Source organism: Oceanospirillum multiglobuliferum, from assembly GCF_900167095.1.
Taxonomy (GTDB): domain Bacteria; phylum Pseudomonadota; class Gammaproteobacteria; order Pseudomonadales; family Halomonadaceae; genus Oceanospirillum; species Oceanospirillum multiglobuliferum.
This window is the reverse complement of the sequence record NZ_FUXG01000020.1, coordinates 1-55,064: the sequence shown is the minus strand read 5'-3', so window position 1 is coordinate 55,064 and position 55,064 is coordinate 1. Positions and strand designations below refer to the sequence as shown.

At 47.0% G+C, this 55,064-nt stretch carries 48 protein-coding genes and 1 riboswitch; of the genes, 11 read left to right on the top strand and 37 right to left on the bottom strand.

Annotated features, from left to right (window positions below; all coding sequences use genetic code 11):
* Positions 1-106: 106 nt before the first annotated feature.
* The gene (locus B5D26_RS12895) at positions 107-838 is read right to left on the bottom strand and encodes a hypothetical protein (protein ID WP_078746136.1); all 732 of its coding nucleotides are present in this window, start codon (positions 836-838) and stop codon (positions 107-109) included.
* Positions 839-1,142: 304 nt separating this feature from the next.
* On the opposite strand from B5D26_RS12895, the gene rapA reads away from it, so the two are divergent.
* Positions 1,143-3,992, top strand: coding sequence for an RNA polymerase-associated protein RapA (gene rapA, locus B5D26_RS12890; protein ID WP_078746135.1), 2,850 nt, complete (start codon positions 1,143-1,145; stop codon positions 3,990-3,992).
* Between the two features lie 72 nt (positions 3,993-4,064).
* Here the strand turns inward: rapA and B5D26_RS12885 are convergent, their stop codons facing one another.
* Positions 4,065-4,610: a hypothetical protein gene (locus tag B5D26_RS12885; protein WP_078746134.1), complete on the bottom strand. Its 546-nt coding sequence runs from the start codon at positions 4,608-4,610 to the stop codon at positions 4,065-4,067.
* Positions 4,597-5,514, bottom strand: coding sequence for a LysR family transcriptional regulator (locus B5D26_RS12880; protein ID WP_078746133.1), 918 nt, complete (start codon positions 5,512-5,514; stop codon positions 4,597-4,599). Before B5D26_RS12880 ends, B5D26_RS12885 begins: the two co-directional genes overlap by 14 nt.
* A 98-nt stretch (positions 5,515-5,612) precedes the next feature.
* On the opposite strand from B5D26_RS12880, the gene B5D26_RS12875 reads away from it, so the two are divergent.
* Entirely contained in the window at positions 5,613-6,647 is a 1,035-nt protein-coding gene (locus B5D26_RS12875; protein WP_078746132.1) for an NAD(P)H-dependent flavin oxidoreductase, read from the top strand.
* Between the two features lie 90 nt (positions 6,648-6,737).
* Here the strand turns inward: B5D26_RS12875 and ahcY are convergent, their stop codons facing one another.
* The 4 genes from ahcY to B5D26_RS12855 all read right to left on the bottom strand — a co-directional run bounded on the left by ahcY (position 6,738) and on the right by B5D26_RS12855 (position 12,407).
* Entirely contained in the window at positions 6,738-8,132 is a 1,395-nt protein-coding gene (gene ahcY / locus B5D26_RS12870; protein ID WP_428838712.1) for an adenosylhomocysteinase, read from the bottom strand.
* Between the two features lie 15 nt (positions 8,133-8,147).
* Positions 8,148-8,229, bottom strand: a riboswitch (S-adenosyl-L-homocysteine riboswitch).
* A gap of 120 nt (positions 8,230-8,349) precedes the next feature.
* Positions 8,350-9,540: a methionine adenosyltransferase gene (gene metK, locus B5D26_RS12865; protein WP_078746130.1), complete on the bottom strand. Its 1,191-nt coding sequence runs from the start codon at positions 9,538-9,540 to the stop codon at positions 8,350-8,352.
* A gap of 441 nt (positions 9,541-9,981) precedes the next feature.
* Positions 9,982-11,700: a sigma-54-dependent Fis family transcriptional regulator gene (locus B5D26_RS12860; RefSeq protein ID WP_078746129.1), complete on the bottom strand. Its 1,719-nt coding sequence runs from the start codon at positions 11,698-11,700 to the stop codon at positions 9,982-9,984.
* Between the two features lie 125 nt (positions 11,701-11,825).
* Positions 11,826-12,407, bottom strand: a complete 582-nt coding sequence (locus B5D26_RS12855) for an NUDIX hydrolase (protein ID WP_078746128.1) — start codon at positions 12,405-12,407, stop codon at positions 11,826-11,828.
* A 237-nt stretch (positions 12,408-12,644) separates the two neighbouring features.
* On the opposite strand from B5D26_RS12855, the gene B5D26_RS12850 reads away from it, so the two are divergent.
* The 7 genes from B5D26_RS12850 to B5D26_RS12820 all read left to right on the top strand — a co-directional run bounded on the left by B5D26_RS12850 (position 12,645) and on the right by B5D26_RS12820 (position 18,499).
* Complete coding sequence (locus B5D26_RS12850; protein ID WP_078746127.1) at positions 12,645-13,283, top strand: CoA pyrophosphatase; 639 nt, start codon at positions 12,645-12,647, stop codon at positions 13,281-13,283.
* 60 nt (positions 13,284-13,343) lie between these two features.
* Positions 13,344-13,868 carry a gamma carbonic anhydrase family protein gene (locus B5D26_RS12845; RefSeq protein ID WP_078746126.1) on the top strand — a complete coding sequence of 175 codons (525 nt, stop codon included), beginning with the start codon at positions 13,344-13,346 and terminating at the stop codon, positions 13,866-13,868.
* Between the two features lie 70 nt (positions 13,869-13,938).
* A complete protein-coding gene (locus B5D26_RS12840) occupies positions 13,939-14,163 on the top strand; it encodes a DUF1289 domain-containing protein (protein WP_234985298.1) in 225 nt (74 codons plus the stop codon).
* An 86-nt stretch (positions 14,164-14,249) separates the two neighbouring features.
* On the top strand, positions 14,250-15,431 hold the full coding sequence (gene purT / locus B5D26_RS12835; protein ID WP_078746125.1) for a formate-dependent phosphoribosylglycinamide formyltransferase: 1,182 nt from the start codon (positions 14,250-14,252) through the stop codon (positions 15,429-15,431).
* A 42-nt stretch (positions 15,432-15,473) separates the two neighbouring features.
* Complete coding sequence (locus B5D26_RS12830) at positions 15,474-16,511, top strand: tryptophan--tRNA ligase (protein WP_078746124.1); 1,038 nt, start codon at positions 15,474-15,476, stop codon at positions 16,509-16,511.
* A gap of 105 nt (positions 16,512-16,616) precedes the next feature.
* Positions 16,617-17,582, top strand: coding sequence for a sensor histidine kinase (locus B5D26_RS12825; protein WP_078746123.1), 966 nt, complete (start codon positions 16,617-16,619; stop codon positions 17,580-17,582).
* Between the two features lie 89 nt (positions 17,583-17,671).
* Complete coding sequence (locus B5D26_RS12820) at positions 17,672-18,499, top strand: substrate-binding periplasmic protein (RefSeq protein ID WP_078746122.1); 828 nt, start codon at positions 17,672-17,674, stop codon at positions 18,497-18,499.
* Positions 18,500-19,231: 732 nt separating this feature from the next.
* Here the strand turns inward: B5D26_RS12820 and rpoS are convergent.
* The 29 genes from rpoS to rpsB form a co-directional block, all read right to left on the bottom strand.
* Entirely contained in the window at positions 19,232-20,227 is a 996-nt protein-coding gene (rpoS, locus tag B5D26_RS12815; protein ID WP_078746121.1) for an RNA polymerase sigma factor RpoS, read from the bottom strand.
* A gap of 470 nt (positions 20,228-20,697) precedes the next feature.
* Entirely contained in the window at positions 20,698-21,624 is a 927-nt protein-coding gene (locus B5D26_RS12810; protein ID WP_200810678.1) for a DUF368 domain-containing protein, read from the bottom strand.
* A 2-nt stretch (positions 21,625-21,626) separates the two neighbouring features.
* Positions 21,627-22,292 (bottom strand): protein-L-isoaspartate(D-aspartate) O-methyltransferase, encoded by a 666-nt coding sequence (locus B5D26_RS12805; protein WP_078746120.1) that lies wholly within the window; start codon positions 22,290-22,292, stop codon positions 21,627-21,629.
* Positions 22,289-23,053, bottom strand: coding sequence for a 5'/3'-nucleotidase SurE (gene surE, locus B5D26_RS12800; protein ID WP_078746119.1), 765 nt, complete (start codon positions 23,051-23,053; stop codon positions 22,289-22,291). The genes B5D26_RS12805 and surE overlap by 4 nt, the downstream gene beginning before the upstream one ends.
* 45 nt (positions 23,054-23,098) lie before the next feature.
* Positions 23,099-24,223, bottom strand: a complete 1,125-nt coding sequence (gene truD / locus B5D26_RS12795) for a tRNA pseudouridine(13) synthase TruD (RefSeq protein ID WP_078746118.1) — start codon at positions 24,221-24,223, stop codon at positions 23,099-23,101.
* Between the two features lie 20 nt (positions 24,224-24,243).
* Positions 24,244-24,726, bottom strand: coding sequence for a 2-C-methyl-D-erythritol 2,4-cyclodiphosphate synthase (gene ispF / locus B5D26_RS12790; protein ID WP_078746117.1), 483 nt, complete (start codon positions 24,724-24,726; stop codon positions 24,244-24,246).
* 12 nt (positions 24,727-24,738) lie between these two features.
* The gene (gene ispD, locus B5D26_RS12785; RefSeq protein ID WP_078746116.1) at positions 24,739-25,464 is read right to left on the bottom strand and encodes a 2-C-methyl-D-erythritol 4-phosphate cytidylyltransferase; all 726 of its coding nucleotides are present in this window, start codon (positions 25,462-25,464) and stop codon (positions 24,739-24,741) included.
* Entirely contained in the window at positions 25,454-25,858 is a 405-nt protein-coding gene (ftsB, locus tag B5D26_RS12780; RefSeq protein ID WP_078746115.1) for a cell division protein FtsB, read from the bottom strand. The genes ispD and ftsB overlap by 11 nt, the downstream gene beginning before the upstream one ends.
* A gap of 140 nt (positions 25,859-25,998) precedes the next feature.
* The gene (gene eno, locus B5D26_RS12775) at positions 25,999-27,294 is read right to left on the bottom strand and encodes a phosphopyruvate hydratase (RefSeq protein WP_078746114.1); all 1,296 of its coding nucleotides are present in this window, start codon (positions 27,292-27,294) and stop codon (positions 25,999-26,001) included.
* A gap of 82 nt (positions 27,295-27,376) precedes the next feature.
* On the bottom strand, positions 27,377-28,267 hold the full coding sequence (gene kdsA, locus B5D26_RS12770; RefSeq protein ID WP_078746113.1) for a 3-deoxy-8-phosphooctulonate synthase: 891 nt from the start codon (positions 28,265-28,267) through the stop codon (positions 27,377-27,379).
* A 23-nt stretch (positions 28,268-28,290) separates the two neighbouring features.
* Positions 28,291-29,928: a CTP synthase gene (locus B5D26_RS12765; RefSeq protein WP_078746112.1), complete on the bottom strand. Its 1,638-nt coding sequence runs from the start codon at positions 29,926-29,928 to the stop codon at positions 28,291-28,293.
* A gap of 258 nt (positions 29,929-30,186) precedes the next feature.
* Complete coding sequence (gene tilS / locus B5D26_RS12760) at positions 30,187-31,599, bottom strand: tRNA lysidine(34) synthetase TilS (RefSeq protein WP_078746111.1); 1,413 nt, start codon at positions 31,597-31,599, stop codon at positions 30,187-30,189.
* A gap of 121 nt (positions 31,600-31,720) precedes the next feature.
* Positions 31,721-32,692 (bottom strand): acetyl-CoA carboxylase carboxyl transferase subunit alpha, encoded by a 972-nt coding sequence (gene accA / locus B5D26_RS12755; protein WP_078746110.1) that lies wholly within the window; start codon positions 32,690-32,692, stop codon positions 31,721-31,723.
* Between the two features lie 180 nt (positions 32,693-32,872).
* Positions 32,873-36,358, bottom strand: coding sequence for a DNA polymerase III subunit alpha (gene dnaE / locus B5D26_RS12750; RefSeq protein ID WP_078746109.1), 3,486 nt, complete (start codon positions 36,356-36,358; stop codon positions 32,873-32,875).
* Positions 36,359-36,441: 83 nt separating this feature from the next.
* On the bottom strand, positions 36,442-37,047 hold the full coding sequence (rnhB, locus tag B5D26_RS12745; RefSeq protein WP_078746108.1) for a ribonuclease HII: 606 nt from the start codon (positions 37,045-37,047) through the stop codon (positions 36,442-36,444).
* Positions 37,034-38,224: a lipid-A-disaccharide synthase gene (lpxB, locus tag B5D26_RS12740; RefSeq protein ID WP_078746107.1), complete on the bottom strand. Its 1,191-nt coding sequence runs from the start codon at positions 38,222-38,224 to the stop codon at positions 37,034-37,036. The genes rnhB and lpxB overlap by 14 nt, the downstream gene beginning before the upstream one ends.
* Complete coding sequence (gene lpxA / locus B5D26_RS12735; RefSeq protein ID WP_078746106.1) at positions 38,224-38,997, bottom strand: acyl-ACP--UDP-N-acetylglucosamine O-acyltransferase; 774 nt, start codon at positions 38,995-38,997, stop codon at positions 38,224-38,226. The genes lpxB and lpxA overlap by 1 nt, the downstream gene beginning before the upstream one ends.
* The gene (gene fabZ / locus B5D26_RS12730; RefSeq protein ID WP_078746105.1) at positions 38,994-39,437 is read right to left on the bottom strand and encodes a 3-hydroxyacyl-ACP dehydratase FabZ; all 444 of its coding nucleotides are present in this window, start codon (positions 39,435-39,437) and stop codon (positions 38,994-38,996) included. The genes lpxA and fabZ overlap by 4 nt, the downstream gene beginning before the upstream one ends.
* A 136-nt stretch (positions 39,438-39,573) precedes the next feature.
* The gene (gene lpxD / locus B5D26_RS12725) at positions 39,574-40,608 is read right to left on the bottom strand and encodes a UDP-3-O-(3-hydroxymyristoyl)glucosamine N-acyltransferase (RefSeq protein ID WP_200810676.1); all 1,035 of its coding nucleotides are present in this window, start codon (positions 40,606-40,608) and stop codon (positions 39,574-39,576) included.
* 2 nt (positions 40,609-40,610) lie between these two features.
* Complete coding sequence (locus B5D26_RS12720; protein ID WP_159445664.1) at positions 40,611-41,165, bottom strand: OmpH/Skp family outer membrane protein; 555 nt, start codon at positions 41,163-41,165, stop codon at positions 40,611-40,613.
* Between the two features lie 58 nt (positions 41,166-41,223).
* Positions 41,224-43,557, bottom strand: a complete 2,334-nt coding sequence (gene bamA / locus B5D26_RS12715; protein ID WP_078746102.1) for an outer membrane protein assembly factor BamA — start codon at positions 43,555-43,557, stop codon at positions 41,224-41,226.
* A 29-nt stretch (positions 43,558-43,586) separates the two neighbouring features.
* Positions 43,587-44,942 (bottom strand): sigma E protease regulator RseP, encoded by a 1,356-nt coding sequence (rseP, locus tag B5D26_RS12710; protein ID WP_078746101.1) that lies wholly within the window; start codon positions 44,940-44,942, stop codon positions 43,587-43,589.
* A 21-nt stretch (positions 44,943-44,963) separates the two neighbouring features.
* Complete coding sequence (ispC, locus tag B5D26_RS12705; protein WP_200810675.1) at positions 44,964-46,184, bottom strand: 1-deoxy-D-xylulose-5-phosphate reductoisomerase; 1,221 nt, start codon at positions 46,182-46,184, stop codon at positions 44,964-44,966.
* A complete protein-coding gene (locus B5D26_RS12700; RefSeq protein ID WP_078746100.1) occupies positions 46,181-46,996 on the bottom strand; it encodes a phosphatidate cytidylyltransferase in 816 nt (271 codons plus the stop codon). The genes ispC and B5D26_RS12700 overlap by 4 nt, the downstream gene beginning before the upstream one ends.
* Positions 46,989-47,762 carry an isoprenyl transferase gene (locus B5D26_RS12695; RefSeq protein WP_078746099.1) on the bottom strand — a complete coding sequence of 258 codons (774 nt, stop codon included), beginning with the start codon at positions 47,760-47,762 and terminating at the stop codon, positions 46,989-46,991. Before B5D26_RS12695 ends, B5D26_RS12700 begins: the two co-directional genes overlap by 8 nt.
* Before the next feature lie 48 nt (positions 47,763-47,810).
* Complete coding sequence (gene frr, locus B5D26_RS12690) at positions 47,811-48,368, bottom strand: ribosome recycling factor (protein WP_078746098.1); 558 nt, start codon at positions 48,366-48,368, stop codon at positions 47,811-47,813.
* Positions 48,369-48,372: 4 nt separating this feature from the next.
* The gene (pyrH, locus tag B5D26_RS12685) at positions 48,373-49,104 is read right to left on the bottom strand and encodes a UMP kinase (RefSeq protein ID WP_078746097.1); all 732 of its coding nucleotides are present in this window, start codon (positions 49,102-49,104) and stop codon (positions 48,373-48,375) included.
* Positions 49,105-49,203: 99 nt separating this feature from the next.
* Positions 49,204-50,070 (bottom strand): translation elongation factor Ts, encoded by an 867-nt coding sequence (gene tsf, locus B5D26_RS12680; RefSeq protein ID WP_078746096.1) that lies wholly within the window; start codon positions 50,068-50,070, stop codon positions 49,204-49,206.
* A 121-nt stretch (positions 50,071-50,191) separates the two neighbouring features.
* Positions 50,192-50,920: a 30S ribosomal protein S2 gene (rpsB, locus tag B5D26_RS12675; RefSeq protein ID WP_078746095.1), complete on the bottom strand. Its 729-nt coding sequence runs from the start codon at positions 50,918-50,920 to the stop codon at positions 50,192-50,194.
* A gap of 375 nt (positions 50,921-51,295) precedes the next feature.
* Here rpsB and map point away from each other — a divergent pair, with 375 nt between their 5' ends.
* Both map and B5D26_RS12665 read left to right on the top strand, forming a co-directional pair.
* Positions 51,296-52,093: a type I methionyl aminopeptidase gene (map, locus tag B5D26_RS12670; RefSeq protein ID WP_268808414.1), complete on the top strand. Its 798-nt coding sequence runs from the start codon at positions 51,296-51,298 to the stop codon at positions 52,091-52,093.
* Between the two features lie 14 nt (positions 52,094-52,107).
* Positions 52,108-54,885 carry a [protein-PII] uridylyltransferase gene (locus tag B5D26_RS12665; RefSeq protein ID WP_078746093.1) on the top strand — a complete coding sequence of 926 codons (2,778 nt, stop codon included), beginning with the start codon at positions 52,108-52,110 and terminating at the stop codon, positions 54,883-54,885.
* Here B5D26_RS12665 and tnpA read toward each other — a convergent pair.
* A partial coding sequence (gene tnpA, locus B5D26_RS12660; RefSeq protein ID WP_143833119.1) for an IS200/IS605 family transposase occupies positions 54,839-55,064 on the bottom strand: 226 nt, incomplete at its 5' end. The genes B5D26_RS12665 and tnpA overlap by 47 nt on opposite strands.

Below are 55,064 nucleotides of genomic sequence, written 5' to 3'. Positions count from 1 at the left end.
GGCCGAAGGACTGTCGGTTCCTGCCAATGGAGGCTTGCGTAAATCCGGCCACGCGCCGGTTGCTGCCTGAGAAGTTGGAAGCCTCGCCCGAAAGGGCGGGGAGCAGTCACAATGTTATCCGGCACTCGCCCCATTGGCAGCTCAATAAGTATTGCCGTCCCGCACCGCAGTCTGCGTTGTACACTTCTCTTGGCCATTGGCGTACCAGTGCAGTAACACGCACCTGCTCGCACAGGGTCTTTTGTGCTAAGCGCTCGGCAATAAACTGCGAGCGGTCATGGCTTTGCAGTAGTTCACTTGCATCAGAAAAACTAGGTGGATAATACTCTTGCGCCAATGCTTTCAAGCGGGGTAGATGTTCAGACAACAAGCTGTTTTGTGCAAGGTCGTGGTCGCCATTACGATAGCCGTTGAGCAGGCTGGTACAGGTTTCAGCACTGGTCTGCTCTGTAATCAACTGATCACGCTGCTGTTGAGCCAGCAATGAAACTTGCAATGTCACGGATAAGCCTAAGGTTGTTTCCTCGGGTGCTTGTACTCTTTCAACCGAATCCAAGACCAGTTTGTTGATACTCTGATCGGCCAGAATCACCCAGTCGCCATTTTTTTGCCACCAATATGCCTGTGTTTCATAAGCCAGTGGCATGGTGGTGGGTTGAACTCGCATACACTCTTGGCTGACTTGGCGCAAAATGGCGTCTTGCACTAATACATCTTGCATTAGCTGAGCATCACTTAACTGCTGCTCTGTAATCGTACCCATACTGGTACAGCCTGACAGTGCAAACAGTGTTGAGAATGCAATCATAGCACCAGTTGTTGAGTGAGATTTTGCCATCAGTTAAGCACCCCGATCTTTGCAGCCATATTTGTCAGTGTTGAAACTTAGAATTTAAGAGTTGAATACTAAACGACTCGTTCTACACTTGGCATTGTAAATTGATCTATTGTGCCTTGCTTGACTTTGACGCGGCTAATTTATCCACAGGGTAAAATAGATCAATACAGGCTTACGATTAATCCGCTTTATACTTAGGGATTCAGGGGCAAATCCTGTTACCATAGCGCCCTTTTTTTGCCCCCGCAGTCTAATTCTGTGATGTGTTTAGCCCTATAGCCATTAGCCATTTTAAGAGGTGTGCATGCTGCCTTATATTCCCGGTCAACGTTGGATCAGTGACGCAGAAAATGACCTAGGTTTAGGTACTATTCTGACCTGCGATATGCGCAGTGTAACGGTTCTGTTTCCTGCCCCCGGCGAAACTCGCGTTTATTCCACCAAATCAGCCCCTTTAACTCGGGTCGCGTTTGGTGCGGGTGATCAGGTTGAAAGTCACGAAGGTTGGCTGTTAACCGTCAGCGAAGTAGAAGAGCAGCAAGGTTTATTAACCTATATCGGCCTACACTCAGATGGCCGCTTGGCAGAACTGCCTGAGTCTCATCTGAGCAATCACATTCGTTTCCAAAAAGCGAAAGACCGTTTATTAACGGGACAAATTGACCGCAATGACTGGTTTAACCTGCGTTATCAGACTTTACTGAACGCAGGTCAACAAGCCACCGCACCGATTCAGGGCTTGAGCGGTGCGCGTATGGCATTGATTCCGCACCAGCTTTATATCGCCAACACCGTTGCCAGTCGTTATGCGCCACGGGTGTTATTGGCTGATGAAGTGGGTTTGGGCAAAACCGTAGAGGCAGGCTTAATATTGCACCAACAACTGCTCAGTGGCCGAGCCGAGCGTGTGCTGATTGTGGTGCCAGAGTCGCTACAAAACCAATGGCTGGTGGAGATGCTGCGCCGCTTTAACCTACAGTTCAGTCTGTACGACTACGAGCGTGCCGCACAATATCCCGGCCAAAATGCCTTTGAACAAGCACAGCTGATTATTTGTAGTCTTGAACTGCTGACCGACCACCCAGAATTACACCAACAAGCCGTAGCCGCCCAATGGGATATGCTGGTGGTGGATGAGGCACACCATTTAGAGTGGAGCGAAACCGCCCCAAGTGCGGCCTACCAATGCATTGAAGCCCTTGCGGCGGAAACCGGAGGCTTGTTGCTGTTAACCGCAACGCCAGAGCAACTCGGCAAAAGCAGCCATTTTGCCCGCCTGCGTTTGTTAGACCCTGAGCGTTACAACGACTTTGCCCAGTTCGAGCAAGAAGAACAGCAATATCAACCGATTGCTGAAGCTTTAGAGGCGCTGGATCAAGACACGCTCAGCGCTAAGCAAACCAAAGCCATTAGCGCCCTATTGCCTGAAACTGATGCTCAAGCCCTGCTGGCTTTATTACAGCAATCTGACGCTGATGAGGCGCAAAAACTCTCCGCCCGCAGCCAGTTACAAAGCCAATTGCTCGACCGTCATGGAACAGGACGCGTTTTGTTCCGCAACACACGTGACACCGTTAAAGGCTTTAAAGCGCGCCAACTGCACCGCCATGCCTTAGAAGTCCCTGAGGTTTACGAAGTGGCGTTCAGTGTGCCAGAGCTGGCCACTCAGCTGACACCTGAACAGTATGAGTATCAAAATGATTGGTGCGACCATGACCCGCGCTTCCACTGGCTGTTAGATCATTTAGAGCAAAACAAAGGCGATAAAACCCTATTGATCTGCCACAGTGCGACCAGCGCAATGGCATTGTCTGAAGCTTTAAAAGTGGACACAGGGATTCATGCTCCCGCTTTCCATGAAGGTCTCAGCATCTTAGAGCGTGACCGTGCTGCGGCTTGGTTTGCTGACCATGAGGCAGGCCCACCAGTATTGATCTGCTCTGAGATCGGCAGTGAAGGCCGTAACTTCCAGTTTGCACGCCACCTTGTACTCTTCGACCTGCCTGCTAACCCTGATCTGCTAGAACAGCGGATTGGTCGTTTAGATCGAATTGGTCAGCAGCATGATATTCAAATTCATGTGCCTTATTTTGAAGGTACAGGTCAGCAAGTGTTACTGGATTGGTACGATCAAGGCTTAGCCGCCTTTACCGCGCCTTGTCCTGCTGCCTCAGCCCTATTTGCCGAGTTTGGAGATCTGCTGAAATCTCAAATCAGCAGCGCAGACATCGATGCCCTGCAAGGTTTGATGCAGGCCACCACAGAGCGTCGCGAAGTGCTGAATGCCGCCATGCACGCAGGTCGTGACCGTTTGTTAGAGCGCAACGCTTGCCGCCCTTATGAAGCACAACAGCTCGTTGCTGCCATTGCAGAACAAGACCAGCCCGAACCGCTACAAAACTGGCTAGAAAGCGCCTTGGATATGTTCGGTGTCAACATTGACGAAACCAGTTCAAGCAGTTGGCACCTAACTCCTGGCGAGCACATGATGAACAGCGACCTACCGGGGTTGGATGACGAAGAAGGGTTTTCCATGACCACTCAGCGCCCCGTTGCCCTAGTGCGTGAAGACCTGCAATTCTTCACATGGGAACATCCCTTTGTACGCGCCCTGCAAGATCAAATTATCGCAGGTGGTCTAGGCAACAACGCGGTGAGTCTGTTTAAAACCAAAGCACTACCAGAAGGCACTTTGCTGTTAGAAGTGCTAGCCAGCATTCGCTGTTCCGCACCTAAACACCTGCACATTGGCCGCTATCTACCGCCGACCACTCTACGTTTCTTGTTGGATGTTCGCGGTAATGATCTAGGGGCAAAAGTCAGTTTTGAAAGCTTGTCGCCAAAACTGAGCAAACTGAAACGCGCCATCGCCCGTGACGTGGTGAAACTGCGCCAAGAGCAGATTCGCAGCCTTGTCGACAAAGCCGAAGAGCTGGCCAACGACCACCTGCCAACCGTGGTTGAAGCCGCACAACTGAAAATGCAATCGCTGCTTTATCCAGAGCTGGAACGCATCAAAGCCCTGAAAGAAGTGAACCCTTCGATTCGTGAAATTGAAGTGCGCGCTCTAGAACTAGAATATCTAGCGGTTGCTCAAGCGATTGAAAATGCTCGGGTGTATATCGAAGGGATTCGAGTGATCGTGACTAACTAAACGGGTAGTGTTGTTGTCATAACACACTTGATCAATCAGCGGCCTGAATAGGTCGCTGATTGCATTTCGCCTCTAAACCTCCGTTTGATAATGATCCACTGCAAAGCTGAACATCACTTTGATCATAAAAAACACACTGGTGACTAGAAACCAAGTGGGCAGAGGTAACAACATCAGCAAGAACAATCCACTACACATCAGGCTTGCGGCCATAAACAGCTGTAGAGGATGACCCTTTAAGGTGTTCACGATTAGGGCAGAGACTATGGTGTAAGCCCAAATCATCAGCGCATATTCAAGTGGAGCCGAAAGCAGCCAAGCGATTGCTAACAGATGCAGGTGGATTGCGATAAACACCAATCGCGCTTTGGGTCTTGTGGCATAAAATTGATTGGTGCCTCGGCTGAAGTTGGCAATGCAACCTGCGAGTACATCGGCGATTAAAATAAAGCCTAAGATAATCATCCAGAGGCTGTCTTGAGCAATTGGGCGGTACAGTTGGAAATAAATCAGCAACGTACCTATTGTGGCAAAGAGTGCTGTGCCTGCAATTTCGACGACAGACTGGGTTTCACCAAACACTTCATGCAGCGCTTCTGGCATTTTAATATTGTTCATGGTTTACAGCTCTCTTGTCATGGCAACGTTTTAGTGACAGCCCTCGCACCAACTGTTTCAGGCTCTCTAATTTGCCAGATTGATAATCCTTGCGCCAGATAAGCAAGGTGCGCACTTTGGCAAACTGTGGCGGCAGGGCAAAGCGGTCAATATTGGTGCTGGCGGGCAATACGCTGAGTACCGATTCTGGCACTACGGCAATGCCTGTGCCTGCGGCAACACAGGCGGTGATGGCGTGGTAAGAGCTCATCTCCATTGAGTTGCGGGCGCTCATGCCTTCGTCTGCTAGCCAGTTTTCAAAATACATGCGATAAGCGCAGCCGCTTCTAAAGGTGATCAGGTTTTCTTGAATGGCATCTTTGGCTTGTTGAAAGCCTTTTTCTTTAGCCGTAATCAGTACCAAGGTTTCTTCAAAAGCCACTAGGCTGTCCAGCTGTTCAGAATTGACTGGTTCGCCCACAAAAGCCGCATCTAGGCCGTAATTTTGAACTTGTTCAATTAAGCCTGCGGTGGTGTCTGTGACCAGTTCTATCCGCACTTGTGCGTGTTGCCGATGATATTGTGATAACAGTTCAGGTAGGCGCGCGGCAGCGGTGCTTTCCATTGTGCCGAGCCGAAAAATACCGCTGATCTGATCAGTGCGAAAACTGGCTTCGGTTTCTTCAGCTAATTGCAATAAACGGTCAGTATAGATTAAGAGTTGGCGACCTTCTGTGGTCAGCTCCAGTTTGCGATTGATGCGGTGAAATAGCGTGGTATTCAAACGCTGCTCAAGTTGCATGATGCGGGTGCTGATATTGGACTGCACTCGATGCAGCTTTTCCGCCGCCTTGGTGATGCCGCCTTCAACGGCCACGGTACGAAAGATCTCTAACGCATCCAAATCTAAATTGTTTAACGCCATCTCAATTCCTGATGCAATATTCTTGATAATTCATTTTTCATGAAGGTTAGCCTAGCATAGTCTGCACCTTTCAATACATTCACTTGAGGCATATCACAATGGCGTTATTACCGGAATGGCTGGCCGTCAGAAGTCCTATTTTTCAGGCACCGATGGCGGGCGTACAAGGCAGTGAGTTAGCCATTGCCGTCAGCCGCGCGGGTGGCTTGGGTGCGTTACCTTGTGCGATGTTAAGCGCAGAGCAAATTGAGGCTGAGCTGTTGCAGATTCAGGCAGCGAAACAACCCATCAATCTCAACTTTTTTTGTCATACCCCGCCAGAGCCAAATGCAGAGGCTGAACAGCAGTGGCTGCAACTATTAACGCCCTACTTTTCTGAACTTGGCTTAGACCCTCGCAGCCCACTAGCTGCCGCCAATCGCCAACCCTTTAATCAACACACTGCCGACTTGGTCTCAGCGTTTAAGCCTGAGGTGGTCAGTTTTCATTTTGGTTTACCTGCCCCTGATTTACTTGCACAAGTAAAAGCCGCAGGCTGTTTCATATTGTCTAGCGCCACGACGGTGGAAGAGGGGCTTTGGCTGCAAGCCAATGGTGCAGATGCCGTAATCGCCCAAGGTTTAGAGGCTGGTGGGCATCGGGGTATGTTTCTAACCGATCAAATCAGCACACAAATGGGCTCCTTTGCGTTGGTGGCGCAGTTGGTTCAAGCCTTGGACGCTCCGGTGATTGCGGCGGGCGGCATCGCAGATGCCAAAGGTGTTAAAGCGGCTTTAGCCTTAGGTGCCAGTGCCGTGCAAATTGGAACGGCTTATCTATTATGTACCGAAGCCAAAACCACTGCGTTACATCGACAAGCTTTGAAAAGTGAGCAAGCACGACACACGGCATTGACCAACCTATTCTCAGGCCGCCCCGCACGGGGCATTGTCAATCGAGTGATGCGCGAACTGGGTTGCCTCAATTCTAAGGTGCCCGCTTTCCCATTGGCAGGAGCGGCTATTACCGCACTCAGACAAGCGGCAGAGGCGAACGGCAGCAGTGATTTCTCGCCTTTATGGGCAGGTCAAAACTGTAGTGGCTGCCAAGCCATATCGGCCTTTGAGTTGACCAAACAACTGGCCGATTTTTGAGTGTTGCGTTTGAGTGGCAGATAGAAAAACAGCCCCGTTTTTAGGCGGGGCTGTGGTCTTCAGTGTGGTATCAGCACATTAAAACGCTGATTAGTACTTGTAGCTTTCTGGCTTGAATGGGCCTTCAACAGGTACACCAATATAGTCAGCTTGTTCAGCCGACAGTTTGGTGATTACACCGCAGAAACCTTCAACCATGTAACGAGCCACTTCTTCGTCTAGTTGCTTAGGCAGCACTTCAACGGTGATGTGAGCTGCTTTTTCTGCCGCAGGTAGATTCGCAAAACCTGCTTTGTACAGGTGGATCTGCGCCAATACTTGGTTAGCAAAAGAACCGTCCATAATGCGTGATGGGTGGCCTGTTGCGTTACCTAGGTTAACCAGACGACCTTCAGATAGCAGGATCAGATAATCATTGCTGTCTAGGTTGATCGCTTCGCCCGGCTTGGTGTCACGGAATACACGGTGTACTTGCGGTTTAACTTCATCCCAAGCCCAGTTTTTGCGCATAAATGCGGTGTCGATTTCGTTATCGAAGTGACCGATGTTGCACACCACAGCACCTTTTTTCAGGGCTTTCAGCATGTTGGCGTTACAGACGTTGTAGTTACCTGTTGTGGTCACGATCAGGTCAGTTTTCTGTAACAGTGCGCTGTTGATTGACGCATCAGTACCGTCGTATACGCCGTTGTTAAACGGAGATACCACTTCAAAACCGTCCATGCAGGCTTGCATTGCACAGATAGGATCAACTTCTGTAACCGAAACGATCATGCCTTCTTGACGCAGAGACGCCGCAGAACCTTTACCCACATCGCCGTAACCGATCACGAGGGCTTTTTTGCCTGACAACAGGTGGTCAGTACCACGTTTAATCGCATCGTTTAGCGAGTGGCGGCAGCCGTATTTGTTGTCATTTTTAGATTTGGTCACAGCATCGTTCACGTTGATCGCAGGCACTTTAAGCGTACCTTTTTTCATCATCTCGATCAGACGGTGAACACCAGTTGTGGTCTCTTCTGATACACCGTGGATGCTATTGAGCATCTCTGGGTATTTTTCGTGAATCAGTGCGGTTAAATCACCACCGTCGTCTAGCAGAATGTTAGCGTCCCAAGGTGCGCCATCTTTGTTGATGGTTTGCTCTAGGCACCACTCATACTCTTCCTCTGTTTCGCCTTTCCAAGCGAAGACAGGAATATTGCTGGCCGCAATTGCAGCAGCAGCGTGATCTTGTGTTGAGAAGATGTTGCACGATGACCAACGGACTTCTGCACCCAATGCCACTAGCGTTTCAATCAACACGGCGGTTTGAATCGTCATGTGAATGCAGCCGATGATTTTAGCACCCGCTAAAGGCTGTTCGGCTTGGTATTTTTTACGAATTGCCATCAACGCAGGCATTTCAGATTCAGCAATACGAATTTCGTTACGGCCATAGTCTGCAAGTGTGATGTCAGCAACTTTATAGTCTGTGAAGCTCATCAGATTCTCCATTCGGAAGAATGGGCGCCCTTGCAAATGAAGTTGGCATCTTGTTGAGCGTAGCGGAGAAAACTCCGTTGCAGCGCCCCTCAACAGGATGTGAAAGTAGGTGAACTGATCAACAGTGTAGCCAACTTTCATGAATAATCAGATACGACAAAGCAGGAGGTTGGCTCCTGCTTTGGGGTTTAGCTTTTAACGTTGTAATTCGAAGGAATTACAAGCCAGCATCCGCGCGTAGTGCTTCAGCTTTATCCGTTTTCTCCCATGGGAATGCAGTAAAGGTGTCATCACCTACCGTCATTTCAAATGGGTTACGACCAAAGTGACCGTAAGCTGCGGTAGCACGGTACATTGGGTGCAATAGATCTAGCATACGTGTGATGGCGTATGGACGTAGGTCGAAGTGTTGGTTCACCAACGCAATGATCTTCTCGTCAGAGATTTTGCCCGTGCCAAAAGTGTTGATTGACACAGAAGTAGGCAGCGCAACACCAATAGCATAAGACACTTGGATCTCACAACGGTCGGCAAGACCTGCTGCAACGATGTTCTTCGCCACATAACGGCCTGCGTAAGCAGCTGAACGGTCTACTTTTGATGGGTCTTTACCAGAGAATGCACCACCACCATGACGCGCCATACCGCCATAAGTGTCCACAATGATCTTACGACCGGTCAGACCACAGTCACCCACTGGGCCACCAATCACGAAGTTACCTGTTGGGTTGATGTGGAACTGAGTGTCTTTGGTCAGCAGTTCAGCAGGAATCTCTTGCTTAACGATCAGTTCCATTACCGCTTCACGCAGGTCTTTCTGGCTGACTTCTGGGTTGTGCTGAGTCGACAACACGATAGCGTCAATGGCAGATACACGGCCATTTTCATAACGGCAAGTGACCTGAGATTTAGCATCTGGACGCAACCAAGGCAGCTGACCGTTTTTACGCACTTCAGCCTGACGCTCAACCAAGCGGTGGGCAAAAGTGATTGGTGCTGGCATCAGTACTTCAGTTTCGTTAGATGCATAGCCGAACATCAAACCTTGGTCGCCTGCACCTTGATCTTCAGGCTTCTGACGGTCAACACCTTGTGCGATGTCAACAGACTGCTTACCAATCAGGTTGATGATGCCGCAAGTGCTGCCGTCAAAACCAACATTAGAAGAGGTGTAACCGATGTCGTTGATCACGCCACGCACTAGGTCTTCTAAATCGATCCAAGCGGAAGTGCTGATTTCACCCGATACAATCGCCACACCCGTCTTCACCATAGTTTCACAGGCAACACGGGCGTATTTATCTTCTGCAATAATTGCATCAAGTACCGCATCAGAGATCTGGTCAGCAATTTTATCTGGATGGCCTTCAGAAACAGATTCAGAAGTAAATAATGAGTATTCGCTCATGGTTCTTTTTACCCTCAGGGGATTTTTAGATAGGAGATTGGCCAAGCAGGCAGGTTATTCCGATAACCCGCTCGACCCCTGAAAGCAGGACGCACTATGCCTACTTAAATAGCCAATTCTTAACCTGAAATGTAAAAATTGACGGTCAAAACAAGTCTAACAATGCTCAGTTCAGTCTACGCTTACGTGAAATTACGTACTCAGTGCAGTAGTCGTAAATGATAGCGTAATGTATAGAGCTAAAATTAATCGACAATTGTAACGATTCGCCCGACCGAATGCACAGTGAAATTTATGATAATCCGCATGTGTGATATTCATATTGATACGTTTAAAACACTTTGTTCTTATTTTGTTCGTGGTTTTGGGTGAAAGCACATTGAATTTGCCGAAAATATTGAACGGTTAATTCTTGGTTTATCTTTAAGCTAGCAATTGTGGTTAAGTTTTATCTGATAGCCTGTTTTTCAAACGATACGCTAACGCAGGTCTGGTTAACCCTAGAGCACGAGCAGCCTTCGAGACATTATTGTCGTGTTGGGACATTGCCGCGCGCAAAATAGCTTCTTCAAGCTGGTTTAAGTCGATCTCTTGGTTTAACACTTGTTGTGCTATCAGCTCTGTCGCAGAAGGTAGGGCGCTTTGTACCGACTCTAGGCGTCCACTTTGATCATTCAGTTGCTGCTGACTGGTCTCAGGTATCGCTTGTTTAAAAGGTGAGTGGTAATGAAACAGGCTTTGCTCACTGATTGACTGATGGTTGTCGGTTAATATGACGCCCCGTTCGATGGTGTTTTCTAATTCGCGAATATTACCCGGCCAATCGTAAGCAACTAATGCAGCCATTGCGCGATCAGTTAAACCGAGACTCTTTTTCTTATAACGGGCTTCATAACGTTTACGAAAATGCTCTGCCAATAAGGGGATGTCGTTTTTGCGCTCTCGTAGAGGCGGGATGATTACCGTGTAAGCATTGATACGATAAAACAGATCGGCGCGGAAACGCCCTTCTGCAACGGCTTGCGCTAAGTTTTCATTGGTTGCGGCCACCACTCGCACATCAATTTTACGTAGAACGCTATCACCGACACGTTCTAGTTCACCCTCTTGTAATACACGTAACAAGGCTGCTTGTGCCCTTGGGGTCAGTTCAATCACTTCATCTAAGAAAATAGTACCTTGATGTGCGCGCTCAAAACGACCAATACGATTTTGTGTCGCCCCAGTAAACGCGCCTTTTTGCACGCCAAAAAGTTCAGACTCGATTAATTCTGGTGGAATTGCAGCGCAGTTTACAGCGATAAATGGCTGGTCACGCCTTGGGCTCATGCTATGAATACGACGTGCTAATACCTCTTTACCTGTACCTGTTTCACCTAAAAGCAGCATGGTGACATCAGAATCAGAGCCTTTGTCTATCATTTGTAAGGCGCTGGTAAAAGGTGGGGCAGAGCCGATAGTTGTAGGCGTGTCAGGGCTAGGAGGAAGGCGCTCTTCTAATGCGGCAATTTGTGATTGCAGTGCATAGAGTTCATCAATTAAAGGGGCTTCTCTAAATAGCTCTCGAAAGGATTCATGATCCTCCCATTCATGGGCTGGTTTGCCGATGATATGGCAGCGGTGATCACCTTTGCCTCGACACTCAACTTCTCGGAATTGAATCTCTTGGCCTAGAAATTGGCTGGAGTAGCTGCAGGCGTAGCCCAGTAAAATCCAACAGGCGGGTTCTTCTAATTGGCCCAGTACTGTTTGGCAGATTTCGACCTCGAATGAATCTTCCCAGTCAAACTCTGCATAGAAGTGTTGGTTCGCGACGTCCATTTCCAAACAGATCGGAATAGCTTTCACCATGCCCCGTAAACAATGCAGTTGGGGGCCAGTTAAAAAAGCTTCTTCTGGGGTGCTATTGGGGCGTACTTGTAACGCAAGCTCTGCGTCTTTCAGACCGGAATAATAGCCCAAGCGCATAAAAAAGCCTTTCGCTCGGGCTTGCCCCATGGTTGAGATAATCTCTTTGCGGAAGCTGCCCATTGCGGAGATACCCAGCAATAATGAGCGGTGCTCTGCGAGCCAGATTTTACCGTTCTCAGGGTCGAATCTTAGTTGATCAAGCAGATCTTGACGACTAGGCAAGGTCAGGTGTTGGGTTGGCTGCTGCATTTGGAACTCTTATCTATTTTATTGTTATTGTGCACATAAAATGTGAGTTCTATCTGTATCACAGCTGGCGCTAATTTTCATTAGCACCACGCAGCATAAATGCAGGTTGTTGATCAGTTGCTGGATTATGACAAATGTTGCGCTTGTTTCTCCGCAGCATAAAAACGGTCGCGATCTTCTTTGCTAATATCACATTGATGCAGCGGAAATTGGCCTTTTTTGCGATCCTCAAAATAACAGCGTAGGGTTTTTTCTATGGTGGGAAAGGCCAGCTCAGACCAAGGTATTTCGTCTTCACTAAACAGCTCTACTTCTAAACTCTCAGGGCCAGAGCTGAAAATAGGCTCAGGTAGCTCAGCTAAAAAGATCATGTAAACCTGACTGATCACAGTGGTATCAATCAGCATATAAAGCTGTTGAATATTCACTTTGGCTTGGGCTTCCTCCCAAGTTTCACGCCATGCTGCATCGGCAGTGGTTTCATGGTTTTCCATAAAACCTGCGGGTAATGTCCAGTAACCGTGACGGGGTTCAATGGCACGTTTACAGAGCAAAATTTTATCGCCATAAACGGGGATCGTGCCGGCAACAATTTTTGGGTTTTGATAGTGAATGGTATTGCAGTGGTCACAAATATGGCGCGGGCGGTTGTCGTCATCAGGGATACCAACTCGAACGGGTTGGCCACAGTCACTACAAAAATTCATCCAGACATCCTTTAAATGGCCTCAGTTGAAGCGCTTAGAAGTGCGTAATTGGCAAGCTATAGTGTAATAGTGTAAGTGCTCAAGCAAAAGAATACGGCAGAATATCACCATTGACTAGTGTCAAACTTTTACCCCTCTCGTTTATTGCTTAAGATATCAATATGATGCATTTAAGTCAGTTAGGTGAACACTGCGCAAACTGCGCTCAAGTATCAGATATAAGCCCAAGGATTCACCGTGAAATTACAACAACTTAAAGAAAATATTGACCGCTACAAACCCATTAACATCAAAGGGGCTCACCCAGATGCCGCAGTGCTTATCGCACTCACCGACAATGAGCATGATCCTGAGATCATTCTAACCCGTCGTGCTTCTCACCTTTCCAGTCACTCGGGCCAAGTGGCTTTCCCTGGTGGTATGAAAGATAAGACAGATGTTAATTTAATGGCGACGGCACTGCGTGAAAGCCATGAAGAGGTTGGCCTAGAAGCAGATCAAGTGCAGATTGTTGGGCGTTTGAATCAAGTTGTTTCTCATATGGGGGTACGGGTTACACCTTGGATTGGTATAGTACCAAAAACGGTTGAATTAACACCTAACCCTGATGAGCTTGATGCTATTTTCCGTGTGCCGCTCTCATTTTTTCTGGCCGATCAGCGCGAGCATACAGACGTAATTCCAATAGGGAATTCTGCTATTTATGTGCCGAGTTACCTATTTGGCGAATATGTGATTTGGGGATTGTCAGCCATGATGTTGGTCGATTTACTACGAGTAGGGTTTAACAGCTCAATATCTCTACATCAAGCACCACCTAAAGGCAGTAAATTGCGTCACTTAGAGCCTAGTAAACATCGCCGTGTCAGTGACTAGGCTAACTAACGAAAAATAAAAAACAGGCAATAACAACCCAATACAACCCAAGGATTGCTCATGATTTATGACTTAGGTGAACGTAGCGTTCAATTTGATACCGATGAATACTTTATTGCGCCCAGCGCAGACCTGATCGGCTCAGTCAAAGTAGGCCATCAAGCCAGCGTTTGGTTTAACGTCACAATTCGGGCTGATAATGATCAGATCGTTATTGGCGAACAAACGAATATTCAAGACAACTCTGTGTTGCATGTTGACGATAATCAACCTCTGATATTAGGCAAAGGTGTCACCATTGGCCATAAGGTCATGCTGCACAGCTGTGAGGTGGGTGATTACAGCCTAATTGGCATGAATGCAGTGGTATTAAACGGCGCTAAAATTGGCAAGTACTGCATTATTGGTGCTGGGGCTGTCGTAAAAGAGGGTATGGTGATTCCAGATGGCTCACTGGTTGTAGGTGCACCCGCAATGATCAAACGTCAAATCAATGACAGCCAATACGCTATGTTAGAAGCCAGCGCAGCCCATTATGTGCATAATAGCGCCCGATACCGTCAGCAGCTTAAGGCTCGATCTTAATTTGTGGACAAGTATCCTCTAAGGAATTGATTTAATAGGTTGAAGCATTCATCGCTTCGCTGGAGTTACTGTGAGTTTGAATAACGTCCAACCAGAGCCCACAAAGCTTGTGAAGCCACGTTCTGTCGCCTCACCTTGCGTTAGTATTTGTGCGCTAAATGAAAAGGGTTTTTGCATTGGCTGTTATCGTGATGGTAACGAAATTCGTGAGTGGAATCGTTATACAGAGGAACAAAAGCAGCAGGTCTTAAATAGCTGCCAACGTCGTGCAGAACTGGATAAAGCCTTTCTGTAATATGTGATACCTAATTTTTGATCCAAACGGTTGTACAACCTCCCCTTGATATACAGCCAAAAGCACTAACGATAAAGGAATCTGTTATGACCAGCATTGGTACACCACTTAGTCCAACTGCCACCCGTGTTTTAATGTGCGGATCTGGAGAGTTAGGTAAAGAAGTGGTGATAGAGCTTCAGCGCTTGGGCTGTGAAGTCATCGCGGTTGACCGCTATGCCAATGCGCCTGCCATGCAAGTGGCTCACCGTAGTCATGTGATCTCTATGTTAGATGGAGATGCTTTAAGGGCGGTGATTGAGCAAGAGCAGCCTCATTTGATCGTGCCTGAAATTGAAGCAATTGCCACCGATACTTTGGCGGCCTTAGAGCAAGAGGGTTTCACGGTAGTGCCTACCGCTCGTGCTACACAGTTAACGATGAACCGTGAAGGTATCCGTCGTTTAGCGGCAGAAACTCTAGGTTTAAGCACGTCACCTTATCGTTTTGCCAGCACAAAAGCTGAATATTTGGCCGCCATTGAACAGGTGGGTACGCCTTGTGTTGTTAAACCGATTATGTCTAGCTCAGGTAAGGGGCAAAGCGTAGTTAAAACCCCTGCTGATGCTGATCAGGCTTGGGAGTATGCTCAAGCGGGTGGTCGAGCAGGTGCAGGTAAAGTCATCGTTGAAGGCTTTGTTGATTTTGACTATGAAATTACCCTACTCACCATTCGTCATGCAGGCGGCACTAGTTTTTGTGCGCCAATTGGTCATCGCCAAGAAAAAGGTGACTATCGAGAGTCTTGGCAGCCACAGGTGATGTCTGAAGCCGCACTGGCAGAGTCACAGCGTATCGGCCAAGCCATTACGGATGCTCTAGGCGGTAGAGGCTTATTTGGTGTTGAACTCTTTGTGAAAGGGGATCAAGTGTATTTCAGTGAAGTTTCACCACGTCCGCATGACACAGGGATGGTGACATTGATTTCACAAGATTTGTCAGAGTTTGCACTACACGCACGTGCTATTTTGGGTTTGCCGATTCCAAGTATTCGTCAATTTGGCCCATCGGCCTCTGCTGTGATTTTGGTTGAAGGGCATTCAACACAAACCTGTTTTGGTAATTTATCAGCGGCCTTGGCCGAGCCTGATACTCAGCTGCGCCTATTTGGCAAGCCTGAAGTACAAGGCGAGCGCCGTATGGGTGTGGCACTTGCACTGGATAACAGCATTGAGCTTGCCATTGAAAAAGCCAAGCGTGCCGCAAACGCTGTTAGCATAACGCTTTAATCGTTACTGATTGATTTTACTTATTTAATACAAGATATGAGCATGGACACTACAACAACACAATCTGCTGAAAAGCGTCGCGTTCTAACCGGTATCACCACCACTGGCACCCCTCACTTGGGCAACTACGTGGGCGCGATTCGCCCTGCGATTGAAGCCAGCCGTGATGCCAATAATGAATCGTTTTATTTCTTGGCAGATTTACACGCGCTGATTAAATGCCATGAGCCTCAGCGTGTACAAGAGTCTCGTCGTGAGATCGCAGCGACTTGGCTTGCCCTAGGCTTAGACACAGACAATGCCGTGTTTTACCGTCAGTCTGATGTGCCTGAAATTACAGAGCTGACTTGGCTGCTAACTTGCGTCTGTGCCAAAGGCTTAATGAATCGTGCCCACGCCTATAAAGCAGCAGTGCAAGAAAATGAAGCTGATAGCAGTGCAGATCCTGATAAAGGCATCACGATGGGACTGTTCAGCTACCCAATATTAATGGCAGCTGACATTTTGATGTTTAATGCAACAGATGTACCTGTAGGTCGTGATCAAATTCAGCATATTGAGATGGCACGAGATGTGGCGCAGCGCTTTAACCATATCTATCAAGGCCAATTCTTCAAACTGCCAGAGGCACGCATAGAAGAAAGTGTTGCAGTGCTGAACGGCTTAGATGGTCGTAAAATGAGTAAAAGCTATAACAACACCATTCCGTTGTTTGAGCCAGAGAAAAAACTGTTGAAGCTGATTCGTAAAATCAAAACCAATTCATTAGAACCAGGTGAGCCAAAAGAAACGGAAGGTTGCACATTGTTCCAAATCTGGCAGGCATTTGCGGATGAGGGACAAGTGGCAGATATGCGTTTACGTTATGAAAATGGAATTGGCTGGGGCGAGATGAAAAATGAGCTGTTTGAACTGGTGAATAGTCAGATTCAAGCGCCGCGCGCTCGTTATGTCGAATTGATGAATGATATGGGCTATGTTGAAGAGGTTATGAAAAAAGGTGCTGAAAAAGCCCGTGATCATGCTTCTCCACTGATGGCACAATTGCGCAAAGCGGTTGGTTTTGGTGCTTTTGTTTAGCGGGTTCTCTAATTACCTGTAAAAAAAGCGACTCTGGTCGCTTTTTTTACGTAAAAATAAAATTACCCTATTTATTTCCCTCGTTGACTTCAAGGAGCTAGCCCTATGTCATCGCAAACGGAACACCCAGTATCGGGTCTTAGTAATCGGAAACAATTCATTATTGCAGTCGGCGTTTTCATCTTTTTAAGTGTTGTATTGATCGAAATAGAAACGTTTGAAACTGTATATGAGTTCTCTCGTACCCACGAAGACTGGGAGTTAGATGAACTGATCATGGCAGCCCTGTCAGCTTTAATCACGAGTGCGTTCACTTTTGCCTTCAATGCGTACTATCAAGCACAAGCGCTCAAAAAAGAGATGACCTACCGTCTGAAATTGGAACGTGAGTTGGCGCATGCACAAAAAATCCAATCACTGGGAACGTTAGCTGGAGGTGTTGCACATTCAGCAAATAACTATTTGCAGCCCATCATGACATTGTCTCGCTTAGCGCAAAAACAGTTACCATCAGACAGCCCGTTACAGCCCTTTATGGAGAAAATATTACTGGCAGCTAATAATGCCCACAATGTGTTAGGTGAGCTATTAAGGTTTAGTCGACAGGAGCCGCTTGCTGAAACAGAAGTATATGACCTGCAAAAAGAGCTAGATCAACACCAGTTGCTTTATCGCGCAGCTCTTTCTATGCAGAGTAAACTTAGCTTTGATCTTACAGATCAACCTTGCCCAGTCGCATTAAGTTCAAGTCAAATTGCTGATATAACATTGGCGCTTATTACCAATGCAGAGGATAGTTACAATAGCCAAGGGGGAGTGATTCAAGTTCGATTAGAGCAAAAGGGCAAGATGGCACTGCTTAGCGTGACAGATCAAGGTAGCGGTATAGCTGCTCATCAAATAGAGCGATTATTTGAACCTTTTTATACCACTAAGGCCGTTGGCGAAGGCACAGGCCTTGGTTTATCCATTGTACATGGATTGGTACAAGGCGTTGGCGGCCATGTAGAGGTTTCAAGTGAGCTGGACAAAGGCACAACATTCAGTCTGCATATTCCACTTGCGTTGTGATGTCGGTTAAACTTGGGCACTTTAGCGCATGACTGTGCTATCTTGATTTAGGTGAAAAAATAAGAAAACCTCTAAATACTAGGGTAACAATGTCCTTAATAAAAAAAGCGCACTTAGTTTTGCTGCTGTTGTTGAGCTACAGTGCGACAACTTTTGCCAATAGCGCCATTCGCCTTTCTACCATAGAGTACCCGCCTCTTTTTCAGTCTGAAAAAATACCGGGCAAAGGCTATGGTGTAGCTAGTGATCTGACCGAGGCAGCATTTAAGGCTGCAGGTGTGACAATAGAATTTGACTATATTCCAATGATTCGCAGTGTCGAGTCCGTAGTCACTGAAAGGCATCCTGCTAATCTTGGTTCCATTAATTGGTTTATTAAAGATAAAGCTGATGATCTTGTTGAGGTGGTGAATCTGTTTAATATTCACTTTATGCTGTTTTATAAAAAAAGCACCTTCAAGAAAGACATTGCTTATCAAGCCTTGAGTGAGCTTCAGATTTATAATATTGGCAATGTTCGTGGCAGTTCAACTACGCCAGTGGTAACTGATGCGGGGTTAAATATTCAGTGGGTCAGCAAGCTAGAACTCAACTTTAGAATGCTTAATGCGGATCGTATAGACTTTGCTATTGGTGGTGAAACTGCTGGTTGGGCTTTGATTGGCAAGCTCTTTCCTGACAGTGTAAATAAGTTTACCACGGTGAAAAAACCAATCTTGACGGTACCCATTGGTTTGGTTTTTCACAAAAACCAAACAGGGCTAATCGAAAAATTTAATCAAGGTTTGGACACTATTCTAGCGAATGGCACTTATTATGAGATATTGGAACGCTATTACTCAAAGGCACAAATAGCAGAGAACTTGTTGACTGATAACATTGCTAACAAGGCAAAGGCACTTGGAGTGAAGTACTAGACGCAGGTTGTGAGTGTGAGTAATAGTTGGTATGAAGGCATAAAGGTAGGTAGAGCGTTATACACTTGAGAAATGAGAAGGGCGGCCTAGCCGCCCTATAATCCCTTTGTGACCTATTCCTTGATCACAACTCATCCTGAGTTGACTCCTTCGGCATCCTGTTGACTGTTGCTCCTGCGTTCCTTGTCGGCCGTTCCTATCCATTGATCCTTAGTAAGCATCCTAGCCCACCTGAATTACGATCCGTCGTAACTCCTTTCCATTGCAATCTATCCTGACTGCTAGCTTATCCTAAGCTTTCCCTGTGACACTCCTATGACATTGCTTCCTAGCATCCCTGTCTGTCACTCTAGATCCATAATCCCGTGTTATCTCCATTACCGAACATCTTGTCCGGCTGCACTGTTTTCCTTAGCGCCCAGTCACTTTAACAAATTCTAAAAATTAAAAATCAGTCTAAAACCATTAGTTTCTACTTGTTGAACAACGGTAGAAAGCCTTTGCTCTTATAACTGTTTGAATTTTAAGCATTTAATATTTTTATCTTATAGAGGAAGGCATAATAACAACTGAAATAACTGACATTGTCGTAAGCTTTTGTAGGCAATCTCTTACAAAGCATAGGCTAAACTGCCATTAGATGATTTTGGGGCAAGAACTCTGGGTAGCATGCATAAAAAAACCACGCTCAGATTAGCGTGGTTTTAGAGGTTGGAAGCTAAGTGTATTGCTTCAGTTATCAAATACTGAGTCAATGGATAGACCTTGCTTTTCCATAATTCGGCGTAAACGACGTAGTGCTTCTACTTGGATTTGGCGCACACGCTCGCGAGTTAGACCTATTTCATCGCCTACTTCCTCTAGCGTTGATGGTTCATAACCATGCAGACCAAAACGACGTACTACTACTTCTGATTGTTTTTCGCTGAGCTCACCTAACCACATATCAATATGTTCACTGAAATCATTACGTTGCAGTGTCTGGGCGGGGTCCATATCTTCTGAGTCAGCGATGGTCTCTATCAGAGGGCGATCAACATCGCTACCTGCTGGATAATCAACAGAAGTGACGCGTTCATTCAAACCCAGCATTTTTTTCACAGTTTCAACGGGGCGATCTAGTGCTTCTGCGATCTCTTCTGGGGTTGCTTCATGGTCTAGCTTTTGAGTCAGCTCTCTCGCTGCCCGCAAGTAGACATTCAGTTCTTTTACGACATGAATGGGTAAGCGAATGGTGCGAGTTTGGTTCATTAGTGCGCGTTCTATGGTTTGACGAATCCACCAAGTAGCGTAGGTTGAGAAGCGAAAACCACGCTCTGGATCGAATTTCTCAACGGCACGAATAAGACCAAGATTACCTTCTTCAATAAGATCTAGTAGGGTTAGTCCTCGATTCAAATAGCGGCGGGCAATTTTAACCACCAAACGTAGATTGCTTTCGATCATACGGCGGCGGCCAGCGGCATCACCCTTACGAGCCAGACGACCGTAGAACACCTCTTCTTCAGGTGATAACAAAGGGGAAAACCCGATCTCATTCAAATAAAGCTGAGTGGCATCAAGGCTTTTCTCTGTTTTGTCTTCGCGTTCGAGAGCACGTTCGAAAGCCTCTTCGGCTTCTGAGGCAGACATTTGCTCGTCATCTATATCGTCGCAATCATCTACTAGGTCAAGTTCTAGTTCTGAATCTATTTCATCGGTGATGAAGTCTTTCTCTAAAGTAGTCATAGCTGCATTCCCACGTCCTGAGCCATATATACTGTTTCAAGGTTTGAAAACAAAATACTGGCTTTGTTGTTATTTATCAGGCCCTAAACTGGGTGTTGTGAGCGCCACGTCCGGTGTAGAAAACAATGTCACAACCGACCAATGACTGGCCTTGTTTGACCTTTAAGGTCAGACATTTACACACTATTTTTTTATGAGGTCTTTTGCGAAGCTTCTGGGCTGAAGGGCTTAAAGTCTAAGCCTAATGGCCGAAAAAAGGGATGCTTCACAGTAGCTATTACATTGTGACCAATGCGTCTAACTGACTAATAAGCTACTACCAAGGTATGAACTTTAGCAAACACTTTTTTGTAAGGAGTTAAAAAAAGATATGATTAAGATAATGAGTCTTCCAGACTATCTACTCTAATATAGGGTAATTAATCTGAAAGATCATAGGGATAGGAGGTATGGAAAAAATAATCAATAGATTAGTTTTTTCTGTCAGATTTCAATTCAAATGCTAAAACCAGAGCAAATCCTAGCAGCATAATCAGCAATGCTGGCAGTAATTGGGCATCTGCCCCTGTTAATAGAGTAAACTCTGATGGAAAGATATTCGTTTGAGCAATGGGCACGGCCTCACCATGACGTCCTAGCTTATAAGACACCATTTGTTTCCAAGGCCAGATCTGTTGTAGAGAGCCGATTAATACCCCCGTCAAGACTGCTAGCGTCATCGCTCTGAAGCGATTGAATAGCCAGCCTAGCAAGTGTGAAAAACTTAAAATACCCAGCACACAGCCCGTTGCGAATAGACCTAACACCAAGAAATCAAAGCTCTTAACCGCCTGAATAATGCCACCATAGATACCCATCACTAAAAGTAAAAAACTGCCTGAAATACCGGGAAGAATCATGGCGCAGATAGCGATAGCGCCCGCCAACACAACTTGCCAAGGCTGATCAACGCTTAGGCTCGGCATAAGCTGATTAATGAGACTCATCAGTATTACACCTAGGATTAAACCAATAGAGGTGAGTAAAGTACGGCCTTCTATTTGCCGATAAATTAAAATTACGGATGCCAGCACTAAACCAAAAAAGAAGGCCGAGAGCAGCACGGGATGATTCAGTAGTAAATAACTAATCAAATGCGCCAGTAGCAAAATGCTACTTAAGATACCCGCTAATAAGGTACTTAAAAATTGCCCATCAATTTTGCGCCAAACGGCTTTAAAGCCTTCACGATGCCATACTGAAATTAAAGTAGGGTTGATACTGCGAATTGAGGCCAGTAGTTGTTCATAAATCCCCGTAATAAAGGCAACTGTGCCGCCTGAGACACCGGGTACTGCATCTGCGGCTCCCATGGCCATGCCTTTAAAGAATATTTGGATCTGTTGTTGCGCATTCACAGTTAAGCGACTCCTGCCACTAAAGGTACGAATTTCACATCGGTAATAGTTTCGATTTGGCTGCCCGATTCTGTTTTAGTAACTCGCACAAGCTTTTGTTGTTCAGCCCCTAGCGGCAGAATGATGCAGCCATTAGGGGCTAACTGCTCTAGCAAGGCTTCAGGTACAAATTCAGGAGCTGCCGTAATTAAAATGGCATCAAACTCACCCTTTGCAGGCCAACCTTGATAGCCGTCACCATGCCTCAGGGTGATGTTATTTAGTTTTAGGGCGCTAAAGCGTGCGCGGGCTTTATCTTGGAATGAGCCGATACGCTCAATGCTGAACACTTGTGCAAATAAGCTCGCTAGTACAGCGGTTTGATAACCTGAGCCAGTACCCAGCTCAAGTACTCGCTTTGGGCGCTCGGGCTGTTCCAGCAGTAATTCCGTCATTTTAGCCACGATCCAAGGTTGGGAGATGGTTTGCTGAAAACCAATTGGCAGAGAGACATCTTCATAGGCGCGATGGGACAAGGCATCATCAATAAAGATATGTCGGGGTAAGCGTATCATTACTTGTAGTAACTCAGCATGGGTAATACCTTGCTCTCGTAAACGTGCCACCATGCGATCTCGTGTACGTTGAGAGGTCATCCCTATGCCTTGTAGGTTCCACTTGTCTCTCATCCAATCTCTCCAATCAAGCCGTCTAACCATTGCGCGAGGGGTTTTACCGCAGCTTGATGGGTTAAGTCCACATGCAAGGGGGTAATGCTGACGTAACCTTGCTCTATCGCATAAAAGTCAGTTTCTGGGCCTGCATCTCGTATGGAGCCTGCCGCTGGAATCCAATAACGTAGTTTGCCTCTAGGGTCTTTGACTGCTTCAGGCTCGCCTGCTTGATGACGATGTCCTAGCTGTGTCAGGCGAATCCCTTTTAACTGATTAAAGGGCAAGTCAGGTACATTGATATTTAAAATAGTACCTGTGGGTAATGCTAAATTTTGGTAACGGCGTAGCACTTTAACCACTACTTCAGCCGCTGTAGCAAAATGCTGCTTGCCTACCAAAGAAACCGCAATGGAGGGGACTCCTAAGAAGCGCCCTTCTGTAGCAGCGGCAACCGTACCGGAATACAGCACATCATCCCCTAAGTTACCGCCATGATTAATGCCTGCGATCACTAGGTCTGCTTGTGAGTTAAACAGCTTAGACAAACCCATATAGACGCAATCAGTGGGTGTGCCATCAATGCTGTAAAAACCGTTTTCCATCTGCTCAGGGCAAAGCGGTCGACTCAGCGTCAGAGAGTTGCTGGCACCACTGCGATCACGGTCAGGTGCTACAACCGTAATACGTTCAACCTCAATTTCTTCGGCTAAACGTTGCGCCAACACTTTTAGCCCCTCAGCCCTTACACCATCGTCATTGGATAACAAAAGTTTCATTGTCGCTCTGTCCTAAATTACAGCTGAATCCATTACAAAAGGGGATTATTCGCTTAGCTCGATTTCAACGCCCTGCCAGTCAACAAGTTCGCGTAGTACTGAAGTTGCAAATGCACCTGCCGGTAGTACAAATGACAAGGTTAGATCTTGCTCTTGCCAATCCCAGTGCAGATGTTCTGGAATCAGTCGTAAACCACGGCGCTCATGATTTAAGCCTGCGCTGGCAATACCCTCAATAACTTCTGGGTAAGCCGAAGCCACTTGCTGCTCTAAGGTTAAAACCTCTTCCGTGATCCGAGCTTCACCTGCCCCCCACATTGGGCCAGTAGGGTGTACACTGCCTTCTTGTAATCGGGTTTGTAGCTCTTGATCACCTGACTCTACATTGAACTGGCTGCGGCTGCCTGAGAAAGTCGCTATGTCGCCTGCTAACCATTGGTTCCAATTTTTTTGCTCAATACGTTCCGCTAGCACACGGTTAAACAGCCAGCTACGTAATGAGGATAGCAGCATCGCTTTGTTGTCTTTATCACGCTTGCTCAGCTTTAAACTTTGACCCGTGGCCACTCGCTGCCACGCTTTGTTTAGATTGTTACCATTGCGGCCAAAACGTTGTTCGCCAAAATAGTTCGGAACACCTTGAGTGGCGATATGATCTAAACGCTGTTCGGCAGCGTCACGATCCCCTTGGAAGTTACGGAGACAGATGCGGAATTTATTGGCGCGATGTACGCCCCGTTTCAGCTTTTTGCGGTGACGAATCGCTTTTAAAATCTCAACGCCTTCAACACAAAACTGTGACCAGTCTGGTGTGATTAAGCCGGGTATGTGTACGCTGAACCATTGCTCCGTCACCGCATGTCGGTCTTTCAGGCCGGAATAAGCCACAGCGGAATAGCTGACATTGGTAAAGCGTGCCAAATGACGTGCCACCCAATCGGTGTTGTTGCCCACTTTTCGAATCCATAAAAAGTGATGTTCGCCCTCACCTTCAGGTTCAAAACCTAATAGTTCTTCAACTTGAAAGTCTTCAGGTTTGGCTCGTAGCTGTGCAGTGCCCGCAGGCCCACCCCAGGCGTAAGGAAAGTCTAAAGACAATGGGCAGGGCGGTATTTCTGATGCTGTATCAGAAGCTGCATTCACATCGGTCACATCAGTTTGACTGGTCATACGAGTCTCAATATTCAATTTTATTTAGTGTCAGCAGACTGCAATAACACCACTGCGTGAGCAGCGATACCCTCTTTGCGTCCGGTGTAGCCCAGTTGTTCCGTGGTGGTGGCTTTAACATTCACCGCTCTATAATTAATCCGTAGGTCTTGTGCAAGGTTTTGGCACATCTGCTCAATATGCGGTGCCATTTTAGGGGCTTGCGCCACAATGGTGCTGTCAATGTTGACGACTTGCCAACCGTTTCTGCCTAGAAGCTGTACCACCTTACGTAATAATTCACGGCTATCTGCGCCTGCATAGGCAGGATCTGTATCGGGAAAATGTTTACCAATATCTCCCAAAGCAGCGGCGCCCAACAGTGCATCGCAAAGGGCATGAATCAGTACATCACCATCAGAGTGTGCCACTAATCCTTGTGTGTAGGGGATAGATACGCCCCCTATCACGATATGGTCGCCTTCGCCAAATTTGTGTACGTCAAAACCATGTCCAATACGCATCAATCCCTCTCTTTAATCGTTACCGTTGTGCGGGTCAGTTGAATGTTGGTGGCTCAGAAAAAGCGCAGCAAAATAAAGGTCATCAGGCTGTGTTACTTTGATATTGTCACGCTGACCTGCAACTAGTTTAGGTGTAAAACCTGCCCATTCTAATGCTGAGGCTTCATCCGTTATGGTGGCTTGTGCGGCTAGTGCGCGCTCTAGGCTGTCCCGTAGTTTGTGATAACGAAACATCTGGGGGGTTAGTGCATGCCAAAGCTGTTGGCGGTCTACCGTATGGTCAATTTCTGCTAAACCATTTTTAATGGGGGTTGCGCGTTTCATTGTGTCGGCAACAGGCAGCGCTAAAATACCACCCACAGCATCACTCTTAAGTTGTTGAATGAGGTTGTGAATATCTGAACTTCTGACACATGGTCGTGCCACATCATGTACCAAGATCCAATCATCGGGTTGCGCCTGATCAGCAATCGCTTTTAAACCGTTTAAGACAGAATCACAGCGCTCTTGTCCACCTACAACGGGCTGAAAACCATAGTGTTCAACCTCTGGCCAATAGGGATCATCTGGGTTCAAACAGATGACTCGCCCAGCTTCTGGGCAAGCCTGACTGAGTCGCTGCAAGGTCTGTTCTAAAATGGTTTTGCCCATCAGAGGCAAGTATTGCTTGGGGCGATCGGCTTGCATTCTAGAGCCAACACCTGCGGCAGGTACTAACCACCAAAGTTTATTGCTCATGGGTGATCTCTAGGCTGGGTTTGATGCTGGAAACTGAGTCTGTGTTGGTATTTGTATTTGTATTTGTATTGCTGGCATTAGTACTCGATGTTGAGTCTGTTGATGCATTTTCAGGCACAGTACTGTTAATCAGCAGGTAAAAAGTTTCATTTTTACGCACCATGCCGAGTTCATAACGGGCGCGCTCTTCAATCGCATCTAGGCCGCTACGTAGGTCTCGTACTTCGGCTGCTAGCTGAGCGTTGCGTGCGGCTAATGCCTCGGTTACTTTCTGCTGCTCTTCAATACGAGCTTCAAGTTGCCAGCTTTCAGGCAAGCTATTATCGCCCCACCACAAGCGCACTTGTAATAAAACAATGATCAATAGCAGCAGTAAATTCAAAAAACGAAACATAACCTGAGCACTCTATTTATTCACAACAGGCACTAATCACCCATGTTTACCAGCAAGAACAAGGTTTAACAACGACAGACAAAAAGGGGGAACCTGTTGGCTCCCCCTTTTAGATCTTCAGTCAAAGCCGATAGGCGGTATTATGCCTGACCTTTGATCTCTTTCAGACCATTGTAAATCGCTTTGTCGCCAAGTTCAGCGGCAATTTCTAACAAACGGTTATACTTGGCTACACGGTCAGAGCGGCATAGAGAACCTGTTTTGATCTGGCCAGCCGCAGTGCCCACTGCTAAATCAGCAATAGTCGTGTCTTCTGTTTCGCCTGAACGGTGAGAGATAACCGCGGTGTAACCTGCATCTTTCGCCATTTTGATCGCGTCTAGTGTTTCAGACAAAGAACCGATCTGGTTGAACTTGATCAGAATAGAGTTCGCGATGTTCTTGTCGATCCCTTCTTTCAGAATTTTCGTGTTGGTCACGAATAGATCATCACCCACTAACTGAACTTTGTCGCCGATTTTGCGAGTTAGGCTAGCCCAGCCATCCCAATCTGACTCGTCTAAACCATCTTCAATTGATACGATTGGGTAAGTCGCAGACAGCTGTGCTAAGTAATCACCAAAGCCTTCAGAATCGAAGATTTTGCCTTCGCCAGCCAGATCATACTGACCGTTTTTGTAGAATTCAGAGGCCGCGCAGTCTAGTGCCAAAGTCACATCTTTACCTAGCTCGTAACCCGCTTGTTCAACAGCTTCACGGATTGCAACCAAAGCGTCTTCGTTAGAGGCTAGGTTAGGTGCAAAACCACCTTCATCACCTACCGCAGTGCTTAAACCGCGTGCTTTCAGAACTGCTTTCAGAGAGTGGAAAATCTCCACACCACAACGTAGCGCTTCTGGGAAAGAGGTGAAGTTAACAGGCTGAACCATGAACTCTTGGATATCAACGTTGTTATCAGCGTGTTCGCCACCGTTGATGATGTTCATCATCGGTACAGGCATAGAGAACTGACCCGCAGTGCCATTGATTTCAGCAATGTGTGCGTACAGTGGAATGCCTTTGTCTTTTGCTGCCGCTTTTGCCGCTGCTAAAGATACCGCTAGAATCGCGTTTGCACCTAAGTTGGCTTTGTTCTCAGTGCCATCTAAGGCCAACATGGTGTTGTCCAGTGCGCGCTGATCAGCAGCATCCATACCCATTAGAGCATCACGGATTGAGGTGTTCACCGCAGTTACGGCTTTTAACACACCTTTGCCCAGATAACGGCTTTTATCGCCATCACGCAACTCTAGTGCTTCACGAGAACCAGTTGATGCACCAGAAGGCGCACATGCGCTTGCACGTACACCTGAAGCCAAAGTCACTTCAGCTTGAACGGTTGGGTTACCACGGGAATCAAGCACTTCAATTGCTTTGATATCAACGATTGCTGTCATTCGGATGTTTCTCCAAAAAGAGTTCTGCTGCTGAGCAGCTTTTTAAATCAAATCGCGCAAAATTGTTTCGGATAGCCCGCTATTATCGGATATCCAACCCATCAAAGTCTTTAACCAGATCGTCGATGGCTTTCAGTTGGCGCAGAAATGGCTCCAACTGATGTAGAGGTAACGCTGAAGGCCCATCACACAACGCTTTATCAGGGTTGGGGTGTGCTTCTAAAAATAATCCCGCCAAGCCAACCGCCATACCCGCACGCGCCAAACTCAGCACTTGTTGACGACGACCACCTGAAGCAGCACCCATTGGATCACGACACTGCAACGCATGGGTCACATCAAAAATCATGGGGGCGTTATGGCAAGCTTGTTTCATCACATCAAAGCCCAGCATATCAACCACAAGATTGTCGTAACCAAAGTTACTGCCACGTTCGCAGATCATAATTTGGTTGTTGCCGCACTCGATAAATTTTTCCACCATATTGCCCATTTGCGCGGGACTGGTGAACTGAGGCTTTTTGATGTTAATGACCGCGCCCGTTTGTGCCATCGCCTGCACAAGATCAGTTTGTCGTGCCAAGAAGGCAGGTAGCTGAATAATGTCTGCAACCTCAGCCGCAGGTTGTGCTTGATAGCTTTCATGCACATCGGTGATGATCGGCACACCAAAGCGCGCTTTGATTTCAGCCAGAATTTCTAACCCTTTCTCTAAGCCGGGGCCACGAAAAGAGTGAATAGAGGAGCGGTTAGCCTTGTCAAAAGAGGCTTTAAAAACGTAGGGAATCCCTAGGCGAGAGGTCACCTCTACATAATGTTCTGCAATCTCAAGGGCAAGATCCCTCGATTCCAGAACATTCATGCCACCTAACAGCACAAAAGGAAGTCCGTTGCCGATCTTCAGATCGGCAACGTGAATCACTTGTTGGACTGTCGTGTCAGCAGAGCCAGTTGAAACTTGAGAAGCCGACATTCGTCTGTGAACACCTGTACTGATTAAGACTCTTTTTTGGCCGCTTGATGCGCCAAACCTGCCTCAATAAAACCGGTGAACAGCGGGTGGCCATCACGCGGTGTTGAGGTGAACTCAGGGTGGAACTGACAAGCCACAAACCAAGGGTGGTCTTTCAGCTCAACCATCTCAACCAGAGAGTTATCAATAGAGCGGCCAGAGAAGATCAGGCCTGCGTCTTCTAACTGCTCAACAAACTGATTGTTCACTTCATAACGGTGGCGGTGACGCTCAAGAATAACATCTTGACCATAAACCTCACGCGCTTTTGAACCCGCTTGCAGTTTGCACTCTTGGCCACCTAAACGCATGGTGCCGCCTAGGTCAGAGCTGTGATCACGCAGTTCAATCTTACCTTCGGCATTGATCCACTCAGTGATCAAGCCTACTACAGGGTGTGTTGTTTCATGGGTGAACTCGGTGCTGTGTGCATCGGTCATACCTGCAACGTTACGTGCGTACTCAATCACCGCAACTTGCATACCCAAGCAGATGCCCAAATAAGGGATGCCGTTTTCGCGAGCGAATTGTGCTGTGGCAATTTTGCCTTCTACGCCACGCTCACCAAAGCCGCCTGGTACTAGAATCGCATCTTTGTCACGTAGGCGCTCTGCACCATTGCGCTCGATCTCTTCTGAGTCGATGTACTCAATGTTGACCTTTGTACGGGTTTTGATGCCTGCGTGTGTGATCGCCTCAATCAACGATTTATACGCATCCAGCAGCTCCATATACTTGCCGACCATCGCAATGTTCATGGTGCGCAGTGGGTTCAGTTTGGCATCGGCCACTGCAATCCACTCAGACAGATCTGCTGGTGGGCAGTCTAGACCAAAGCGTTTCACCACGATCTCATCTAAGTTCTGAGCGTGTAGCATGCTTGGAATACGATAAATAGTGTCGGCATCTTCTAAAGAGATCACCGCTTTTTCGTCTACGTTGGTGAACATAGAGATCTTGCGGCGCTCATTGGCTTCAATTGCGACCTCTGAACGGCACACCAAAATATCAGGTTGAATACCAATCGAACGCAGCTCTTTCACGGAGTGTTGCGTAGGTTTAGTCTTTGTTTCGCCTGCTGTTTTAATGTAAGGCACTAAGGTTAAGTGCATAAACATCGCATGATCTGAGCCAACCTGAACTTTGAGCTGACGTACCGCTTCCAAGAATGGTTGTGACTCAATATCACCTACGGTGCCACCGATCTCAACCAGTGCCACGTCATAACCTTCAGCGCCTGCAATCACCCGATCTTTAATTTCGTTGGTGATATGCGGAATCACCTGCACTGTACCGCCCAAGTAATCACCACGACGCTCTTTACGCAGCACGTGCTCGTAAACACGGCCAGTGGTGAAGTTGTTGCGCTGAGTCATCTTGGTGCGAATAAAGCGCTCATAATGACCCAGATCCAGATCGGTTTCTGCGCCATCTTCGGTCACAAAAACCTCACCGTGCTGGAACGGACTCATCGTACCCGGATCAACGTTAATATACGGATCCAGCTTGAGCATAGTGACTTTTAAGCCACGAGCCTCAAGAATAGCGGCCAGTGATGCAGAAGCGATGCCTTTGCCTAAAGAAGAAACGACACCGCCTGTGACGAAAATATATCGCGTCATGAAGAACCTGTTTACGTTGTGCTGCAAAAATATAAGAGGGGGGTACTAATACAGGTACCAAAAGGTACTAAATAGATGGGAGTGCAGGATACCAGAACCATTTCACCATCACAATTCAACCAGCGTATTTCAGCTGGAAAAAATCAAGCGCGCATTATGCCTATATGAGCAGCAAAAGCATATGAATCTATGCCATTGTTTGGGTATTTAAATTTCTTAGGGTGTGCGGTTTATCACTAGTTTTTATATATCAGATAGTTAGCTGTGGCCTTCGTTATTCCATCTTATCAACCAAGCTTGGTGAATAGACTGAGATAGAACAGATTCAGATAGCCATAAGTCTGCAACAGCAATCAGCTGGGCATCGCCTGTTTCTGGTTGCCACCAGATTAATGGGAGACGTTGACGTAACCAAGGTGGAATATCACTTTCTTGTAATAGTTTTTTTAGCTGTTTTCGCCCCCGTTTGACCAGCTGAATCGTTTCTCCTCCTTGTCTATAGCGAACCCATAAGGTTCCACTGTCAGGTAACTGCATTATGGGTAGGTCTTGATTTATCTTCTGCGGAAAGCCTGCGGCTGAGTTGAGCGTTAGCACACCTGTATTGATAGAAAGGCTGATTGGTGTTTGCTCAGAAGATAAGGGTAGCGTTGCTAGGAGATGGCTTTCACCCGCGTCAAATTTTGTTGTAGGTAGAAGTAGATAGAGTAGCCCTCTAAAGCGCCTCAGCTGATAACCCTGCCAATTGAAGCAAGGCTCTGCGTCTATTTTTGCTTCTACTACCTCATTAAAAATTATTTGCCACTGCTTGCGTTCCAGCTCGGGCATAGCCTGTGCTTTAAACCAAAAGCGCAATAAATTGATCTGTCTTGGTCGAGATAAACCTTGTAACCGAGCACAGTTAATTGCTTCGCCAAACTTTGTTGACATCAGTGTTTGTTGCAGATCTAGCTCAGCCAAGTCTTCATTCAATGCAGCACTTTCAGCTAGGTTTTGAGCGGCACGGCTAAACAGCTCGCTACTGGCTGGCCAGCGTTGTTTTAAGCGCGGTAATATTTCATGACGCAGGTAGTTACGATCAAAGTCAGTGCATTGATTGGATTCATCCTCAACCCAGCGTAATTGCTGCTGTTGGGCATATTGCTCTAATTGTGCGCGGTTATAACTGAGCAGGGGGCGATATAGCTGACCTCTGCCCAGTGTTCGGAAAGCAGGCATGGCCGATAGACCTTGGCTGCCTGCGCCCCGCAATAAGCGTAACAACAGAGTTTCAGCCTGATCATCAGCATGGTGTGCCATCAAGAGCAGGTCATCTTTTTGTAGCTGTTGTTCAAAAATATGGTAACGGGCTTTGCGCGCTTGTGCTTCCAAACTGCTGAGCTGTTGGTTCAGCTGCACCTGATGTACTTGGCAGGATATTTTGATACTGAATTGCTGTTGGTATTGTTTGCAAAGCTGTTGGCAGTGGTCGGCCCACTGATCGGCATTGGGGCTTAAACCATGGTGAACATGTAAAACCTTCAGGCTTTTGGACTCCGCCTGACACCAACGCACCGCTAGATCGAGTAACACAATGGAATCTAAACCACCACTCAGCGCCAACCATAGTTGCTGATGAGCGGGTAATGATAACTGGATGTCGTTGACCTTGGATAGGGAGACAGAAGCCATTAGAAAGTAGCCGTAAGGTTAGAATGTTCAGTTAGAAGAAGACAAAAAAATACCCTCGATAAGCCTATTATCGGGGGTATTGATCAAAGCAAACAAGGACTCGAAAGCAGTCGCCTAGCGTCTACCATTCACCAAGTTCGGTGTTGCCAGCATAGTAAGACATAAGACGCTCGTAGCGACGGTCTATTAATTGTTCGTCAGACATCTCATCCAGCTTTTCTAGAGTTTCCAGCAAAGCCTGTTTCAAGTCTGCGGCGACTTTTTCTGGATTCTGGTGCGCGCCACCTAGCGGCTCATCCACTAAGCGATCTACTAAGCCCAGCTGTTTTAAGCGGCCTGCGGTAACGCCCATTGCAGCGGCAGCATCACTTGCACGGTCTGCGCTTTTCCACAAAATAGAAGCACAACCTTCTGGTGAAATCACCGAGTAGATTGAGTTTTCTAACATGATCAGCTCATCACAAACACCAATTGCCAGCGCACCACCTGAACCACCCTCGCCGATAACGGTTGAGATGATTGGGGTTTTTAAGCGCGACATAACGGCTAGGTTATAAGCGATCGCTTCACTCTGACCACGCTCTTCAGCATCAATGCCAGGATAAGCACCCGGTGTATCAATAAAAGTTAGAATTGGCATTTTAAAACGCTCTGCCATTTCCATCATACGGCAGGCTTTACGGTAGCCTTCTGGACGAGGCATACCAAAGTTGCGGCGTACTTTCTCTTTTACGGTACGACCTTTCTGATGGCCGATTACCATCACAGGCCTATCCTCTAAACGGGCAATACCACTGACAATGGCAGGATCATCAGAGAAGTTACGATCACCATGCAACTCATCAAAATCAGTGAAGATGTGCTGTATGTAATCCAGCGTATAAGGACGCTGTGGGTGACGAGACAGCTGAACCACTTGCGCAGGTGTTAGGTTAGAAAAAATATCTGCCATCAACTTCAGGCTTTTTTCCTGTAATTTGGCAATTTCATCTGTGATGTTCAGTTGGTTATCATTACCGACTAGGCGCAGCTCGTTAATCTTTGCTTCTAGTTCTGCAATGGGTTGTTCAAAGTCCAGATAATTGGGGTTCATAGATCCACACTATTTAAAATATCTACAATATCTATAATACCGACGATATCCACATGACGACATGAATATGATTGGCCGTAATACTACGGCAAAGGCGCTTTAAAAAAAACCTTTGCTGTTTGATAAACCCGCTAACCACAAGCGTGGTAGCCAATTTGATAGCGGTATTAAACTGTTAACCTAGTCGCCGTAATTTAGACGCACGTTTGGTACACCAAAACCATCATACAGGCTATAGATCAGTTCATCGCTGGGTTGCACATACCATGTGCTCCCTAGCCGCAAGCGTCCCGATAAATCTGGACGCAAGTAGTGCACTTCAACAGGCACGCCTAGGCATGGGTCACTCACGACAAAAGGTTTGAGCTTTTGCTTCAGTAAATCTATTTTTTTGCCGTTGGTTTCAGATTGTTTTAACGTCAGCTCTAAGTTTTGGCTATAGCGTATGCGGGCATCTAACAGGCCTGTTACCTGTTTTGCTCTTACACGTAGACTACCAGAGTAGTCGTCAAAGCTGACATCACCTTCGATAATCACCAACTGGTCTTTTTGTAATAAGCTGCGATGGGCTTCATACAAAATACCAAAAACTGATACTTCAGTACGACCACTGCGATCATCTAGCGTAATAAAAGCAATGGTATCGCCTTTTTTGCTTTTCATGGTGCGAATATCAATGATCAGTCCAGATAGCTTTTGTGTTTCTTTACTGGCTTGCAGATCACTGAGTTTATTGCGCACAAAACGGCGAATCTCTACTTCATATTCATCAAAGGGGTGGCCTGTCAGATACAAGCCTAAGGTATCTCGTTCACCTTTTAAGCGTTCTTTATCTGTCCAATCACGCACTTTACGATGGTCAGCGTAGGGGTCTAAGGTTTCTTCTGCGGCCAACTCACCAAACATATCCATCATACCAATGTCGGCATTACGGCTAGATTGTTCGGCGGCTTTAAAGGCGTCTTCAACAGAGGCCAGCATAACAGACCGACTTGGACCAATTTTGTCTAATGCGCCACTACGGATCAGTGCTTCAACGGTACGTTTGTTCACTTTGCGTGAGTCGTTGCGTGCACAAAAATCAAACAGGTCAGTGTAGGGGCCACCTTCATTACGCGCGGCGACAATCGCTTCAATTGGCCCTTCACCTACGCCCTTGATTGCCCCTAAACCATAGACAATTTCACCTGCCGCGTTGACGGTGAAACGGAAGGCACCGCTATTCACATCAGGCGGTGTCAGTGGCAGTTTCATGGTGCGGCACTCTTCCACCAGTGTGACCACCTTATCGGTGTTCTGCATCTCGGTGGATAACACAGCAGCCATAAAGGGTGCGGGATAGTGGCACTTTAGATAAGCGGTTTGGTACGACACTAGGGCATAGGCCGCTGAGTGTGACTTGTTAAAGCCGTAACCTGCGAATTTTTCTACCAGATCAAAGATGTTGCCCGCCAGATCAAGGTCGATTCCCCCTTTAGCACAACCTTCCAGAAAGACCGAACGCTGCTTGGCCATCTCCTCAGGTTTCTTCTTACCCATTGCACGGCGTAGTAAGTCTGCGCCCCCTAGGGTATAACCGCCCATCACCTGTGCAATCTGCATCACCTGTTCTTGATACAGAATAATGCCGTAGGTTGGCTCTAATACGGGCTTCAGAGATTGTAGTTGGTAATCAGGGTGTGGATAAGATAACTCAGAACGACCATGCTTACGGCTGATAAAGTCGTCTACCATGCCCGATTGCAAGGGGCCAGGACGGAACAGTGCCACCAATGCGATGATATCTTCGAAGCAACTCGGTAATAAGCGTTTGATCAGATCTTTCATACCCCGTGATTCCAGCTGGAATACGGCGGTGGTTTCTGCCCGTTGCAACAAAGCAAAAGTAGGGTCGTCGTCTAAAGGAATACTTTCAATATCAAACTGGTTATTGCCCATTTGCTGGTGAATGGTTTTAATGGCCCAGTCGATAATGGTTAAAGTACGCAAGCCCAAAAAGTCGAATTTCACCAATCCTGCGGATTCAACGTCGTCTTTATCAAACTGCGCCACCAAGCTGGTGCCGCCTTCTTCACAAAAAATAGGCGAAAAATCGGTCAGTTTAGTGGGCGCAATTACAACGCCCCCAGCGTGTTTACCCGTTCCTCTAACTGTACCTTCTAGCTTGATCGCCATCTCCCAGATTTCAGCGGCGTCGTCATCACTGGCTAAGAATTCGCGCAGCGGTTCTTCCTGCTCAAAGGCTTTTGCCAAGGTCATGCCCACTTCAAAGGGGATCATCTTTGAAAGTTTGTCGGCTAAGCCATAGGGCTTGCCTTGAGCACGCGCCACATCACGCACTACCGCTTTAGCGGCCATAGTACCAAAGGTGGCGATCTGCGAAACCGCATTACGGCCATAGGTCTCGGCCACATAATCAATGACTCGATCTCGGCCATCCATGCAGAAATCGACGTCAAAGTCGGGCATAGACACCCGCTCAGGGTTCAAGAATCGCTCAAACAGCAAGTCGTATTCTAAAGGGTCAAGATCTGTGATTTTCTGGGCATAAGCCACTAGAGAACCTGCGCCCGACCCCCTTCCGGGGCCAACAGGTACACCGTTGTTTTTCGCCCACTGGATAAAGTCCATCACGATTAGAAAGTAACCGGGGAATCCCATGGTTAAAATCGTGTTCAACTCAAAATCTAGGCGCTCTCGATAAATGCGCTCTTTTTCTGGGAATTCAGGTGAGTTGACATCAAACAGCTTATGCAGTCGCTCAGTTAAACCGTCGTGGGACACTTTGCGGAAAAAGTCGTCCATGCCCATACCTTCTGGTATTGGGTAGTCAGGTAGAAAGTATTCGCCGAGGGTAATATCAATGGTGCAACGTTTGGCAATTTCTACACTGTTTTGCAGCGCTTCAGGCAAGTCAGCGAACAGCTTTGCCATCTCTTCAGGCGATTTTAGATACTGTTCTTCTGAATAGCTTTTATTACGATGAGGGTCATCCAACGCACGTCCTTCGCCAATACAAACGCGCGTTTCATGGCTCCAGAAGTCTTCTTTATTAATAAAGCGAACATCGTTTGTGGCCACCACCGGACACTGACAACTGTGCGCCAGTTTGACCGACTGATGCACGCAGTGCTCATCCCCTGGGCGAGATGTGCGATGCAATTCTAGATAAAATCGTTGAGGGAAGATTTGCATCCATTTTTCAAGAGCTTGGCGCGCTTCAGGATAACGCTCGCTCAATAGCCAGCGCCCCACTTCGCCCTCTTTGGCGCCCGACAATGCGAGAAGCCCTTCAGAGCGTGCCACAATCCATGACTCTTTTAAAATATTACGGCCAAGATGTTGGCCTTCTAAATACCCTTGAGACACCAGCTCGGTTAAGTTGCGATAGCCCTCATTGTTCATCGCAATCAAAGTCATGCGAAAGGGTTTTTCAGTATCAATGGGGTTTTCAAGCCAGACATCCGCGCCCACAATCGGTTTGATGCCTGCGCCTTGCATATTCTTATAGAATTTCACCAAGGCGAACATGTTGGATTCGTCGGTGATGGCAATCGCGGGCATCTGCATCTCAATCAGCTTTTCAGGCAGCTTTTTGATGCGAACCAAACCATCCACAATCGAATATTCAGTATGTACGCGTAAATGTACAAAAGAGGGCAGCATATTGGAGTCCAGCTTGTAAGAGCACTAAAACAAAAGGGTCAAGCAGATAGAGTAGCCGTAAAACTGAAGCCTAGCAGTTAAACCTAAAGCAGTTTCAACTGTACCGGCTTAAATGAGCGTCGATGTTGTGGCGTGATGCCAAAACGCTCAAGTGCAGCGAGATGTTGAGGTGTTGGATAGCCTTTATGTTGTGCAAAGCCGTAGTCAGGGTAGGCTTGATCCAACTGCTGCATTTGTCGATCACGGGTCACTTTGGCCAAGATCGACGCGGCACTAATAGCGGCATGGCGCGCATCGCCTTTTACTACAGCTTGAGATGGACAAGGTAGTTCAGGGCAACGGTTACCATCCACCAAAACAAATTCAGCAGCAGGTTTTAATCCTGCCACAGCACGCTGCATGGCTAACATAGTGGCGTGTAGAATATTTAAACGGTCGATCTCTTCAACACTGGCTTCCGCTACTGACCAAGCCAACGCTTTACTTTTAATCTCATCAAATAAAGCTTCACGTTTTTTTTCAGTCAGCTTTTTAGAGTCTGCTAAACCGATGATCGGTTGCGCTGGGTCTAAAATTACCGCAGCAGTTACTACTGCACCCACCAACGGGCCGCGCCCTACTTCATCAACACCTGCCAAATACAGGCCCTGATAAGGAATCTCTAGGGGAGGAAACTCAACTTTTGCCATGACAGTTCTCGATTACTTGTTCAATGGTTGCCGCGGCAGTTTGACTGGCATTTTGCTTTAAGTTGAGGTGTAGCTGATAAAAACGCTCAACTAAAGCTTGATATTGTTCAGGATGCTGTAAGCGATCCAGCAAGGCGTGACCGAGATTTTCTGCGCTTGCCTGTTCTTGAATTAACTCAGGCACCAGTGTTTCGCCTGCAATTAAGTTCGGTAGCGAGATATGATCAACTTTAATCATGCGGCTAATAATAGCATGACTGAGCCAAGCCATTTTATAGGCCACTACCATCGGTTTTTTCAGCAACATCGCCTCTAGTGCTGCTGTACCTGAGGCCAGTAGCACAGCATTGGCTGCACTCATCACCTCTCGGGATTGGCCATCCACCAGCATAATACGTGCTCGCAATGCTTCTGGCTGCTGTTCAAGCTCCGTTTCAATCTGCTGATGTCGTAATGGTGTGGCGCAGGGAATCACCACTTGCAGATCGGCCATCTGCTGGCAGCACAACAGTGCAGCGTCTAAAAATGTACGGCCTAAATACTTCACTTCGCTGCTACGGCTGCCCGGTAAGACGGCTAACACAGGTTGCTCTACAGCCAAACCAAGCTGTTGACGTGCCCCTATTTGATCAACCTCTAGGGGAAGTTCATCTGCAAGTGGATGACCTACAAAAGTCACTGGGATATTAAAGCGCTGATAAAAAGGCGCTTCAAACGGCAGTAAGGTCAGCATGTGATCAACAGAGCGGGCGATCTTTTTTAAGCGCCCCTGCTTCCAAGCCCAGACTGAAGGCGAAACATAATGCACAACAGGAATACCCGCCTCTTTAACCCAACCCTCTAAGGTTAAGTTAAAGTCGGGTGCATCAATACCGATAAAAAGATCAGGCTTTTCAGCTATGCAGAGGTCACGCACTTGCTTGCGAATACCTAGCAATTCTTTTAATCGGCCAATCACCTCAACAAACCCCATCACCGACAATCTATCCATCGGCCAGTGGCTGACAAAGCCTTCTGCTTGCATTCTTGGCCCACCAATACCAAAAAACTCGGCATCAGGGTGGCGTTGTTTAAATGCTTTAATCAAGCCCGAACCTAAGATGTCACCTGATAGCTCACCTGCAACAATGGCAATACGCAAGGGGTTAGCCTTAGGTGTTGGGGCTTGTTCAGACATTAACGTACAATGCCTCGGGTCGAATTCTTGATTGAGTCAATAAACAGCTGTAACTCTGGTGAAGCGGTTTGCTGCTCCAGTTCAGTAAGTGCATCTTGCAGGCGCAAACCTTTGCGATAAACCGTTTTATAGGCTTGGCGCAGCTCACGCAGCACTTCATCACTGAAACCTCGACGTTTTAAACCTTCAAGGTTCAGGCCGTGAGATTCGGCAGGATTACCGTTCACCATCAAATAAGCGGGAACATCTTTTGCCAAATAGGTTGCGCCACCACACATGGCATGCGCACCAATGTGGCAGAACTGATGTACTGCTGAAGCACCGCCTACAATGGCAAAATCATCAATCTTCACGTGACCTGCAATGGCTGCATCAGAGGCAATAATTGTGTGATTACCAATAACACAATCATGGGCAATATGTACGCAAGTCATCAATAGGTTATTGTCGCCAATAATTGTGACGCCTTGATCTTGTACGGTGCCACGATGAATGGCGCAGCCTTCTCGAATGACGTTGTTGTTGCCAATCACTAGGCGTGTAGGTTCGCCTGCGTATTTTTTGTCTTGGCAGTCTTCACCTACAGAGGCAAATTGGTAGATCTTGTTCCCTGTACCAATCTTGGTCAGTTTGGTAATGACCACGTGAGGGCCAATCCAAGTACCCGCACCGATCTCGACCTCTGGGCCAATAATAGAGTACGGGCCAACTTCAACGTCATCCGCCAGCACTGCTGACGGATCAATAATTGCAGTAGGATGTATCTGGCTCACAGTTCTCTCTCTGCACACAGAATATTGCCTTCGCAGGCCAACTCTCCGTCTACTGTAGCACGGCACTCAAAACGCCAGATTCCACGACGAGGTTTGCCTATTACTTTGGCTTCTAGAATCAGTTGATCACCGGGTACAACTGGACGCTTAAAGCGCACTTTGTCACTTCCTACGAAGTAATAGATATGGCCATCCGCAGGTTTTTTCTCCATGGTTTTAAAACCTAAGATACCCGCTGCTTGTGCCATTGCTTCAATAATCAGTACGCCTGGCATAACCGGATGGTTTGGGAAGTGACCGTTGAAAAATGGCTCATTTACGGTCACATTTTTATACGCAACAATCGACTCACCCAGTTCTATTTCGACCACACGATCTACCAATAAAAACGGGTAGCGATGTGGTAGATATTCTTTAATTTCGTTAACGTCCAAAACCATGATTCAACCTCAAAAAAACCTGAGCGGTTGTACTGTAAGTGCTCAGGTGCGCCTTGGGCGCTTTTTGCTTCTTTATTTATATTAAGCGTTTTGATAAACGCTTTTAGTCTTACATCCTTGAGCAAGCTTTACTTTCTTATTGCTCATCACGCTGACGGGCAAGGGTTTGCTCAAGGTTTTTGATTCTTTTTGCCAACTGATCTAGTTGACTAAAACGCACTGCGTTTTTCCGCCAAACTTTTACATCCATCATGCCAGTACCAGAAGAGTAAGCCCCTGGCTGCGTAATAGAGCTGGTGACATTAGTGGTCATATTCAACGTTACGCCATCACAAATCTTAAGATGACCAGAGATATTACTGGAACCACCAATTAGACAGTTACGGCCAATTTCAGCACTGCCAGCAATACCAACGCAGCCCGCTATGGCCGTGCCCTCACCAATTTTGACGTTGTGGGCGATTTGAACTTGGCTATCAATAATCACGTTGTTGGCGATTTGTGTATCTTCTAAAGCACCACGGTCGATATTTGTATTGGCACCAATCTCTACCTGATTACCAATGATAACGCCGCCAAGTTGGGCAATTTTGATCCACTGTCCGCGCTCATTGGCAAAGCCAAAGCCGTCACCACCAATGACGCAGCCACTATGAATTGTCACCTGCCGACCCAGTGAAACGCCATGATAAATTGTGACGTTAGGGTAAATCCGGCAGTTTTCTCCAATGATTGTGTTTGCACCAATATAGCTATTGGCGCCAATGTAACTGTTAGCACCAATTTCAGCGCCTGCCTCAATAACAGCATGGGGACCTACTTGGGCACTAGGCTGTACTTGGGCTTGATCGCTGACGGTCGCACTTGGGTGAATCCCTGCTACACCATTAGCCATAGGGTCAAACAGTTGGCTCAAACGTGCGTAGGCCACATAAGGGTTTGATAACACCAAAGCGGCACAAGGGCAGTGCTCAGAAAAAGCATCTTTCAGTAATACTGCACCCGCTTGAGTGTGAGGTAAGTACTTCTGATACGCTGGGTTAGCCAAAAAACTGATCTGCTCAGGCTGTGCTGATTCTAATGTGGCAATTCCTGTGATCAAGATTTCAGGGTCACCAATCAGCTGAGCATCAAGTAGCTCTGCCAGTTGCTGTAAGCGATATTGCGCCACGACTATTGACTACCTTTACTCTGCTTTTTAGTTGGGGCTTGCAGCTTATTTAGCTCTGCAATCACTAGCGCAGTAATATCTAGTTCAGGCTTCACATAGGTCACCGCTTGACGATCCAGTAAGATGTCAATTTTCTGATCAGTAATAACGGTTTTAACTGCGTCATCTAGCAGAGGTCGCACACCACGAACATAGGTTTCTTGACGTTCACGCTGCTCTTTCTTTAAGCGCTGCCCTAGGAACTGGAACTCTTCAGCTTTCTCTTGAATTTGCTTGCTTAGTTGACGCTTTTCATCATCACTCAGATTAGACGCTTGCTTTTTCAGTTTGTCTTGTAGCTTTTTAGCCTGTTCAGCAAGGTCTTTCACCTCTTTCTCGTCAGCGCTTAATGCTTCATTGATCATTTTAAACTCTGCGCTAGCTTGTTCTGTGCCCAATAAAGCGGTACGCCAATCTAGAACTGCAATTTTGGTATCTGCAAATACTTGGGCGGTTAAACCTTGTCCAATCAATAGGCTTAAGGCAACAATAAAGCTGAATCTCTTCAATGGCTTCATTCTAAGGACGCTCCTTTTTTCGAGTGCTTTCAGGCTTAAACTAATCAGTTCGAAAGCCTTAGAAAGTTTGTCCAATTGAGAATTGGAAGAACTCAGTATCATCATCTGCTTTAGCATTTAAAGCACGTGCAATACTAAAATCCAACGGACCAATTGGAGCTAACCAAGTTAAACCTGCACCAACAGACATTCTTAGCTCACTTAAATCAATGCCTGATGTACAGTTGGTTGATACTGAGGCACATTGTGTGGAAAACACATTGCCTGCATCAATAAACACAGTAGTTTGTAACGAACTACGGTCTTCAATAAACCACAATGGGTAAATTAATTCAGCGCCTGTTTCTATCAACGCATTACCACCAAATGCGGTTGCTTCTGCTGTGCCTGTTGGCGTACTTTTGGGGCCTAAAGAGTTACCGCGATAACCCCTCACAGAACCTAAACCACCTGAGAAGTAATGCTCATAGAAAGGTAATAGCGGATTATCGCCATAGCCATCAGCATAAGCCAAATCGGTACGTAGCTTAATAGAGTAGTCATCATTGAGCGGTACGAAGTAGCGGTTTTTGTACTCTACTTTGTAAAAAGTATCATCGCTGCCGGGTACTGCCACTTCTGCTGAGAGTTTCTGATAACTACCTGCCGTTGCCATAATGCCACGGTTCAGTTTGTTATCTGTGATGAATACCCCAAGTTTATAAGCGCGATGAGTATCGCCTTCGGTACTGATAAAGTTGAGCACCTCGGCAACAGGATCATCCCCTGTATACACTCGCGTATTATCTGCCGCAATGGTTGCCCCCACTCTTGTTGTTTCAGTGATAGGGTAACCAAAAGTCACCTTCACACCATAAGCATCTGTTGCAAAACCACTAATATCTGATGAGGCTAAGTTACTCTCTTGGTAGAACATGCTGATCCCTCGGCTTACACCGTCTAGGGTGTAGTAAGGATCAAATACAGAGATATCAAGTTTTTGTGTGGTATCACTTTTATTTACCGAGAAGGAGACATCATTTCCTGAGCCTAAAAAGTTATTTTGTTTTACGCCTGCCCCAAAAATAACACCGCTGTTCTGAGAGAAACCCACGCTGGCATTCAAACTACCCGACGCTTGCTCTTCAACAGAAAAGTTAACGTCGATTTGGTCATCTGTACCTGCAACTCGTGGCGTTTCAACCTGAACAGATTTGAAATAGCCCAAACGCTCTAAACGTTCTTTAGAGGTTTTTATTGAATCTGTAGAGGCAGATGCAGCCTCCATCTGAGTAATCTCTCGACGTAACACAGCATCTTTAGTGGTGACGTTACCGGTAAAGTTAATACGGCGTACATAAGTTCGTTTACCAGGTGCAACATACAAGGTGATTGACACTGTTTTGTCATCATGCAACTCAGGTACAGCGTTGACATTGGCAAAGGTAAAACCTTCTTCACCCAAACGCTTACGAATCGCTTCAGTTGAATTGACAAGCTTGGTACGAGAAAAGGTCTCGCCAGGCGTCAGAGCAACTTTGTCTAGAATCTCCTCTGGGTCGACAACAAGGTCACCACTGAGTTTGATCTCTTTAACTTTGTAAGCATCACCTTCTGTGACATTGATGGTGACAAAGACATCTAAATGATCTGCACTGATGGACACTTGTGTTGAGTCTACAGAAAACTTCAGATAACCACGGTCCAAATACCAGTTACGTAAGCGCTCAAGATCACCTTGTAATTTTGGTCTAGAGTATTGGCTGGCAGAGTTGAATAATGACCAGTGTTGTTTGGCTTCTAGCTCAAAGCGCTTTTGTAGCGTTTTATTATCGAAACGATCATTACCTGTGAAGTTGATATGACGAATGGTCGCCACTTCACCTTCATTGATTTTAACTTTCAGGATCACTCGGTTTTCAGAAATAGGCTCAACTTCAGTAACAATATTGGCACTATAACGACCTAAGCCGTGATACATACGCTCAAGCTCAAGCTCAATTTGCTCAAGGGCAACTCGTTGAAAAATCTGTCCGGCTTTTAAGCCCGACTGAGCAAGTCCCTTCTCTAGCTCCTCTTTCTTGATTTTGTCGTTGCCCGTAATTTTAATACTGTCAATTGAAGGGCGCTCTTTCACCACAACCAATAACAAGCCATTATCTTGCTCTAGTTTGATGTCATCAAAAAGCCCTGTTTCAAAAAGGGTTTTACTGGCCTGTACCAGCTCAGCCTGTGAAATTTCTTGATGTAATTGCACAGGGAAAGCGCTGAATACACGAGTGGCAGAAACACGCTGTAAACCTTCTACGCGCAGGTCTTCAAACACAAGACCTGCGGCTTGTGCCATAGAAACTTTTAAGCTTGATGAAAGCAGTAAACCCGCTGTAACTATTACTTTGATCCAAGATGCCATTGAGACGCTGTTCCAAGAAGGCGGCAGATTCATAGCCGCATTAAATCGTTATAAAAGGCGATCAGCATTAAACTGCCGAGCAGCATCATACCAATCCGTAATCCCAATTGTTGAGCTTTTTCTGGTACTGGTCGCCCAGTTACCGCTTCAATAAAATAAAACAGTAGATGTCCGCCATCGAGTACAGGAATAGGTAGCAGGTTTAACACGCCTAAACTGATACTGATATAGGCCAGAAAGGTTAAAAAGCTTTCTAAGCCACCTTTGGCCGAATCGCTAGCCACTTTAGCGATAGTGATTGGGCCGCTTAGGTTTTCAACCGATATTAAACCCACCACCATTTTGCGAATAGAATCTAATGTCAGCAGCGTCATATCGAAGGTTTTAATAGCGGCCTGTCCGATGGACTCAAACATACCGTACTGCACTTCTCGAATCATACCTTCAGGCCAGCTTACTGACTGTGGAGCTGCCCCGATATAACCAATGGCTCTACCGTCGGATAGATTTTTGCTGTTTGGTGTTAACCTGAGTGTTACAAGCTCTCCTGCACGCTGTACTTCAACTGATAATGTTTTCTGAGCCGAGCTTTGAATCACTGCAACCCACTGCATCCAGTCTTGTATTGCAACCGCATCAACAGACAGTATTTGGTCATCAACAAGTAAGCCAGCAGCCTTAGCAGCACCACCTTCTATTACTTGTCCAACAACAGCTGGAAAAGCGGGTGAGAATGGCGTAATACCCAAACTTTTTAAAGGGTCTGGCGTAGACTGCCCTGCTAACCAACGGTCAAGAGTCACGAAGTGTTGCACTTCGTTGTAGCCCTGCCATTCACGACTTTGTAGAGTGATTTCTCCGCTATCACCCGCTTTAGCCAACAGCGCTAGCGCCACCTCTTGCCATGAGCGTACTGGCTCACCTTCAATAGCGACAATTTCATAGTTAGCTTGTAATCCCGCCTGCTCTGCTAAAGAGTTGGGCGTAACCGCGCCGATTACAGGTGCAAGTGCGGAGCTACCAGATACGAAAACTAACCAATAAGTGATCACTGCCAGAATAAAATTGGCGATAGGTCCTGCGGCCACAATAGCAATACGTTTCCAAACGGACTGACGGTTAAATGCTAATGACCGCTCGTGCTCTGCAACTACAGCCTCTCTTTCATCCAGCATACTGACGTAGCCGCCAAGGGGAATCCAAGCAATGGCATACTCGGTATTGTGCTTATCACGCCAGCGAAATAACGGCTTACCAAAACCAACAGAGAAGCGCAGCACTTTAACACCGCAACGGCGCGCCACCCAAAAATGACCAAACTCGTGTACGGTCACCAAAATACCTAGGGTAACGATCAACGATAATACGGTATGCAGAAAACTCATTACTTAAACCCTTAACATCAGTTAATGCGTTTTGACGCACTCGGCGGCTAAACGTTCAAGTTCAGGTAAACAGAAGGCTCGGCTTTGTTGATCGTCCTGCAAAATTTGCTCTAGGCTATCAGCAGAGTGTGCAGGTACTTGTGATAAGGCACGGGAGCAAAGCTCTGGTATATCAATCATGCGAATTTTGCGCGCTAAGAAAGCGGCGACAGCCATTTCATTGGCTGCATTTAAAATAGCAGGTGCGGTTCCACCTAATTTGAAAGCAGCCTTGGCGAGCGCTAGGCATGGGAAACGGGTTTCATCCGCAGGTTCAAAGTTAAGTTTTGCAACCTGAAATAGGTCTAAAGGTTTTACGCCAGCTTCAATGCGTTCTGGCCAAGCTAAACCATAAGCGATGGGAGTTCGCATATCAGGGTTGCCCATTTGAGCAATCACTGAGCCATCGGCATAGGACACCATAGAGTGAATAATACTCTGGGGGTGTACCACCACTTGAATCTGCTCAGGCTGTACAGCGAAAAGCCAGCAAGCTTCAATTAACTCTAAGCCTTTGTTCATTAACGTTGCAGAATCAACGGAAATTTTCTGTCCCATTGACCAGTTCGGGTGCGCCACCGCTTGTTCAGGTGTGACTTGAGCCAATTGCTCAGCGCTGAACTCACGAAAAGGACCGCCTGAAGCTGTCAGCAATATTTGGCGTACGCCTCGATTAGGCAGAGTATCCGCATCAAACTGAGTACCAAGATCAGGCAAGCACTGGAATATCGCATTGTGCTCACTGTCTACAGGCAACAGCTCCGCACCATAAGCCTTTACCGCATCCATAAAAAGCTGGCCAGACATCACCAGGGCTTCTTTATTCGCCAGTAAAATTCGTTTGCCTGCTTTTACTGCCGCCAAAGCGGGTAGTAAACCTGCTGCGCCCACAATAGCGGCAACAACAATATCAACTTCTTGGGCAGAGGCAACCAGCTCTAGCGCCTCAGCACCAACTAGCAGCTCACTCTCCAGTTGGGGTAGCAAAGCTCTCAGTGCAGCAGCAGCTTCAGCTGTGGGCACGACTACAACCTTGGGCCGGAATTGTTGGCAAATCTGCGCCAAAAGTTCGACACGACTGAAACCACTCACCGCAAACAAACGATAACGTTCGGGATGCTGAGCAATCAGACTTAGAGTGCTTTGTCCTATCGAACCAGTACCGCCTAATAAGGTGATATTTTTCTGGCGCATCAAACTCATAAAGTTAAACCTGTTAATTTAAGGCTTAAAACAAAAATTGGAGCAGCTGCGGTTAAACTGTCAATGCGATCCATCACGCCGCCATGTCCTGGCAGTAAATGGCTACTGTCTTTTAAACCACGGTGACGTTTCACCATGCTTTCTAACAGATCGCCCAAAACAGAAACAGCTGTTACAACTAATGTGATAAGAATCAGTGTCAGGGTGTTCAAAACGCTTAACTGCCAATACAACGAAGCAAAGAGTGCCAATACAGAGGTTGCAAATAAACCACCGTATACACCTGCCCATGACTTACCAGGGCTAACCTTCGGTGCTAGCTTCTTATTACCGTATCGGCGGCCAAAGAAATAAGCCCCCACATCCGCAGTCCAGACCAGCAGCAACACATAAAGCAGCTCATCTTTACCTAACCAGAAACTGGTTCTTAACTCGACAAACCCAACCCAGCAAGGGATTAATACCGCCAGCCCCATTAGAAGTCGGGCAGAAGTACTCGACCAAAAAGGGGTTTTGGGATAACAGCTGACAGCGTACAGCGCCGCAGCCCAGCCCAATGCTGCAAAAATTAGAATATTCAGATCTAATTCAGGGGTGCGGACTTGTTCTAAACCATAAAGCATGAGCCCCATCGCAGCGGGATAAAGTACACGCCCTAATGTGGAGCTACCTGAAAGGTCTGCCCATTCCCAACTGGCAATTAAAACTACCGCCGAGATAAACCAGATAAAGTGTTCCGCACTCAGGCCAAATAAGCCCCACAAAGTCAAAGGTGCCAAAATTAGGGCAGTTATCACTCGTTGTTTAAGCATCCGATAGTCCTTCTATTTGCCCATCAGTTTGTCCTTCAACCTGCTCGCTGGTTTTACCAAAACGACGCTGACGGCCACTGTAATCAATGATGGCCTCTGTTAGTGCATCTTCTCGGAAGTCCGGCCATAGCAACGAGCTGTAATAGAATTCGGTATAGGCAAACTGCCATAACAAGAAGTTGCTAATACGTTGTTCGCCTGCGGTACGGATACAAAGATCAGGGGCAGGTAAATCGCTCAGCGAAACCACCTGATTGAAGCAGGTTTCATCAATTTGCTCCGGCTGTAACAGGCCGCTAGCCACTTGTTGAGCCAGTGTCTTAGCTGCATTGACAATATCCCAGCGGCCTCCGTAATTGGCGGCGATATTAAGCTGTAAACCACGATTGTTAGCGGTTAAAGCTTCTGCATCAGCGATACCTTGCTGAATATCCGCGCTGAACGCGGTTTTATCGCCAATAATACGTAACCGAATGTTGTGTTTGTGCAGTTGTTTGATTTCACGCCGTAGCGAGAACAGAAAAAGCTCCATTAAGGCATTGACCTCTGTAATAGGTCGTTGCCAATTTTCACTGCTAAAAGCAAATAAAGTTAAAGCTTCTACTTGATGTTGAACACAAGCTCTAATTACCGCACGTACGGCATTAGCACCTGCTTTATGACCCGCAATGCCGGGTAAAAATCGTTTCTTTGCCCAGCGGTTATTGCCATCCATGATGATGGCGATATGACGTGGAACATTGGTTATTTTTTTATCAGAATGCATAAAAAGGCAGCACAGTGGCGCCCATCAAAAAGATGGGCGCAAAGAGAATTAAACTTGCATTAAGTCGCGCTCTTTAGTTGCCAGCAACGCATCAACTTCAGCAACATATTTGTCGGTAAGTTTCTGAATGGCGTCTTCTGCACGACGCTCATCATCTTCAGAAATCTCTTTCTCTTTCAAAAGGTCTTTGATTGAACCATTCGCATCACGGCGGATATTGCGAATTGCCACTTTACCACCTTCCGCTTCGGCACGAGCCTGACGGATATAGTTCTTGCGCGTCTCTTCTGTCAGCGCAGGCATCGGTACACGAATGGTGTTACCGTTTGAGCTTGGGTTTAGACCCAAATCAGAGGCCATAATAGCTTTCTCAATGGCACCTACCATGTTGCGTTCCCAAGGCTGAATGCTTAAGGTACGCGCATCTTCAACACCCACGTTAGCCACTTGGCTTAGAGGGGTTGTGGAGCCGTAATAATCAACAGTTACGCTGTCTAAGATACTTGGGTGAGCACGGCCAGTGCGGATTTTTGCAAATGCAACACCCAGCGACTCAATGCTTTTCTTCATCCGTTTTTCGGCGTCGGTTTTAATTTCGTTGATCACGGAATTATCCTCTGTAAATTAGTGTGCCTTCGTCACCGCCTACCACTAAATTCAGCAGCGCACCGGGCTTATTCATATCAAATACCCGTACAGGCATATTATGATCGCGTACTAGGCAGATTGCAGTTAGATCCATTACTTCTAGCTTCTGGTCTAAGGCGCTGTCATAACTTAAACAACTATATTTAACGGCATCTGCGTATTTAACCGGATCTTTATCATAAACCCCGTCTACTTTTGTGGCTTTAATCACCACATCTGCATCCACTTCAATACCGCGTAAACAAGCAGCAGAGTCTGTGGTAAAGAATGGATTACCCGTACCCGCACTGAAGATTACCACATCTCCAGAAGTCAGATAACGTATCGCAGTACGACGGTCGTAGTGTTCAACTACACCGCTCATTGGAATCGCAGACATTACACGAGTGCGAATATTGGCGCGCTCTAAAGCATCACGCATTGCCAAACCGTTCATCACTGTTGCCAGCATACCCATGTGATCGCCCGTTACGCGATCCAAGCCAGCTTGACTCAGTGCTGCGCCCCTGAACAAATTACCACCACCAATCACTAAACCAACCTGCACACCAATGCCAACTAATTGGCCAATTTCTAGTGCCATACGGTTTAAGACTGCAGGGTCAATACCAAAGTTTTGCTCGCCCATTAGAGCTTCGCCGCTCAGTTTTAGCAAAATACGTTTGTAAGGTGAGGTTTTTTCTTTATTTGGCATCTCAGCAATCTCCGGCGGTAAAAATCAGGGATTATATTGCACAATGGCGCGTGTAACTTAAAGCCACACACGCCATTGTCAGACTTCGGGGGAGTGGTATTACAGGCCAGCCTGCTTACGCACTTCCTCAGCAAAATCTTCTTTCACAACTTCAATACCTTCACCTACTTCAATGCGGATGAAAGATTGAACTTCGCCACCGTTAGCTTTAGCAAATGCGCCAACAGTTACAGAAGGATCTTTGATGAAAGCTTGTTCTACTAAGCTGTTTTCCGCCAAGAATTTCTTCACGCGGCCAACTGCCATTTTCTCTTTGATCTCTTGTGGCTTACCTTCCATATCAGGTTGCGCCATGATGATCTCTTTCTCTTTCTGCAGTTCTTCTTCTGGCATCTCTTCTGGACGTGCAACACGAGGGTTAGCCGCAGCAACGTGCATTGCAACGTCTTTAGCCACATCAGCGTTACCGCCAACTAGTGCAGAAAGTACACCGATACGACCGCCGTGTACGTATTCACCAATTAGACCGCCAGCTGGTGCTTCTAGAATAGCTGCGCGACGTACAGAGATGTTTTCGCCGATCTTTTGAACCAACGCTTCACGCGCTGCTTCTAATTCGCCAGCCATCAGAGCAGCAATATCAGTCTCTTTGGTTTCGAAAGCTTTGTTCACAACCAGCTCAGCAAAAGCTTTGAAACCTTCGTCACGGGCAACGAAGTCAGTTTCAGAGTTCACTTCCAGAACGATACCGTAGCTGCCATCTGCTGCTACTTTAGTAACAATTGCACCATCAGCAGCAACACGACCAGCTTTCTTAGCTGCTTTCATGCCGCTTGATTTGCGTAGGTTTTCAATTGCTAGCTCGATATCGCCTTCAGCTTCACGAAGTGCAGTTTTGCACTCAAGCATGCCTAGACCAGTACGGTCACGCAGCTCTTTTACCATAGATGCGCTAATTGCAGCCATGATTACAACCTCTTTGATCAGATATAAAAAAACGGATTTGCAAAAGGGGGCTTTAGGCCCCCTTTTGCAGAGTTAACTGTCGCGGCTATTAAAAATAACAGCAGCGTGTGACAACAGAGTATTACTCTGCTGCAGCTTCGCTAACTTCTACGAATTCATCAGAACCCAGACCGTCTTTACCTTTTAGGCAAGCGTTTGCAATGCCTTGGGTGTAGATCTGAATTGCACGGATCGCATCATCGTTACCAGGAACAATGAAATCAACGCCGTCTGGATTGCTGTTAGTATCAACGATACCGATAACAGGAATGCCCAGTTTGTTAGCTTCGTTGATTGCAATACGCTCGTGATCAACGTCGATTACGAACAATGCATCAGGCAGGCCGCCCATATCTTTGATACCGCCGATAGAACGCTCTAGCTTAGCCATTTCGCGCTGGTTCATCAGCACTTCTTTCTTGGTCAGCTTGTCGAACGTACCATCATTCTGCATCGCTTCTAGATCGCGGAAGCGGCGAATTGATTGACGGATCGTTTTGTAGTTAGTCAACATACCACCTAACCAGCGGTGGTTAACGTATGGCATGCCAGCGCGGATCGCTTCTTCTTTGATCACTTTGCTTGCTGCGCGCTTAGTACCTACCAGTAGAACCTTGTTCTTACCAGCAGCTAGCTTTTCAACAAAAGACAATGCATCGTTCAACGCAGGCACAGTGTGCTCTAGGTTGATGATGTGAATGTTGTTACGCGCACCAAAAATGTACTTGCCCATTTTTGGGTTCCAGTAACGAGTTTGGTGACCGAAGTGAGCACCTGCTTTAAGCAGATCACGCATAGAAACTTGAGACATTTTGACTCCTAAAATTAGGGTTAAACCTCCATACACCCCATAACCCAACCTAATCACAAACCAAGTTTGTCTTAGGCACCCAGAGCTACGTGTCGGTATATGTGTGTCGTTTTGGATTTAATTGATATGGCTCAAACACAATGCCATCAGTGGCAAAGCCTTCTGATTAACATTTGCGTAGAAGCGCGCGGCTTTATACCACAAGACCAATATAATATAAAGTTTGTCGGGGGTTTCTGAAAAAAAACATCCCAAAATGCACGCTGGATGAATTTATTTCCGACTATTTTAGTCTCTTTCTTGCTTTTATCCTCTTCTACATCTCCCACCGCAGTGCAATAAGCGGTAACATCCAAGCTCACTTTGAATTCACTGCTGAAAAGATTTTACTATTTAGACATGACTGTAATTATCAAAACACCCGAAGAAATTGAAAAAATGCGCGTAGCGGGCCGTCTTGCCGCAGAAGTGCTAGATATGATCGCTCCGCATGTAAAGGCGGGTGTTAGCACTGGCGAACTAGACCGCATCTGCCATGATTATATCGTTAATGTGCAAAACGCGATTCCTGCGCCGCTGAATTATCATGGCTTTCCTAAGTCCATCTGTACCTCTGTGAATCATGTGATTTGCCATGGCATTCCCAGTGACAGCAAAATTCTGAAAAATGGCGACATCGTCAACGTTGACATCACCGTGATTAAAGATGGCTATCACGGTGATACCAGTATGATGTTTCTGATTGGTGAAACCAGAATTCAACCCAAGCGTTTGTGTCAAATTGCGCAAGAGTGCTTGTACAAAGCGATCAAAATTGTCCGTCCAGGCACAACTCTAGGTGATATAGGCGAGATTATTCAAAAGCATGCGGAGTCAAACGGATTCTCTGTTGTACGAGAGTACTGCGGGCACGGGATTGGCGCGGGCTTTCATGAAGACCCTCAGGTGGTACATTATGGCAAAGCTGGTACAGGACTTGCTTTACAAGAGGGCATGACCTTCACTATAGAACCAATGATCAATGCCGGAAAGCGTCATAGTAAGACCCTAAATGATGAATGGACAGTGGTCACAAAAGATCGCAGTCTATCCGCGCAGTATGAACACACGCTGCTGGTAACCGCAGAGGGTTGTGAAATACTGACCTTACGTAAAGAAGAAACCATATTCTAATGGACTGAATGCCCATGCCGCTAACACCCTATGAGTTTGCACCTGATCCATCGCTGTTTAACAAACACGCCTTTAGACAACAGCTTAACGAAGCCAAATCTAAGATCAGTCTGTTCAAGCAATGCATCAGATCAGTACAAGGTTTGCTTGATCAACGCTTTCTTGAAGGTGCAGATATTCGGGATTTGGTGCATGGGCGCGCTTGGTTTATCGATCAACTGCTCAGTGTTGCGTGGGAGCAATTTGACTGGCCGGATAGCCAGATCAGCTTATTAGCCGTAGGAGGCTATGGTCGAGGCGAATTGCACCCCGGCTCAGATATCGATCTGCTGATCCTGCTACGCAACGATGATGACAGCCCCTACCGCGACAGCCTTGAGCGCTTTGTGACTTTCCTATGGGATATCAGTCTAGACATCGGCCATAGCGTCCGATCTCTGACTGATTGTGAGCGTGAAGCAAAAGCTGACATCACAGTTGCCACCAACCTGCTGGAAAATCGCACCATTGTGGGGCCAGATAGTCTGCGTGAAGAGATGGTCAAACGCTTGGGCACAGAATATATGTGGTCCAGCAGCGAATTTTTTGAGGCCAAATGGCAAGAGCAGATCACACGCCACTACAAGTACAACAACAACGAATACAATCTTGAACCCAACATCAAGTCCTCTCCCGGTGGTTTAAGAGACATTCAGATGATCGGCTGGGTTGCCAAGCGTCATTTCGGGACCAACACCCTAGAGGGCTTGATGCGAGAAGGCTTTTTGACGGAGTCAGAAGTGCGCATCATGGAGCAAGGACAAGCTTTTCTTTGGCAAGTACGCTATGCCTTGCACATGACGGCCAAGCGCGCCGAAGACCGATTGCTTTTTGACCACCAGCGCACACTGGCAGAGCTATTTGGTTATGCTGACAACGACGAACGTTTAGCCGTTGAACAGTTTATGCGCCGTTATTACAGAGTGGTGATGTCGCTGACCGAGCTGAACGATGTGCTCATGCAGCACTTTGATGACGCCATACTACAGTCTCAGCATGAAGCTAAAATTACCCCGCTGAATCGTCGCTTCCAGATGGTCAATCGCAAGATCGAAGCCACCCACCCAAGGGTATTCGAACAGGCGCCTTTTGCGCTGCTGGAAATATTCCTACTGATGGCGCAAAACCCTCAGATCGAAAGCGTAAGAGCCTCAACCATTCGTCTGTTGCGTGATCACCGCCATCTGATTGATGAGAGTTTCCGTCGAGACATTCGCCACTCCTCACTGTTTATGGAGCTGCTACGCAGTTCAGGCAATGTTGCCCGTCAGCTCCGACGCATGAGCCGCTACGGCATTTTAGGCAAATATTTGCCGGAGTTTGGCTACGCCATCGGTTTGATGCAACATGACCTGTTCCACATTTACACCGTCGATGCTCATACCTTGCTGTTGCTGAAGTTTTTGCATAACTTCCAAAAAGAAGACGCCCGCAAAACCTTCCCCTTTGCCGCACAACTGATTCACCGCCTGCCCAAACGCGAGTTGGCGTATATTGCTGGTTTATTTCACGACATCGGTAAAGGCAGAGGCGGCGACCATTCAGAATTGGGTGCTCGTGATGCGCTGCATTTCTGTGAAAAACATCACATCAGCAAACACGATGCCCGTTTGGTCAGTTGGCTGGTAGAGCACCATCTTTTGATGTCGATGACGGCTCAGAAAAAAGACATCTCTGATCCCGATATCATCCAAGAGTTCGCCATGACCGTCCGCGATGAGGTGCGCCTAGATTACCTTTACGTGCTGACCGTTGCCGACATTAACGCCACCAACCCCAATCTATGGAACAGCTGGCGGGCCACTTTATTGCAACAGCTTTATGTCGAAACCAAGCGCGCACTACGCCGCGGCTTAGAGAATCCTATCGACCGTCAGGAATGGATTGACGAGACTCAACAAGATGCGCTGGCCCTGCTGAAAAAATGGGGGGTGGATGAAACCAAAATTTGGCCGCTGTGGAATACCCTAGGCGAAGATTACTTCTTACAAGACAGTGCCCGTGAGATCGCATTCCAGACGGAACAGATTCTTCAGCATAAAACACCAGAGCTGCCGCTGGTGCTCGTGACCAACCCAAATAAAGTAGACCAAGTGGGTGGCACCAAAATCTTTGTTTATACCCAAGAGGAGCCGCACCTGTTTGCGGCTACTGTTGCCGCTATGCAACAGCTTAACCTCAATATTCATGATGCCCGAATCAGTACTTCAAGCTCAGGCTACAGCTTAGATACCTACATCGTCTTAGAGCACGATGATGAGCCTATTCGAGACCCAGAGCGCATCAAGCAAATCAAAGAAGTACTCATCGAAGAACTCGACGATCCCGCAGATTATAGCGACATCGTACAGCGTCGAGTGGCGCGTCAGCTGAAGCATTTCACCATGCCTACACAGGTGATCATCAGTAACGACCCTGCAACACTTCGCACCACGCTAGAAGTCATCGCCCCTGATCGCCCTGGTTTATTGGCGCGTATTGGTCGTATCTTCGTGGAAATGGACATCAACCTGCTCAGCGCTAAAATTGTCACCCTCGGCGAGCGGGTTGAAGATATTTTTGTCATTACGGATCGTAAGCTAGGGCCCATCAGCGACCCAGAGCTGTGCCGTAAGCTGCAACAACGTATTTGCAGTGAGTTAGCAAAACTCCGCGTAAACCCTCGCCCAATCGGGCGGGGATACAAGCGGGAACCGCGCAGCGGTTCTAATCAGGTGTCGCCTGACTTTGCACATACTCTTTCAGTGTTTTGATCGTTGCCCCGCCTGCACTGCAGGCAAAGTAAGAACGTGACCAGAGCGCTGCACTTTTGCTTTGCCGGGGGATATGGGTATTGAGTATGCGTATCCGGCGTGATGAAACCGATTTCAGGTTGTTCACCATGACGCTGATCGCCAGCTTCGGCGGATAAGCTATCAGCAGGTGAACATGA

Bases quoted from the DNA above. Each gene is read 5' to 3' on its own strand.
- B5D26_RS12895 (WP_078746136.1), bottom strand. From the start codon at position 838: ATGGCAAAATCTCACTCAACAACTGGTGCTATGATTGCATTCTCAACA.
- rapA (WP_078746135.1), top strand. From the start codon at position 1,143: ATGCTGCCTTATATTCCCGGTCAACGTTGGATCAGTGACGCAGAAAAT.
- B5D26_RS12885 (WP_078746134.1), bottom strand. From the start codon at position 4,610: ATGAACAATATTAAAATGCCAGAAGCGCTGCATGAAGTGTTTGGTGAA.
- B5D26_RS12880 (WP_078746133.1), bottom strand. From the start codon at position 5,514: ATGGCGTTAAACAATTTAGATTTGGATGCGTTAGAGATCTTTCGTACC.
- B5D26_RS12875 (WP_078746132.1), top strand. From the start codon at position 5,613: ATGGCGTTATTACCGGAATGGCTGGCCGTCAGAAGTCCTATTTTTCAG.
- ahcY (WP_428838712.1), bottom strand. From the start codon at position 8,132: ATGAGCTTCACAGACTATAAAGTTGCTGACATCACACTTGCAGACTAT.
- metK (WP_078746130.1), bottom strand. From the start codon at position 9,540: ATGAGCGAATACTCATTATTTACTTCTGAATCTGTTTCTGAAGGCCAT.
- B5D26_RS12860 (WP_078746129.1), bottom strand. From the start codon at position 11,700: ATGCAGCAGCCAACCCAACACCTGACCTTGCCTAGTCGTCAAGATCTG.
- B5D26_RS12855 (WP_078746128.1), bottom strand. From the start codon at position 12,407: ATGAATTTTTGTAGTGACTGTGGCCAACCCGTTCGAGTTGGTATCCCT.
- B5D26_RS12845 (WP_078746126.1), top strand. From the start codon at position 13,344: ATGATTTATGACTTAGGTGAACGTAGCGTTCAATTTGATACCGATGAA.
- purT (WP_078746125.1), top strand. From the start codon at position 14,250: ATGACCAGCATTGGTACACCACTTAGTCCAACTGCCACCCGTGTTTTA.
- B5D26_RS12830 (WP_078746124.1), top strand. From the start codon at position 15,474: ATGGACACTACAACAACACAATCTGCTGAAAAGCGTCGCGTTCTAACC.
- B5D26_RS12825 (WP_078746123.1), top strand. From the start codon at position 16,617: ATGTCATCGCAAACGGAACACCCAGTATCGGGTCTTAGTAATCGGAAA.
- B5D26_RS12820 (WP_078746122.1), top strand. From the start codon at position 17,672: ATGTCCTTAATAAAAAAAGCGCACTTAGTTTTGCTGCTGTTGTTGAGC.
- rpoS (WP_078746121.1), bottom strand. From the start codon at position 20,227: ATGACTACTTTAGAGAAAGACTTCATCACCGATGAAATAGATTCAGAA.
- B5D26_RS12805 (WP_078746120.1), bottom strand. From the start codon at position 22,292: ATGAGAGACAAGTGGAACCTACAAGGCATAGGGATGACCTCTCAACGT.
- surE (WP_078746119.1), bottom strand. From the start codon at position 23,053: ATGAAACTTTTGTTATCCAATGACGATGGTGTAAGGGCTGAGGGGCTA.
- truD (WP_078746118.1), bottom strand. From the start codon at position 24,223: ATGACCAGTCAAACTGATGTGACCGATGTGAATGCAGCTTCTGATACA.
- ispF (WP_078746117.1), bottom strand. From the start codon at position 24,726: ATGCGTATTGGACATGGTTTTGACGTACACAAATTTGGCGAAGGCGAC.
- ispD (WP_078746116.1), bottom strand. From the start codon at position 25,464: ATGAGCAATAAACTTTGGTGGTTAGTACCTGCCGCAGGTGTTGGCTCT.
- ftsB (WP_078746115.1), bottom strand. From the start codon at position 25,858: ATGTTTCGTTTTTTGAATTTACTGCTGCTATTGATCATTGTTTTATTA.
- eno (WP_078746114.1), bottom strand. From the start codon at position 27,294: ATGACAGCAATCGTTGATATCAAAGCAATTGAAGTGCTTGATTCCCGT.
- kdsA (WP_078746113.1), bottom strand. From the start codon at position 28,267: ATGTCGGCTTCTCAAGTTTCAACTGGCTCTGCTGACACGACAGTCCAA.
- B5D26_RS12765 (WP_078746112.1), bottom strand. From the start codon at position 29,928: ATGACGCGATATATTTTCGTCACAGGCGGTGTCGTTTCTTCTTTAGGC.
- tilS (WP_078746111.1), bottom strand. From the start codon at position 31,599: ATGGCTTCTGTCTCCCTATCCAAGGTCAACGACATCCAGTTATCATTA.
- accA (WP_078746110.1), bottom strand. From the start codon at position 32,692: ATGAACCCCAATTATCTGGACTTTGAACAACCCATTGCAGAACTAGAA.
- dnaE (WP_078746109.1), bottom strand. From the start codon at position 36,358: ATGCTGCCCTCTTTTGTACATTTACGCGTACATACTGAATATTCGATT.
- rnhB (WP_078746108.1), bottom strand. From the start codon at position 37,047: ATGGCAAAAGTTGAGTTTCCTCCCCTAGAGATTCCTTATCAGGGCCTG.
- lpxB (WP_078746107.1), bottom strand. From the start codon at position 38,224: ATGTCTGAACAAGCCCCAACACCTAAGGCTAACCCCTTGCGTATTGCC.
- fabZ (WP_078746105.1), bottom strand. From the start codon at position 39,437: ATGGTTTTGGACGTTAACGAAATTAAAGAATATCTACCACATCGCTAC.
- B5D26_RS12720 (WP_159445664.1), bottom strand. From the start codon at position 41,165: ATGAAGCCATTGAAGAGATTCAGCTTTATTGTTGCCTTAAGCCTATTG.
- bamA (WP_078746102.1), bottom strand. From the start codon at position 43,557: ATGGCATCTTGGATCAAAGTAATAGTTACAGCGGGTTTACTGCTTTCA.
- rseP (WP_078746101.1), bottom strand. From the start codon at position 44,942: ATGAGTTTTCTGCATACCGTATTATCGTTGATCGTTACCCTAGGTATT.
- ispC (WP_200810675.1), bottom strand. From the start codon at position 46,184: ATGAGTTTGATGCGCCAGAAAAATATCACCTTATTAGGCGGTACTGGT.
- B5D26_RS12700 (WP_078746100.1), bottom strand. From the start codon at position 46,996: ATGCTTAAACAACGAGTGATAACTGCCCTAATTTTGGCACCTTTGACT.
- B5D26_RS12695 (WP_078746099.1), bottom strand. From the start codon at position 47,762: ATGCATTCTGATAAAAAAATAACCAATGTTCCACGTCATATCGCCATC.
- pyrH (WP_078746097.1), bottom strand. From the start codon at position 49,104: ATGCCAAATAAAGAAAAAACCTCACCTTACAAACGTATTTTGCTAAAA.
- tsf (WP_078746096.1), bottom strand. From the start codon at position 50,070: ATGGCTGCAATTAGCGCATCTATGGTAAAAGAGCTGCGTGACCGTACT.
- rpsB (WP_078746095.1), bottom strand. From the start codon at position 50,920: ATGTCTCAAGTTTCTATGCGTGATCTGCTTAAAGCAGGTGCTCACTTC.
- B5D26_RS12665 (WP_078746093.1), top strand. From the start codon at position 52,108: ATGCCGCTAACACCCTATGAGTTTGCACCTGATCCATCGCTGTTTAAC.